We start from the raw sequence: 57,671 nt of genomic DNA, 5'->3' as shown, positions 1-57,671 counted from the left end.
AAGTTCGTCGAAAACAAAAGCCAGTTGATGGGCGCCTGTCGCGGCTATAAAGACATTAATATGCTCGCCATTCAGTTACTGAATCCGGGCGGCGTATTAATGACCTTCTCCTGCTCCGGTCTGATGGCCACCGATCTGTTCCAGAAGATCATCGCCGATGCCGCGCTGGATGCGGGCCGTGAAGTGCAGTTTATTGAGCAGTTCCGCCAGGCCGCAGATCATCCGGTGATCGCCAGCTATCCGGAAGGTCTCTACCTGAAAGGTTTCGCCTGCCGCGTCATGTGACTTGAAAAAACGGCTCCTGCCCCCATATTGGTAAGAGAGCTTTTTTTTCGGAGGTCACAATGATTGCCAGTAAATTTGGTATTGGTCAGCAGGTTCGTCATCGTTTGTCCGGCGTACTGGGCGTTATCGTCGATGTCGATCCTGAATACTCGTTAGATGAGCCTAAAATTGAAGATGTTGGCGCGGAAGAGAAAATGCGTACCGCGCCCTGGTATCATGTGGTGATGGAAGATGAGGAAGGCGATCAGGTACATACCTATGTTGCTGAGATTCAGCTTTCCGGCGAAACCAGCATTGAACACCCTGAGCAGCCTTCAATGGATGAGCTGGCAGCATCGGTACGTCAGCAATTACAGGCACCTCATCTGCGACATTAATCCGTGGCGGCACGCTCTGCCGCCACACTCATCATTTCTGACGCGTTATTCCCAGACGCGGAATTTCAATCTTCGGGCAGCGATCCATAATCACCGTCATGCCCGCATCCTGTGCCAGTACCGCCGCCTGCTCATTAATCACGCCCAGCTGCAGCCATAATGTTTTTGCCCCAACGGCAATAGCCTCCTGGGCCACGCCCCACGCGGCTTCAGAATTGCGAAAGACATCCACCATATCAATCTTGCCCGGTACATCCGCCAGGCTGGCATACCCCTGCTGCCCCAGCAGCGTTTTCCCTGCCAGTTTCGGGCTGACCGGGATCACCTCATATCCCTGGTCGAGCAGATATTTCATCACACCGTAACTGGGACGTTCGGGGCGATCGCTTGCTCCGACTAAGGCGATACGTTGGGTGCGCGTCAGCACCTCACGAATTGTCTGATCGTTCATGTTTATCTCCTTTCAGGCCAGTGTTGAGTGTAGATTGGCGTGCCCTTTAGCGGGTAAGTCCTCAGCAAAATTAATTGAACCCGCGCACGAATAAATATGTTTAAATGTAAATTAACTGCCATAATGTAAGAATTTGCTACACACCATCCTTTGTGTCTTCAGTTACCGGAGTTGAAATGAAGCTGTCGCTGGCTGTAACGGGGTTAATTACCCTCCTCGTTTCGGCGTCCTGTTCTGCCATCACATTAAAGCTCGATCCTCAGATCGATTTGCTGGTGCTGGATGGTCGAAAAATTTCAGGCTCCCTTCTCAAAGGTGCAGACAGCCTGGAGCTGGACCGCGGTCAGCATCAGTTTCTGTTTCGGGTAGAGCAGCAGCGCAAAGGTCAGAATGAGAACGTCATCGCTTATCAGTCGGTACCGATGATTGTCACGTTCACCGCGGTTGCCAAAACCATTACCATTCGGTTGCCTGCGCTGGAGACAAAACGCGAGCGTTATCATTTTGACCGCAGCCTGAACTTTCAGCTGGTGGATGAAAAAGGTACGGAGATTACCAGCGTGCGCGACCACCTGCCGGTCACCACATCCGCAGATATGGAAAAAGCGATGCTGAATTATAATCGCACCCGCCAGATTGCCTCTGTGCCGCGGTTTGCAAATACCCCTTCTGCAACGCCCTCTTCCGTCCGGCTTACCGCCGATCTGGACTGGACTACTCAGGCCGAACTGCCCTCGCTGCACCGCTGGTTTCACCGCTTCGATGAAGCCACGCGTCAGCAGCTTCTGACGCTGGTCAAAATGCTACGTACAAGTTGATAGAGTCGAAAGGCCAGAGGTACACTCATGCTCTCTCTTCTTGCGCATGAGCCTTACCAGGACGCCTTTATGGAACAGACTGTTCGTACCCTCGGCACCACAAAACATATCGCGCTGGTCGCCCACGACCACTGCAAAGCCGCCCTGCTTGACTGGGTGAAACAAAACCAGCCCGCGCTGGAATCGCACATCCTCTATGCCACCGGCACTACCGGGAATCTGATCAATCGCGATACGGGTCTGAATGTGACAGCCATGCTGAGCGGCCCGATGGGCGGCGATCAGCAGGTGGGTGCGCTGATTTCGGAAGGGAAGATCGATGCACTGATTTTTTTCTGGGATCCCCTCAACGCAGTGCCGCACGATCCGGATGTCAAAGCACTGCTGCGTCTGGCTACCGTATGGAATATCCCGGTAGCCACTAACCGTTCCACGGCTGACTTTATCATTCAGTCGCCACTGTTTGCGCAAAGTGTAGAGATTATGATCCCCGACTATCAGCGCTATCTGGCCGATCGTCTGAAGTAACTCAGGCTTTACGCAGCACCGGCACACCCAACTCGCGGAAGTGATCGACAAACGGTGACGGCGCTGCCTTATCGAACATCAGAAAAACCTGCTGACGCGCGCGCGTCAGTGCCACATAGGCCAGACGGCGCTCTTCTGCATCAGGGAACGCTTCTGGCTGCGGTAATAAGCCCTGTTCAATGATCGATTCGCGCGCCTCTGCCGGGAAGCCCTCTTTACCCTGCTGTAATCCCAGAAGAATAACGTAATCCGCCTGCTGACCTTTGCTGGCATGAATCGTCATAAATTCCAGATTGAGCTTTGGCCAGCGGGTTCTGGCTTTATCCAGTAAATCCGGTCGCAGATAGTGATAACGCGCCAGCAGCAGAATTCGCTCATCAGGCTTCGCGTAACCGCTGAGTTTGTTCAGCAAGGCTTCCAGCTGATCCTGCGCCAGCAGCGAAATCGACTTTTTATTGCCTTTGGTAATGCTGTTCAGCGGTTTTGCCAACTGCTGCGGATTCTGTTGTATAAACCGGTTGGCAATGTCGCCGATGCGATCGTTGAAACGGTAGGTTGTGTCCAGTAAGCAGCGGTCTCCCTCACCAAAATAGTGATGGAATGCCGTCGTCAGCGTCATCTCCGCCCCACTAAAGCGGTAGATAGCCTGCCAGTCATCACCAACAGCAAACAGTGCAGTACGCTTATTCTGCTGGCGTAATGCGCTCAGCAACGCGGCACGCTGAGGCGAGATATCCTGGAATTCATCCACCAGAATGTGTTTCCACGGACTGATAAACCGTCCTTTTTCCAGAATGGCAATCGCCTGGTGAATCAGGCCCGAAAAATCGACCGCGCCCTCCTCTTTTAATGCGCTCTTCCACGCTTTCAGCAACGGTGCCATCAGTTTGATGCGCTTACTGAAGAGATCGCGGATCTCTTCGGGCACGTCGGCGATCATCGCTGCCTGCGCACCGCCATGCATGCGCATCAGACCGAGCCAGCGCTCCAGCCGTGACGCCAGCCGGTTTGCCAGCCGGTCGTCCTCCCAGAATGGCCCCTCGGGTAACTCCCACTCCAGTTCATCACGCAGCCACTGACGCCAGCCGTTTGACTGCGCCTTCTTCTCATGGCACTGCTGCCGCCACTGCTGGATCAGCAGCGTGCGACGCGCATCGGCATCACTCTCAAGTTTGCTGATAACCGGCTGCTTATTACTGCCTTCACGAATAATATGCAGCGCCAGAGAATGGAAGGTCCGCGCCTGGATGTCAGCGGCGGAGAGCCGCGACTGGATACGTGCGTTCATCTCTTCAGCCGCCTGGCGGCCAAATGCCAGTAACAGGATTTGATCGGCGCTGGCCAGCTTGCGCTGCATTAACCAGCCTGCACGAGCCACCAGCACCGAGGTTTTACCGCTGCCCGCACCTGCCAGTACCAGCAGAGAATTCTCGCCATTAACCACCGCCTCACATTGCGACTGATTGAGTGGCGTGCTCTCGACGCTGGCAAAGAAATCCTGATAGCGGTTGAGCATGGCGGCCGTCCAGTCACGGTTTCGCTGCCGCAACGCCGTGTCGCCCTGCTCCAGCCAGCGCTGACAGAATTGCCAGTTATCCCGGCAGTCAGCAAAATCTTTTAAGCGGGAGAGCGGCATCGGCAATGCATCGAACTGTTTGAGGATGTTGGTTTTCAGCGCCTGCAACTCGTGGCGGTTCAGCCAGCGATCCTGCGCGCCAAACGCCTCGATTTCGTCGCGTAGCGTCTGCAGCACCTCGCGGCACACTGCGCTCATCTCCAGACTCCAGCTCTGCCAGGCCTGCAGCAGATAGTGGTGAAAGCGCTGCGTTTCCTGCCATTCCGTGCCATGCAGGCGGACCACTTTTTCATCGGCCAGCAAAAACTCCAGCTCGCCCCACACCAGCCCGCGCTTGCAGGCGATATCCAGTAACTGGTTAAAGGGGATCAGATACTCATGCTTATCGCCGCTGACTTCGACGCCTGCCGCCATCAAACGGACACGATTATAAGGATGCTGGGCAAGCCGTTTGCCCATCGAGGTTGCTTTCAGTTCCACGCCGACACCAACGTCAGAGAATAGGATTAGGGGGAGTTTACCTGTCAGACCCTTAGCGCTCCAGCCTTAAAACAGGCTAAACTTGGCGTCACATCTTGCGGAATGCAAAAGGAAAAGAAGATCATGCGCACCGTTTTAAATATTCTTAATTTTGTTCTGGGCGGTTTTTTCACCACCCTGAGCTGGCTGTTTGCCACGTTAATCAGCATCGTGCTGATTTTTACCCTGCCGCTGACCCGCTCCTGCTGGGAAATCACCAAACTCTCGTTGCTGCCATTTGGCAACGAGGCGGTGCATGTTGATGTGCTGCGTCCGGAAAGTAAGAGTCATATTCTGAATACCGGCGGCACCTTTCTGAATATCTTCTGGCTGATTTTCTTTGGCTGGTGGCTCTGCCTTTCGCACATCTCCGTGGGGATTGTGCAGTGCATCAGTATCATCGGTATTCCGGTAGGGATTGCGAACTTTAAGATCGCCGCTATCGCGCTCTGGCCGGTTGGCCGCAGGGTGGTATCAGTGGAAGAGGCGCGCGCCGCGCGCGAAGCCAATGCCCGCCGCTATTAATATGATGTCGGATGCCGTGCCAGGCTGGCGCAAATATCTGTTTAACAGTACGTGGCGCTATCTGCTGCGGATCCTGTTTGCACTGAGTGGCTGCGCCGCCATTCCCTGGTGGCTGCATCAGATTGAGTGGACGATCCCTCTGACGCTGGGAGTGGTCGCTGCTGCGCTGGCCGATCTCGATGATCGCCTGGCCGGTCGCCTGAAGAATCTGCTGATTACCCTGCTCTGCTTCTGCATCGCCTCGGTTTCAGTCGAGTTACTGTTTCCCTATCCATTCGCCTTTATTATCGGGCTGGCAATCTCGACTTGGGGCTTTATTCTGCTGGGCGCCCTTGGCCAGCGCTACGCGACTATCGCCTTTGGTGCTCTGCTGATTGCGGTCTATACCATGCTCGGCATCGGACTGTTCAGCCAGTGGTATATGCAGCCGATGCTGCTGCTGGTCGGAGCGCTGTGGTACAACCTGCTGACATTACTGGGCCATCTGATGTTTCCGGTCCGGCCGGTGCAGGAGCAACTGGCCGGGAGTTTTTCACAACTGGCGCGTTACCTTGATGCCAAAGCGAACCTTTTCGATCCCGACGCGGGCGATCAGGATGATGCCGCGTTTATCGATGCGGCGATGGTCAACAGCCAGTTAGTGGCGCAACTTAATCTGACCAAGACCACACTGCAGAGTCGTCTGCGCGGCGATCGCGGGTCGCGCGGCACCCGCCGTAGTCTGCACTACTACTTTGTGGCGCAGGATATCCATGAACGGGCCAGCTCTTCCCATCTGCAATATCATCTGCTGCGCGGCGACTGGCGCTACAACGAAATTCTGTTTCGCTTTCAGCGCCTGCTGAATATGCAGGCTCAGGCCTGTCGCCAGCTGGCACATTGCATTCTGATGCGTCAAAGGTGGGTGCATGACAGCCGTTTTGAGCGTGCATTTGAACGATTACAGAAAGCGATAGAACGTCTGGAGCAGCATGATCCCGACGCTACGCATACCCGTGCTCTTTTCTGGCTGCTGCGCAACCTGCGCGCCATCGATGCACAGCTTGCTTCGATCGAATCAGAACAGACGCTGGCCGGTGAAGATCCTCAGCACAGTGACAATCTGCTGTCACGCGAAGGATTGAGTGGCTGGAGTGATATCCGGCTGCGCTTCAGCCGCCACCTCTCTCCCGCATCGGCGCTGTTCCGGCATGCGGTTCGCATGTCTGTGGTGCTCTGTATTGGATATGGTTTTATTCAGGTAACCGGGCTGGAGCGGGGATACTGGATTTTGCTGACCAGCCTGTTTGTCTGCCAGCCCAACTACAATGCAACGCAGCGACGACTGGCCTTGCGCATCGGCGGAACGCTGGCGGGGATTGCGATTGGTCTGCCCGTTTTATGGCTGGTGCCCTCTATTGAAGGTCAGTTAATCCTGATAGTAATCACGGGCGTACTGTTCTTCGCTTTCAGGCAGGTGCAGTATGCACAGGCCACGCTGTTTATCACTCTGCTGGTGCTGCTCTGCTTTAACCTGCTGGGTGAAGGGTTTGAAGTTGCCCTGCCGCGGGTAGTGGATACCCTACTGGGCTGTGGACTGGCCTGGCTGGCTGTCGCGTTTATCTGGCCAGACTGGCGCTTTCGTCAGTTACCTGCCGTGGCAGAACGAACGCTGAAAGCGAATTGCCGCTATCTGGACGCGATCATGGAGCAATATCATCAGGGCAAAGATAACCGTCTCGCCTATCGCATTGCACGGCGAGATGCGCATAACGCGGATGCTGAACTGGCGTCGGTGGTCTCAAACATGAGCAGTGAAAGTCGCACCAGCCAGAAGCTGCGCGATTCGGCTTTTCAGCTGCTTTGCTCCAACCATTCGTTTCTGAGTTACATTTCTGCGCTGGGTGCTCACCGCGATAAAATTACCGCACCCGAACTGCTGACATTGCTGGATGATACGGTTTGCTATGTGGAGGATGTGCTGCAGACGGAAGTTGTCAGCGATGAGCACGTAGAAACGATGCGCCATCAACTGGCTCAGCGAATCAGCCAGCTGGCCGCAGATGCGGATACGCGTGCGCCGCTGGTGCTCCAGCAACTCGGTCTGCTGGTGGCATTAATGCCCGATGTGGCTCGCCTGCGCCGCACGCTAATCACTGATTAGCCTTCGCCGCTTCTGAGATTGGGGTTTGATAAAAGCGTGCGCTGGAACCACGCATTCAGCTCCGCCCGTGTCGCCTGCGGCAGCGCGGCGGCATGGTGGCCCGTGATGGCCCCCTGCAGCGCAAGTAACGTCTGGAACCCAACGTGCTGGTTGATCGCTTTAAGCTTCAGCCAGCACTGTTTAGCCCCCATCTGGTAGAGATGATTGACGCTCATGACGCCCGCCTCGTACAGCATCATCTCCATACGTACGCTGAGATTTGGCAGATCTTTTAACCGCGGTGAGGATTGTCGGTCCTGCAACTCCAGCTGCGCCGTTTCTAAAGAGGCAGCAGAGAGCGCCAGCAGATGGTCAGGGTCGCGCCACAACGCCTCATCGACCCGAAAGTAATTGAGACTCACCAGCTTGCCCCGCTTGCGAAAAATCAGGGGTTGCAGCGGACGATCTGTAAGGTATTCCCGCAAAGGTTCACTGGCACGCAGATAGAGTTCGTCTTTATTAATTAAGGCAAAAACCACACTTTCTACAGCCAGGGCATAGCCTCCGAACTGGGTGCGCGACTCTATTGTTCCTAATGGGGCCAGGCGCGCTCTGGAGCGCTCTACAACCGGATTCACCTTTTTCATTGCACCACCTCCATGTAAGAAATATATCGTAAATTACCTTGGGTATCAGGTAATTAGAAGATAAAAAAAAGCGTCAACGGGTTCAATGAATAAATAGCGTTTCAACTAATCTTGTCGCGATTTTGCGAGGCGTTTTCAGAAATTTGGGTTGATCTTTATCCAGGATGACAGTACTGTATATTCATACAGTCCACTGCTGGTGATTAACTTATGCGAACACAACATCCTAATAATTCACGCTATGCTCATCATTATGCGTCCTCTTCCGTTCCGGCCTCTCAGGGCGGTGGAATTACTGAGTTACGCTACAGCGAACAGCCCGGTATGATGCAGATGTTGCTGTTGCCTTTATTGCAGCAGCTGAGTCAGCAATCACGCTGGCAGTTGTGGTTAACACCGGCATATAAACTGAATCGCACCTGGCTGCAGGAATCAGGATTACCACTGGATAAAAGTATGCATATCGCCGATTCTGAACGTCTGAATGCGGTTGAAGCGATGGTTAAAGCATTGCGTACAGGAAATTACAGTGTCGTTCTGGCATGGATTCCTTACGATCTTGACGAAGATGAACGACGTCAACTTGAAAATGCGGCGGCAGAGGGTGAAGCGTTAGGATTGATTTTGCGTGCAAGCGGGACATCAGAAGCGCCTCTCAGACCGCAAACTGCGATAAAAATTCAGTCGGATTTGTTTCATTAAGTAAAAATCAGAAGTTTCCCAAGCTATTTTTCTTATCTGTCGCAGCTAAACCACTGATTCTGTTAGTTCGAGCGTTGACAATGGTTTAGCAAGTTTTTAGGGCTTTTTGCCGCGGCAATAAGACCAGCCTAATTGTTAGAAATTGTGTATAAATCGCTGTTTTTTTACATAAGCGCCTCACATCATACTTGTAAGTTTCCAATCTCGTTGTAGACTTTAGCTCGCCAGGGTGCTCAATAACCTCCGTTTTTTGCGGTAGAGTCATAAGCGAGCGTTTTGACCCGGCGAAGGATTTAAACCAAGAGCAACCTTTTTGCTCATTGCCTATTTGGATGATAACGAGGCGCAAAATGAAAAAGACAGCTATCGCAATTGCAGTGGCACTGGCTGGCTTCGCTACCGTAGCGCAGGCCGCTCCGAAAGATGACACCTGGTACACCGGTGCTAAACTGGGCTGGTCTCAGTATCACGACACTGGTTACTACGGTAACGGTTACGAAAACAATGACGGTCCAACTCATGAAAGCCAGCTGGGTGCAGGTGCATTCGTTGGTTACCAGGCAAATCCATACCTGGGCTTCGAGCTGGGCTATGACTGGCTGGGTCGCATGCCTAACAAAGGCAACGTGACTAACGGCGCATTCAAAGCACAGGGCGTTCAGCTGGCTGCTAAACTGAGCTACCCAATCTATGACGATCTGGACGTGTATACTCGTCTGGGCGGCATGGTATGGCGTGCAGACTCAACGCAGACTAACCCAACTACTGGCCGCATCAGCGACCACGACACCGGCGTATCTCCGCTGGCTGCTGTTGGTGTTGAATATGCGCTGACCAAAAACTGGGCTACCCGTCTGGATTACCAGTGGGTTAACAACATCGGTGATGCACAGACCGTTGGTACTCGTCCAGACAACGGCATGCTGAGCGTAGGCGTTTCATACCGCTTCGGTCAGGATGACGTCGCTGCTCCGGCGCCAGCTCCGGCTCCAGCACCAGCTCCAGTTGTTGAAACCAAGCGTTTCACTCTGAAGTCTGACGTTCTGTTCACCTTCAACAAATCTACCCTGAAGCCAGAAGGCCAGCAGGCTCTGGATCAGCTGTACAGCCAGCTGAGCTCAATGGATCCTAAAGATGGTTCCGTTGTCGTACTGGGCTTCACCGATCGCATCGGTTCAGAGCAGTACAACCAGAAACTGTCTGAGAAACGTGCTCAGTCAGTCGTAGATTACCTGGTATCTAAAGGTATTCCTTCTAACAAGATCTCTGCACGTGGCATGGGTGAATCTAACCCAGTTACCGGCAACACCTGTGACAGCGTGAAAGGCCGTAATGCCCTGATCGACTGCCTGGCGCCGGACCGTCGTGTAGAAATCGACGTTAAAGGTATCAAAGACGTTGTAACTCAGCCACAGGCTTAAGTTTATACGTAATAAAAAACCCCGCTAAGGCGGGGTTTTTTTATGCCGGTAATAAAACCGGACTGAGAGATGAAGGCTCTGATTGCCCTGCCCGTTTATTCGCTCTCTGAACCGGAGTTACCCAGAATCGCCTGCAAATCCTGCTTCAGGCTCGACATCTGAGTGGCATATTTCTCTTTACGTTCTGCATCTTCTATCAGCTGAACAATCGTTTCAGAGAGCGTGCAGCCGCGCCGCTGTGCCAGACCTGCCAGTCGCTGCCAGACCAGATACTCCAGGTCTATCGATTTTTTTCGCGTATGCTGATGTTCAGCGTTGAAATGGCGTTTCCGTCGGGCACGGATGGTTTGCTTCAGTCGGTTATCCAGATCAGCGTGAATATGTTCTGCGATCCATTCATTCACTGTAACCGGATTATTTTCCATTGCCAGCAGCTTATCCACTGCTGCCTGCGCCGCGCTTAATTCAAGGTGACGCGTGATCAGTTCACCTTCCCGATGTTTTTTCACCAGGTATTTCCACTTCCATCCACATTCAAGATTTTCGAGTTGCTGGTATTTCATCGGAATCTCATCGTGATCACGTAACGAACTAAGAATAACAGCTTTTTTCCCGGATGCAGCAACGAAAAACATGCTGTCACCATCACATCTTCAACAGGAAGTCTGCAGTGCTTAACAAGGGTGAATCCTGTATAATCTCGCTTTTCTTAAAACAGACAAATGCGATTATTTTGACCAGCACTCAACTTACGTGGCAGACTTTACAGCCAGATAGCGCGCAATACCAATCCGTTTTCTCCCGAATTGCTGATGAAGAAACTGATGCTCTGGCAACGGTACAGCCCCGGTTGCTGAATGCACTGGCGCACTTACACCATCAGACGCAGGGGTTCCCGTTACTGCTGGTTCGTAGCCAGGAGAATCGCGATTATCTGACATTCATTGCCCAGGCCGCAGAGCGGGTCATGGCCGACAGTACCACTCTATTCGGCGGTGATTACCATATCATGGCCGACAACGTCACGCTCCAGCCCCCCACCGATCCTCAACGCCCGTTCACCAGTCAGGGTGGTATTCACTTTGCTGAATGGATTGAGATGGAGCAGTTGTTTGGCTGCGTGCGCCAGTATAAAGATCGCATCCAGCTGGAACCGGGCCTGATCCATCGTGCTAATGGCGGCACGCTGCTGCTTTCCCTGCGTAGCCTGATGACGCAGCCGATTCTCTGGTTGCGCCTGAAAAAGTGTATTGAGCAGGGCTATGTTGAGTGGACATCTCAGGATGAACGCCGACCGCTGCCAGTCTCGATTCCTCCCTTGCCCCTCAATCTGAAACTGGTCCTGTGTGGCGATCGGGAAGCGCTGGCAGAATTTCAGGAGCTGGATCCCGAAGCTCACGAAATGGCCATCTATACTGAATTTGAAGAGAATATTCAGATTCTGGATGAAGATGACATGCTTGCCTGGTGTCGCTGGAACATCGAACTGGCGCAACAGGCGGGTCTGCCCCAGCCGGAAGCGGACTTCTGGCCAGAACTGATTAAAGAAGGCGTCCGCTACAGCGGCGATCAGGAAACGCTGCCACTCTGCCCCCGCTGGCTACAACGCCAGATGCGCGAATCGGCCCTGATGGGCGATGAACTGAACGCTGAAGCGCTGCGTGATGCGCTGGAAGCGCGTTTGTGGCGCGAGAATTATCTTAATGAGCGGATGCGTGACGAGATCCTGCTGCGACAGATTCTGATTGAAACCGAAGGCGAAGTGGTTGGTCAGATTAATGGCCTGTCGGTCGTTGAATATCCTGGCCATCCCCGTGCCTGGGGCGATCCATCGCGTATTACCTGCGTGGTACATCCCGGCGATGGCGAATTCATGGATATCGAGCGTAAAGCGGAGCTGGGCGGTAATATTCATGCCAAAGGCATGATGATTATGCAGGCTTACCTGATTGCCGAGCTGGAACTCGATCAGCAACTGCCCTTCTCGGCCTCAATGGTCTTTGAGCAATCTTACTCCGAGGTGGATGGTGATAGCGCTTCGCTGGCTGAACTCTGTGCCTTAATCAGCGCGCTGGCTAATCAGCCCATCAATCAGCAAATTGCGGTGACCGGCTCGGTTGATCAGTTCGGCAACGTACAACCGGTGGGCGGACTGAACGAGAAAATCGAAGGCTTCTTTGATATCTGCCATCAGCGAGAACTGACAGGTCAGCAGGGTGTGATTATTCCCGCCAGCAATGTCCGTCATCTCAGCCTCAGCCAGGCGGTTGTCAGTGCGGTTGAACAGGGTCATTTCCATATCTGGGCAATTGACCGTGCCGATGAAGCGCTACCGCTGCTGACCGGTAAAATCTGGAGTACCGAGGATGGCCTGGGCGATTGCCTGCTGAATACCATCCAGGAACGCATTAGCCTGTTCAACCAGCCGGACGGTCCGCAACGTCCCTGGGCGCTGCGCTGGCTTAACTGGTTCAACCACCGTTAATCCGATTTGCTCAGCGTACAACTGTTCGCTAATATTCGTGATTCACTAAAACAAGGCTTATTGAAAACATGGTAGATAAACGCGAATCCTATACCAAAGAAGATCTGATTCTGTCAGGTCGTGGTGAACTGTTTGGCGAAAATGGTCCGCCGCTTCCATCCGGCAACATGCTGATGATGGACCGCGTGGTCAAAATGACCGAAGACGGCGGCAAATATGACAAAGGCTTTGTTGAAGCGGAGCTGGATATCAATCCTGATCTCTGGTTCTTCGGCTGTCACTTTATTGGCGATCCGGTGATGCCGGGTTGTCTGGGCCTTGATGCCATGTGGCAGCTGGTTGGTTTCTATCTGGGCTGGCTGGGTGGCGAAGGTAAAGGTCGTGCGCTGGGCGTGGGTGAAGTGAAATTCACCGGTCAGGTCCTGCCAGATGCGAAGAAAGTGACTTACCGCATTCACTTCAAACGCGTTATTAACCGCAAACTGGTTATGGGCGTGGCAGATGGTGAAGTGCTGGTTGACGGTAATCTGATCTATACCGCCAGCGATCTTAAAGTCGGCCTGTTTAAAGATACCGCCGCTTTCTAAGCGTTTCCCCCCGAAACAAAAACCTCCGCGCATGGCGGAGGTTATATTCCCTTTTCAGTGACATCCGGTTATGCAGCTACCGACCTGTCCTCCATGGCTTGTCGCCAACCTCCCAACCAGTGAGACTTAGCGTCAATCAACTGATACGGACACATCTCTTTTGAGCGTCCAGTAATACCTGCCTGATAACCACGTGAATGGGCGCGTTCGAGGCGGTCTCGTTTCTGTCTCTTCATACTCCGTGTCCCTCATGTAAGGTCTGTGGAATCTGGTGGAAAGAAAAGTGGTGAATTAATGTTCAACCACCCTTATGTTCTACCTCCTGCGCACCCAAAGATCAATGCCCAATCTTCATGCCAGTGTCATAAATGTGACCTTAATCGGTAAAAATAATGACGTTCTGTGATGCATGCGACAACACTATCTTTCTGATTAAGCTAATAAAAAAGCCCCTCACCCATGTCGAAAAAGCACGACAATCGGTCAGGGGCTTAGCTTATTTATTCACATCAATCTTAATTTAACGCAACCACACTATTAGCAATCTTCTGTGCTGTCTGTTGCCAGCCCGCCGCCAGCGTTCTGACCATCGCATCGTAGCCATCTTCGGTCTGCGGCAGTACCAGGTTAAACGCCTGTTTGGTCAGCCGGCCCTGATGTTCCAGCGTCCATTCGCCACTGACGACTGCTTTGCCATCATAGCGTCCCTGAAAGCCTGTCACGGTCACATTCAGCGTATCGTGCTGCGCGCCTAAAGGTGAACCGGCTACCAGCCGGCCTGGCAGCGCCTTGCTCAGGTTAGTGATCAATGTCTGCTGCAACTGCTGATCGAGCGGGCTGGCCCAGAGATTATTCGCGGCGATAACGTATTTGACATCGCTGGTCTGATAAACCAGTCCGTTGCCTGCCAGATAGTCCGGCACCGTCACCTGCTGCACCCATAACATCGGTTGCGCTTCATTCAGCTGGCTGCTGCTGACCTGCATGGAAGCCGCCCCGGAGGGCAGCTGATACCAGGTATTGTCAACGCTGCTACTGCACGCACTCAACACCAGCGCGGCACAAAGTATCAATCCTTTATTCACTGTTTCGCCCTCTTCGGCTGGGGATCCTGTCCCGGTTTTGCCTCAAATACCAGCGCATTGCTCTTGGTGTTAAGCGTTCTTAACACCGGCTGGAGTTCACGCAGAACCTTATCCAGGCGCTGCATATCCCCCACCAGCTTGCTGTAGGCTGGTGAACCTGGCTGCAGGCCTTTCATGCTGCGGTTCAGCTCGCGCAATGTCTGCTGCAGGTCTTCCGGCAGGGTTTTCATAGCCGGACTGGCGGTGACTTTGTTGATGTTGTCGATGGTGCGCTGCAGATCACGCATCGTTTTCTGGCTCTCTTTCAGCGTGCCTGTCGCTTCATTGACCATACCGTTCAGTGGCAGACTGTTGATCTTATCCAGCGCCGCCATCAGCTTCTGCTGAATCTGACTCAGGCCACCGCTGACCGTTGGGATAACTTCATAGCCAGAGACTTTCTGCGGCCCTTTGTAAGGCGGTGCATTGTCATAGAAGTCGAGATCGACATAGAGCGCCCCCGACAACAGGCTACCGGTTTTCAGCGTCGCACGCAGGCCACGTTTTTTACCATCCTGCAGATGCTGTTGCAGATCGAAGTTCTCACCCAGTCGGCTGATAAAGCGATCCGGCTCAATGCGAATCAGCACCGGCACGCGGTAATCATTGTTCAGCGCCTGGTCCAGACCGGCTTTCATCAATGGCGCTTCTGAGACGGTACCCAGGCGAATGCCGCGGAACTCAACCGGCGCCCCCGCCTGCAGACCACGGATGGAGTCGGTGAAGAACATCAGGTAATCAATATGGTTGGTGTAGAGCGAGTCCTGAATGCTGCGCTGATCGTCAAACAGATGATAGTCAGACTTATTCTGCGCAGGCTGACCCAGCTCCCAGCCATCCGGCACGTCAAAACTGACGCCGCCGCTGAACAGCGTGGTCAGCGATCCCATTTCCACCCGCATTCCTGAAGCGGACATATCCACGGCGATGCCGCTGTCCTTCCAGAAGCGCACGTTGGTTGTAATCAGGCGATCGTAAGGCGCAGCGACGAACAGCTGATAGGTCATCATGCGTTTTTCGGTATCGAAAACACTGGTCTCGACCGTACCGACGCGATAGCCGCGGAACAGGACCGGATCCCCCGGATTGAGCTGACCCGCTTTCTTGCTGTCCAGCACGATGCGAATCCCTTTGGCATCCGGTGGCGCTAACGGCGGCGCATCCAGCAGCTTAAACTGCTCGGGTGCCTGGCTTTTAGTGCCCGGCTGTAATTCGATATAGGCACCGGATAACAGAGTGCCGAGACCGCTGATCCCTTCGCGACCCACCTGCGGTTTCACCACCCAGAAAACGCTGTCGCTGTGCAGCAGTTTTTCCATGCCTGAATTCAGGCGCGCTTTGATTTCCACATGGTGGAGATCGTCGCTTAACACCGCGCTTTCCACCACACCGACATCCACGCTACGGCTTTTAATCGTGGTTTTACCCGCAACAATGCCTTCGGCGTTTTCGGTGATGAGGGTGACTTCCGGCCCCTGATGGCTGAAGTGATAAAAGAGGATCCATCCGCCGATTAACAGCGTAACGATGGGGACAATCCAGACCGGCGACCAGCGCTTAATCTGTTCCACCTTTGCATGGCCGTGATTAGTTTCCGTCAAGGCGCGACTCCTTCATATTGTTTTCGCGTACACGATCCCAGGTTAATCGCGGGTCAAAGGTCATGGCAGCAATCATGGTGATAATCACCACCATTGCAAACAATACTGCCCCCCACGCGGGATAAACATTCATTAATTGCCCCATGCGCACCAGCGCAGAGAGCACGGCAATAACAAACACGTCAATCATTGACCAGCGGCCAACAAATTCGACCACTTCATAAATTTTGTGCATCCTGTGGCTGTCACGCTGTCCGCGTCCGCTGGCATCCCAGCAAAGCCAGCCAATCGCCAGCATTTTCAGCGTAGGCACCATGATACTGGCGATAAAGATCACCAGCGCCACCGGATAGGAGCCATCACCCCACAGCACAATCACCCCCGCCATGATATTGGAGGGATAGGCAGTGCCGAGGGTTTCCGTCACCATAATCGGCAACAGGTTGGCCGGGATATAAAGCAGTATTGAGGTGAACAACAGCGCCAGCGTCCACTGCAGGCTGTGCTTACGCCGTGCCTCAGCCGTGACGCCGCAGCGGGGACACTTATGCTCTGCTTCCGGCAGAATGGCCGTACAGCAGGGACAGGAGCGCAGACCCTGCTCTAAACCACTGATGCCCACTTCGGGCGGATGGGGCAGTGCAGGTCGGGGTGACAGACTGTCCCACAAGCCGCGTCGATCAACGCACTGAAAGGCCCGCAACTGCAGCAGACAGAACAGAACCCACGGCCAGAAGCTGGTCTCCAGGCCGATCTCGCCATAGGCCATCAGCTTGACGAAACTGACCAGCACGCCCGCCATAAAGATTTCTGCCATGCCCCAGTTACGCAGCTGAAACAGAATACGTGCCAGACCAGTTTTGAGTCCAGTCGGCAACGGGACCCGATTGACCAGAAGGATAATGGTGATCATGCAGAAGGCCGGAACCGCCTGCACAAAGAGAAGGAACAGCGTCGCCAGACTGCTGTAATCTTCCGTCACCATCACCTGAGGTATCTGCGCCAGCGTGATCTGGCTGGTCAGCCCTGCCACCTTCATTGAGACAAAAGGAAACAGATTCGCCAGCAGCAGCATAAACAGCGCTGCCAGCGCATAGCCCGTTGGCCGTTTACGCGGTTCGTGCCAGTTGGCCGTCAGGGAGGTGTGGCAGCGCGGGCATGACGCACGGCTGCCAACGGGAATGTCCGGCAGCTTAATCATTAAATCGCATTGTGGACAGAGCATCCACGCGTTACTTTTCACTGCTGAACACATCCGTTAGCCCTGCCCTACGCGCCGTTTTTCAGTGACTCTAGCTCTTCCCAGCGCGCAAAAGCGGTTTCCAGCTCCTGCTCAGTCTGAGCCAGATTATCCAGCACCGGTTGCGTCTGATCGTGTGCCTGACTGAAGAAGTCGGGATGACTCATCTTCGCCTGCAGTTCTCCGATACGCGCTTCCAGCTGCTCCAGTTTTTGCGGCAGCTGTTCCAGCTCACGCGCCAGATTGTAGCTGAGTTTATTCACGCTACGCTTCGCATCACCCTTCTCGGCTGCAGGCTTAGAGGCGTTGCCCGTCGCTTTCGCCGGTGCTGCCGCCTTGTGCTGCCGGTAGGCGGCGCGCTGTTGCTGAGCATCGTGATAACCGCCAACAAAGGTACCAATCTCACCGTTGCCTTCAAAAATCCAGCACTCGGTAACGGTATTATCGACGAACTGACGATCGTGGCTCACCAGTAACACGGTGCCCTGATAACCATCAATCAGCTCTTCCAGCAGTTCCAGCGTTTCGACATCGAGGTCGTTAGTCGGTTCATCCAGAATCATCAGGTTGCTGGGACGCAGGAACAGGCGTGCCAGCAGCAGACGGTTACGTTCACCGCCCGAAAGGGCGCGCACCGGCGTCATGGCACGTTTTGGATGGAACAGGAAGTCCTGCAGATAGCCCAGTACGTGGCGCGGTTTGCCGTTGACCAGTACTTCCTGCTTGCCTTCGGCCAGGTTGTCCATCACGGTGCGATCCGGATCCAGTTCAGCGCGATGCTGGTCAAAGTAGGCTACTTCCAGCTTGGTGCCGGAATGCACACGACCATGGTCAGCTTTCAGCTGCTGCAGCATCAGGCGTAGTAAGGTAGTTTTCCCGCAGCCATTTGGTCCGATCAGCGCAATTTTGTCGCCACGCTGAACCTGGGTTGAGAAGTCCTTCACCAGCACTTTGCCATCGACCGCGTAGTCGACATTTTCCAGCTCAAAGACAATCTTGCCGGAACGGGACGCTTCGCCCACCTGCATGTTGGCTTTGCCCATCACTTCGCGGCGTTCTGAATGTTCACGACGCAGCGCTTTCAGCGCACGCACACGGCCTTCGTTGCGGGTACGGCGAGCTTTGATGCCCTGACGGATCCACACCTCTTCCTGCGCCAGTTTGCGGTCGAATTCGGCGTTCTGCATCTCTTCAACGCGCAACGCTTCCTCTTTGCCTTCCAGATAGAGATCGTAGTTGCCTGGCCAGGAGACCAGCTTGCCACGGTCCAGATCGACAATGCGCGTCGCCATGTTGCGGATAAACGAACGGTCATGGGAAATAAAGATGATGCTGCCGGTGAAGTTCTTCAGGAACGTTTCCAGCCAGTCGATGGTTTCGATATCGAGGTGGTTGGTTGGCTCATCCAGCATCAGGACGCGCGGGTTACTCACCAGCGCACGGCCCAGCGCCGCTTTACGCAGCCAGCCGCCCGAGAGCGACGACAGCTCGGTATCGGGCTGCAGACCAATCTGCTCCAGCACGTCATGGATGCGGCTCTCCAGCTGCCACAGATTCTGGTGGTCGAGAATGCTCTGCAGACGCGCCATCTCATTGAGGTTTTTATCGCTGGGATCTTCCATCACCACATGGGAAATGGCGTGATAGGCTTTCAGATGCTCAGCCTGCTCTTCAACGCCCTCGGCCACGAAGTCATACACCGAACCGGTAATATTGCGCGGCGGATCCTGTTGCAGACGCGCCACGACCAGATCGGTTTCATAAATAATGCGGCCATCATCCAGTGGCTGTTCGCCATTGATGATTTTCATCAGCGTGGATTTACCCGCACCGTTACGGCCCACCAGACAGACGCGTTCGTTCTCTTCGATGTGCAGTTCGGTATTGTCTAACAGCGGCGCATCGCTGAAGGAGAGATAAGCGCCGTGGATACTGATTAATGACATGTAAGCTTATTCCTTACCGGCGTGAGTGATCAGCCAGCAGTTGTGAATTTGACGGTTACGCGCGAAGTCCTGCGACTGCGTTTTCTGGGTAATATCCTGCGCCTGCAGGCCCAGTGATTTCAGGCCATCCATGTCCATTTTGAAACCGCGTTTGTTATTGGAGAACATGATGGTGCCGCCGCGACGCAGCAGGCGCTTCAGGTTACGCATCAGCATCATATGATCGCGCTGAACGTCGAAGCTCTCTTCCATACGTTTTGAGTTGGAGAACGTTGGCGGATCGATAAAGATCAGGTCAAAGTTCTCGTCACTCTCATTCAGCCAGCTCAGACAGTCCGCCTGCATCAGACGGTGCTGACGCCCGGTCAGTCCGTTAAGACGCAGGTTGCGCTCCGCCCACTCCAGATAGGTACGCGACATATCTACCGTGGTGGTTGAACGCGCGCCACCCAGACCGGCATGCACACTGGCGGTACCGGTATAGGCAAACAGGTTCAGGAAATCTTTGCCCTGACTCATCTGGCCCAGCATTTTACGGGCAATGCGGTGATCGAGGAACAGGCCGGTATCGAGATAGTCGGTCAGATTCACCCAGAAACGCGCATTAAACTCTTTAACTTCGAAATAGTCGCCCTTCTCGCTGAGCTTCTGATACTGCGCTTTGCCTTTCTGGCGTTCACGCGTTTTCATAATCAGACGGTCGGCAGGCAGTTGCAGCACGCTCAGCGTTGCGCTGATGACATCGAACAGACGCTGACGCGCTTTATCAGGATCGATGGTTTTTGGTGGCGCGTACTCCTGGATAATCACCCAGTCGCCATAGCGATCGACAGCAACGTTATAGTCTGGCAGATCGGCGTCATAAATACGGTAGCATTCAATGCCTTCCTGACGCGCCCACTTCTCCAGTTTCTTCACGTTTTTACGCAGGCGGTTAGCGTAATCTTCCGCAATCTGTCCGGCGCTTTCATGACTGTTAACCGCCAGCTTATAGTTTTTCTGCACGCAATCCAGCGGACCGTTCTTCGCTTTAAACTGGCGATCGGCACGCAGCTGCAGGCAGCTCAGCAGTTCTGGCGAGGCGCTGAACAGCGACAGGTTCCAGCCGCCAAAATGCTGCTTCATCAGACGTCCGAGCTGGCTGTGCAGCGCAATCAGGGCTGGTTCGCTCTCCAGACGTTCACCGTAAGGAGGATTACTCAGCACCGTACCGTGAACCGCCGGATCGACCGGATTAGTCAGCTTCAGCAGATCCTGCTGGCCGAAGGTGAAAAGTTCAAAGACGCCAGCGCGGCGGGCATTCGCCTGCGACCACTCCAGCACCCGACCATTATTGTCGTAGCCAAAGAAGCGCGCCTGAGTGGCAGCCGTACCAGTGCGGGCACGGTTCTGCGCCTCAGTTTTAACCTCCTGCCACAACGCAGCGTTAAACTGGCTCCAGGCGGTGAAGCCCCAGTGCTTGCGCAGCAGGCCAGGCGCACGATCGCAGGCAATCAGTGCGGCTTCAATCAGCAGCGTACCGGAACCACACATCGGATCGATCAGCGGTGTCGTCGGCTCCCAGCCAGAACGCAGCACGATGGCCGCCGCCAGGGTCTCTTTTAACGGCGCCTGACCGGTCTGCTGGCGATAACCACGCTGATGCAGCGAGCTGCCGCTGAGATCCAGCGCAATGCTGGCGCGATCGTCATTCAGCCAGACGTTGACACGGATATCTGCCTGCTCACGATCGACGTTAGGTCGTTCGAGGTTCTGACGGGTAAAGCTGTCCACGATGGCATCTTTAACTTTCAGCGCACCAAACTGGCTGTTACGAATCGAATCGTTGGTGCCGCTGAAATGCACAACAAAGGTTTTGTCGCTGCCGAACATCGTCGGCCAGTCCACGCTCTGCACACCCAGATAGAGATCCAAATCGCTGTAGACGCCAAACTCTCCCAGCGGCAACAGGATGCGTGATGCTAAACGACTCCACATCAGGCTTTGGTACATGGTGCGATCGTCGGCTTCGTAGTGAACGCCTCCCTGCACTACTTGCAAATCCTGCGCGCCCAGCGCGTCCAGCTCACTTTTTAACAGCTCTTCGAGCCCACGCGCCGTGCTGGCAAACAGAGAATTCATATCGTCACTTTTTAACTCTTGAGAAAATTGTCGCGCATTATAGCGAATCGGAGACCTATGTCATAAAGTTAGCTTCTTTTGTGCTGCGCGTCGGGTTCAAGGAGAACACCATGATCACGCTTTCCCGCTTATTTATTCATCCTGTGAAGTCGATGCGGGGATTAGCGCTGTCACACGCGCTGGTCACTGACAGCGGACTGGCATTTGATCGTCTGTTTATGGTGACCGAACCTGATGGCACCTTTATTACCGCGCGTCAGCACCCGGAGATGGTGCGCTTCACGCCCGCGATTTTACCGGATGGCCTGCTGCTGACGGCCCCGGATGGCAGTCACTCCCTGATCCGCTTCAGCGATTTCGATGAGCAGGATCACCCCACCGAAGTCTGGGGAAATCATTTCACCGCGCGCATAGCGCCGCCTGCGATTAACCAATGGCTGAGCCAGTTCTTCCCGCGTGAGGTTCAGTTGCGCTGGGTCGGGCCGCAACCCAGCCGCCGGGTTAAAGCGTTTAATCATATTCCGCTGAGCTTTGCCGACGGCTTTCCGTTTTTGCTGATCAACAACGCGTCGCTGCATGATCTGCAACAGCGCTGCCCGGCCAGCGTCCGTGCCGAACAGTTTCGTCCGAATCTGGTCGTCAGCGGCGCTGCCGCATGGGATGAAGACAGCTGGGCGGAGATTCAGATTGGCGACGTGATATTCGAGGTGCCTAAGCCATGCAGTCGCTGCGTGCTCACCACTGTCAGCACCGAGACCGGCGTTAAGCATCCTGCCGGTCATCCACTGGCCACGCTGCAGACGTTCCGCACCGCCCTGGATGGCAGCGGGGATATTGATTTCGGTCTGAACTTAGTGGCGCGCAACAGTGGGGTGGTGCGCGCCGGTGATGAGATGATTGTTCTGAAACGTCATGCACCGCGCAGCTATGGTGCCGGTGAAGTGGTCGAAACACTGAAACCAAAGCAGCAGGCTCCTGATGCCGTGACTATCACGTTTCAGGGTCAGACGTTCACCGGGGATAATCAGCAGGTATTACTGGATCAGCTGGAGATGCAGGGCTTCCGGATCCCCTACTCCTGTCGGGCGGGACTGTGCGGCAGTTGCAAGCTGAGTCTGGTCGCGGGTGAGGTTAAGGCGCTGAAACAGAGCGCCCTGCGTCAGGACGGCACGCTGTTGAGCTGCAGCTGTATTCCGGCTGGCGATGTAGAACTAAGGTAGTCAGACTGCGCGGGCGTAGCGCGGCGCGACATCCTGATACAGGGGCTGCAGGCGATCGTTCATCACCTTGATGGCATCGCCGAGCACCATGTTTTTTCCGGCCAGCGTCAATCCCGGCTGCGCCAGCAGGCAGAGCGCCGCATTATCGCCACTCTCAACCACCAGCAGTCGTGCCTGCGTTCCCTCTTCTGCCAGCGTAACCTGTACCATTTCACCGGGACGGGGCTTCATTGCCGGAGCATAAGAGGCGAAATGCCAGCTTTTCGGCATCAGTGGCTTGAGGAAGCGTGCAGCGACCAGCGCATTTAACACCAGTTCGGCGCGATGGCTGCCACTGAGTTTGCACTGACGGCAGGTCTCTTCAAAGGTGTAATAAAGGGCGGCGTCATCGACACAAAAACCCGATTCAGTGAAGGCATCCGGCGTGAGCATCTTGCGGGAATAACGGGAACGGAAAAGCATACCGTCTGCCAGGTCGAGCATCATTCGGTCGTGGCTGTTGTCAAAATACCAACGCCAGTTATCATCGGGTTTAATTTTCATCGTGTGCCCTGTATTTACCGCTGCGCCAAAAATCACGCAGAATTCAGCGAAAAAAGAAACATAAGGAAAAGCTGAAAAAGCGTGCAACAGGACAAAATATAAACGAGCCGAGGGGATAAATAAACCCCCCGGCCAATGATTGTGAGAATTGTCTTAGAGATGGGTGACGATATCTTTAATTAAGCCTGGCCCCTGATAAATAAAGCCTGAATAAATCTGAACCAGTGTTGCCCCGGCGGCGATTTTTTCACGCGCTGCCGTCAGAGAATCGATCCCGCCTACGCCAATAATCGGCAACCGTCCCTGCAGTTCCTGAGAGAGGCGCTGTATCACCGCCGTGCTGCGCGACTGCACTGGCCGTCCACTTAACCCACCCGCTTCTTCAGCATGCTTAAGACCGCTCACCAGCGAACGATCGAGCGTGGTATTGCTGGCAATCACGCCATCAATCTGATGACGAATTAAACTGTCCGCGACCTGAATTAACTCTTCTTCAGAGAGATCGGGCGCAATTTTTACGGCCAGCGGAACATATTTCAGATGACGCTGTTCCAGCTCTTTTTGTTTCTGTTTGATGGAAGAAAGCAGATCATCCAGCGCCTCGCCATATTGCAGCGAACGTAAACCTGGGGTGTTAGGTGAGGAAATATTGATGGCGATATAACCGGCGTGGGCATAAACCTTTTCCATGCAGATCAGATAATCATCTTTGCCCTGCTCGACCGGCGTATCTTTATTTTTACCGATATTGATCCCCAGCACGCCGTTAAAGCGCGCTTTCTTCACGTTTTCAACCAGGTGATCAACACCCAGATTATTAAACCCCATCCGATTGATAATTCCGCCCGCTTCCACCAGACGAAACATGCGTGGCTTATCGTTCCCCACCTGGGCGCGCGGCGTGACGGTGCCGACTTCAACAAAGCCAAAGCCCATCGCCGCAAACGCATCGATGCACTCTGCGTTCTTATCCAGACCCGCCGCCAGGCCCAGGGCATTCTTAAAGGTCAGTCCCATACAGGTGACCGGACGCGACGGCAGATTCTGGCGATAAAACATCTCCAGTGGGGTGCCGTTCATAAAACGCAGTTGCTGAAAGGTGAGTTCGTGTGCGCGTTCGGGATCAAGTTTAAACAGCGCCGGTCGGACGATAGGATAAAACATGCACTCTCCTGAAGGACGGAAGCGATCGTGAAAGTCGGTGCACGGGAAATTGTGCGCCAGAATGGTAAAGTGCTCTGGCGCAAAAGTAAATCGAACAGCGGGGAAGCGTGAAGTTAACTGAAAATGCTTTGATCTTACGCGGCGGAATCGTTTACGGGTTGATTTTTCACCTCAGAGGGAAAGAGATATTCCCGCAGGATGCCGTGACGTTGCATGATGCCAAAAATACCGAGACAGACGAACGCTTCAGCCCCGACCATCGACCATGCGGCACCGATTGCGCCAAACTTCCACGCCAGGAAACAGCAGAGCGGCACGTTAACCACACCAGCGGCCATCATCACCCACATACGCTGGCGGGCCAGACCATGTGGGATCAGAATCTGTAATCCAGCCGGGTAGGCAATGTTGCCAAACAGGAAGCAGAGCACAAAGACGCGCAGCACATCCGCTGACTGGATAAAGTCTTTACCCAGCAATATTGAGACCACCAGGTCAGCAAAGAACCAGGTGAAGATTACAATCGACAGACTCAGGGAGAACGACAGCAGCAGGCTTTTGCGTGTCGCGGCAATCGCGGCCCGTTTATCCCGGCCGAACAGGTGGCTGACGCGCGGGAAGAAGGCGCTGCCGATCTGCTCCGGCACAGAGTTGGCCGCTTTACGCAGGCGATCGGCGCCGTTGTAGATCCCGACCATGTAAGTAGAAGCAAAGGTGGCGAGAATCACCACGTTGACGCTGTTGAAAAGGTTAGCGCCGGCAATGGCGATAAATACATCCATGCTGTCGGTGATGCGCTGTTTGATTTCGCGTGGTTCAAAGCGATAGCGGCCAATGACTTTCATCTCCAGCACAAACTTCAGCGTAATCGCCGCGCTGATAATGGAGACCGCGCCAGGGATCAGGGCAGCCAGCCAGGTATCCTGCGGAGATTTCACCAGCAAAAAGGTCAGCGGAATCGCACAGAAGTTACCGAAGGTGGCGATCATCGCCGTCTTACCCAACTTCTCAAAGCCCTGCATCAGCCAGCCGAATGAAAACAGCGAGCCGACTAGCGTGGTGCAGTTCGCCAGAATGATGAAGAACAGAGGATGCCAGGAGGGATTGAACCACGTCGCAGTCAGCAGCGTGCCGCTGGTGACCACCAGCAGCATCAGCTTGGCGTTAAACGTTGACCAGAAGAGCTGGCTAACGCGTTCTTTGTCATCACGATGGTGAGCAATATCTTTGGTGGTAAAGACATTGAATCCCCAGTCGGAGATGGTGCTGCAATAGAGGACGCAGGCGATCGCCAGCGCCAGCGTACCCATCTGCTCTACGCCCAGAACGCGGGCAAGATAGGGCAGCGTGGCCAGCGGAAACAGAAACGATGCGCCACGGTAAGCCAGCAGCGAGAAAATATTAATAACCAGACTTTTATCGAGTACTTTTGCCATGTCGCAACAACCTTATACACATTGCATGTCTCACCTTCTCATTTCGCTAAGGCATAAACAATATCGCTTCACATTTTTCAGAATCAGGCTGCGCGCTTGAGCTCTTTTTTAACCTTGTAATGCTGCAGCGCAATAAAGAGTTCCGGGCGATTAAACAACAACCACTCTTTAAGATTTTCTGATTTTACATTACGACCCATAAAGCGAATGGCATTACAGACATATTCCGGCACTGGCGTTTTATTATAGAGAGACAAATAGATCATCAGACGGAACGAGTGAAGTAAATAAGATTTTTCCAGCGAACTACGCCAGGCTGATTTAGGGAGCGAACTGGTTAACGTATTATAAGCATGCATAAAAGCGTCATAGCGCTGATAGAAAAACTCATTGCCTTTGGTACTGTTGGTCAGTGAACCACTGCGGATGCGCTGCTTATAATAGACCTGACGGCTGACCCATGCGTGCTGGCATTTCATAAACACGGAGAGCGTAAAGTTGTGGTCTTCATGAATCCGACGTACAAAGCGCAACTTATGCTGTTCAATGACGCTTTTTCTTAAGGCGTAATTCCAGACGGCAGAGGTATATCTGCCATTACGCAGCAGGCGCAGAAAGACCTCCTGTGGTTTCTGCTGGCCAAACTGGTCATGCTTCACTTTTGGCGAGGTGATATCAATGTGGCCATCTTCATAGACGCAGGAGTTAAAACAGAAAAGATCCGTTTCAGGATGCTTCTCCGCCACCATTGCCAGCTCAGTGACGAGGCCATCAACCACGACATCATCCGGGTCACAGAAAAAGAGAAACTGACCCTTTGCCAGTGCAATGCCGGTGTCCCGTGCATTGCCGAGGCCGCCATTTTCAATGGTGATCACTTTCACCTGAGAAAGGTGCGCATAATTCTGTTCAATTAAGGCTAATGTTCCATCAGTAGATCCATCATTCACAATGATTATTTCATTGGGCGCTTTAACCTGGCGTAATAACGAATCGACGCACTCTACAATATATTTCTCAACATTGTAGGTTGGAATAATAACGGATAACAGGATGTCAGACATATGCAATTCTCTGCTGTTAGAAAATGACAATACGATTCACCTGCCTGATGCAGGTTCTGACCAGAGGCGAAACGTCGAAAAGAGTAAGGCGCGATTATTATGATTGCTTTCATTGAGCCCGATTATCTTAAACCTGTAATGCGAAAAAAGACCAGCCGTAAAAATCATCTTAATGTTTCATGTGAGCATCACTCTTAACGAAAGTGCATCTATAGCCCGCAGTAATGTTAAAACCGTTGAGGATCGATTTAAATTAGCCCTGCAAAGCAGACGTAACCAGATTCAGAAATCTGTAAGCGAACATCTGAAACGATGAATAAGTTCAGCATTCCTTCATTATTATTACAGTTTGCTTTCTGCAATAAATCTTAATCTTTGGCAGAGGCTGCCGCAGATAAGCTGATTCTGTGCTGCTTCGTCGCGCTATTTTGTCAGCCGTTGTGCTTTATGGCCGCGCCACTCTCAGAAAAAATGATTAAGCAATCAGACGAAAGATATTTTTTCTGCTCAACCGACACATTTTGACGATCTCGTATCATGCCCCTTAATGAATTGTTCCGCTGCCAGCGCTTAATTTAAGAATTATCGGAAGCGGCGATGCTGACATCTGTCGCAACGCCTTCTATTTGCAGATTTCACCCTTACTTTGCCGGATAAATCATTTAAGCCCACTCCCCTGCTCTGACAGTATGAAGGCATAAGTTCTCAACATTTGATAATCAATAACTTTTAGTTATAAGGAGTGATGATGCGAGTTATTACGCTGGCAGGCAGCCCACGATTCCCCTCCCGCTCAACCTCACTGCTGACGCTGTGTCAGCACAAGCTGGAGGCGCGTGGTATTGAAGTCATTCCGTGGAATATTCACAACTTTCAGCCTGACGATTTAATCAATGCGCGTTTTGATGCACCTGCGCTTCTCGCCCTGCGTGACGATCTGGCTTCGGCTGATGGACTGATTATTGCGACACCTATCTATAAAGCGTCGTTTTCGGGTGCGCTGAAGACGCTGCTCGATCTGCTGCCTGAACGCGCACTGGAACACAAAGTCGTTTTACCGCTGGCCAGCGGCGGCAGTGCCGGTCATATGCTGGCGCTGGACTACGCCCTGAAGCCGGTGCTCAGCGCCTTAAAGGCGCAGGAGATCCTGCATGGTGTTTATGCCGAGGATCATCAGATCAGTCATTACGACCGTCAGCCCGAACTGCAGGATTCACTGTCACAGCGCCTGGATGAGGCCGTCTCCGCCTTCTGGCTGGCACTGACCCGTCACCACCACCCCGTTGCGCAAGCGGTATAAGGAAGCGATCGATGAAGCTGAGATTAGGAAAGTGGCTGGTGGCCGGACTTCTGCTGGCCGGCCTCCAGGTACAGGCCGCCGAATCCGATCCGTCTGAGATTCGCATCGGCTATCAGAAAGGTTCGGTCAGCATGGTGCTGGCGAAGTCACATCAGTTACTGGAGAAGCGTTTTCCCCATACCCGGATTAAGTGGATCGAGTTCCCTGCAGGTCCGCAAATGCTGGAAGCGCTGAATATCAACAGTATCGACCTGGGCAGTACCGGTGATCTTCCCCCGCTGTTTGCCCAGGCCGCGGGCGCGGATCTGCTTTATGTCGGCGCGGAGCCGCCAAAACCCAAAGCGGAAGTGATTCTGGTGCCAAAAAGCAGCCCGCTGAAACAGGTTGCGGATCTGAAAGGCAAGAAAGTGGCTTTCCAGAAAGGCTCCAGCTCTCACAACTTACTGCTGCGCGCCTTACAGCAGGCGGGTCTGACCTTTAAAGACATCACGCCGGTCTATCTCACCCCCGCCGATGCGCGCGCCGCCTTCCAGCAGGGTGACGTTGATGCCTGGGCAATCTGGGACCCCTACTATTCATCGGTGCTGCTGCAGGGGAATTCGCGCCTGCTGATTGATGGCAGCTCCCTTAACCTGACCGGCTCCTTTTATTTAGCGACCCGCAGCTACGCCGAAGCCCATGGCGCGTTTATTCAGCAGGTGCTCGACACCTTCAGTTCTGCTGACGCGCTGACAATCAGCCAGCGTCAGCAGAGCACCACGTTACTTGCGCAGGCGATGGGCTTGCCCGAACCGGTTATCGCCAGCTACCTCAGCCATCGGCCACCCACCCGCATTTCGCCGGTCAGTGCCGAAACTGCCGCAGCTCAGCAGCGCACCGCTGACCTGTTCTATGCCAATCATCTCTTGCCAGTAAAAGTGACGATCCAGGATCGCATCTGGCATCCGCATACCGTGACGCAATAAGGAGCAACAATGAGCGTATCCATTTTCTGGTTCCTGCCGACGCATGGCGACGGCCACTATCTTGGTACCGCCGAAGGGGCGCGACCGGTTGATCACGCCTATCTGCAACAGGTGGCGCAGGCCGCTGACCGCCTCGGTTTTGGTGGCGTACTGATCCCGACCGGCCGCTCCTGTGAAGATGCCTGGCTGGTTGCCGCCTCGCTGATTCCGGTGACGCAGCGCCTGCGATTCCTGGTGGCGTTGCGTCCTGGGGTGATTTCACCAACCCAGGCAGCGCGTCAGGCCGCTACGCTGGACCGTCTTTCTAACGGACGTGCGCTGTTTAATCTGGTGACCGGCGGCGATCCGGAAGAGCTGGCGGGCGACGGTGTGTTCCTGGATCACCGCGAGCGTTACGCGGAATCCGCCGAGTTTACCCGCGTCTGGCGTCGGGTGCTGGAAGGCGAAACCGTCGATTATGAAGGCAAGCACGTGAAGGTACGCGGTGCGCGTCTGATGTTTAAACCGGTGCAGCAGCCTCGTCCCCCGCTGTGGTTTGGTGGCTCTTCTGAACCCGCCCAGGAGCTGGCGGCCGAACAGGTCGATGTCTACCTCACCTGGGGCGAACCCCCTGCGCAGGTTAAAGAGAAGATTGATCAGGTGCGCGCGAAAGCGGCAGCCCAGGGACGCACCGTCCGGTTCGGCATCCGTCTGCATGTGATCGTGCGTGAAACCAATGAAGAGGCCTGGCAGGCCGCAGACAAACTGATTGCCAATGTGGATGACGCCACCATCGCGAAAGCGCAGGCGGCGTTCCAGCGGGCAGATTCTGTGGGGCAGCGCCGGATGGCCGCACTGCATGGCGGTCGCCGCGACAAGCTCGAAATCAGCCCTAACCTGTGGGCAGGCGTCGGCCTGGTGCGCAGCGGAGCCGGGACCGCGCTGGTCGGCGATGGCCCGACCGTGGCCGCACGCATCAAAGAGTATGAAGCGCTGGGCATTGAGACCTTCATCCTGTCGGGTTATCCGCACCTGGAAGAGGCTTATCGCGTCGGCGAACTGCTGTTCCCGCATCTTGACCTGCAGGTTCCACTGGTGCCCCAGCCGCGCGTGGTTCAGGCACACGGTGAAGCGGTAGCCAACGATTTTACCCCTGAGAAAAAAGTCGCCCGGGGCTGAGGAGAGCATGATGACCAGAACCCGAAAACGCCTTGCTGATACGCTGGTGCCCTGGCTGCTGCCGACGCTGCTGGTGGTGGTGTGGCAGATTGCCTCGCAAACCGGCTGGTTGTCGACCCGTATTCTGCCCGCACCGGAGAAAATTGTGACCACCTTCTGGCAGCTGACCGCCAGTGGTGAACTCTGGCAGCACCTGGCGATCAGTAGCTGGCGGGCGCTGATCGGCTTCAGTATCGGCGGCTCTATCGGCCTGCTGCTCGGGCTGATTACCGGCACCTCCAGAACCGGTGAACGACTGCTGGATACCTCGGTACAGATGCTGCGCAATGTGCCGCATCTGGCGCTGATCCCGCTGGTAATCCTCTGGTTCGGTATTGATGAGTCCGCCAAGATCTTTCTGGTGGCGCTGGGGACGCTGTTCCCGATCTACCTGAATACTTATCACGGCATCCGCAACATCGATCGCGGGCTGGTTGAAATGGCGCGCAGCTATGGCCTTTCCGGCTGGAGCCTGTTTATCCAGGTGATCCTGCCCGGCGCGCTGCCCAATATCATGGTCGGCGTGCGTTTCGCGCTGGGCCTGATGTGGCTGACGCTGATTGTCGCAGAGACCATCTCTGCCAACGCGGGTATCGGCTATCTGGCCATGAACGCGCGTGAATTCCTGCAGACCGATGTGGTGGTGGTCGCTATTATTCTTTACGCCCTGCTCGGCAAACTGGCGGATGTCGCTGCGTTGTTGCTTGAACGTGTCTGGCTGCGCTGGCATCCCGCTTATCAACTGAAGGAGGAGAACGCATGAGTCAGACTCTCTCACCGGCGCGCCTTAACACCGGCACCCCGGTTGGCGTTAACGGCGTCAGCAAACAGTATGGCAGCCGCACCATTCTGAATAAGATTGACCTGCATATTCCCTCAGGTCAGTTTGTGGCGGTGGTGGGTCGCAGCGGCTGTGGCAAAAGCACGCTGCTGCGCCTGCTGGCCGGTCTCGAACAGAGCTCCAGCGGTGAACTGCTGGCAGGCAATGCGCCGCTGCAGTCGGCACGTGAAGATACCCGCCTGATGTTTCAGGATGCGCGACTGCTGCCGTGGAAAAAAGTGATCGATAACGTCGGGCTGGGTCTGCGCGGACGCGAATGGCGCAGCGCGGCGCTGGATGCGCTGGCGGCGGTAGGCCTCGCCGATCGGGCTGATGAGTGGCCAGCCGCCCTCTCCGGCGGCCAGAAACAGCGCGTCGCACTGGCCAGAGCGCTGATCCACCGGCCCGGTTTACTGCTGCTGGATGAACCGCTGGGGGCGCTGGATGCCCTGACCCGCATTGAAATGCAGGGATTGATTGAGTCACTGTGGCAGCAGCATCACTTTACCGTACTGCTGGTCACGCATGATGTCAGTGAAGCGGTGGTGATGGCAGATCGCGTGCTGTTGATCGAAGAGGGTCAAATCGGGCTGGATCTGCTGGTGGATCTGCCCCGTCCCCGCCGCCGCGGATCGGCGCGGCTGGCCGAGCTGGAAGCAGAGGTACTGGATCGGGTCATGCAGCGTACGGAGCAACCGCAGCCGGTTCGTTTCGCGCAGCAGCGCTAAAAAAGGGGAGTGTCTCAGACACTCCCCTTTTTAATTATCAGGCGTTCAGTGCCCGGGTAATTTTCTCGTAGAGGTCGCCAGAGAGTTTATCCAGCTCCAGCAGTTGCTCCAGCGCCTGGCGCATCATCGCCTGACGGCCTTCGTCATAACGTTTCAGGCGAATCAGCGGCTCCACCATCCGCGCCGCAACCTGCGGATTGCGGGTGTTGAGGTCGGTAAGCATCTCCACCAGGAACTTATAACCGCTGCCATCTTTAGCATGGAAGGCGGCCGGGTTAGCCGAGGCAAAGGCACCCACCAGCGAGCGAACACGGTTCGGATTACTCATGGTGAAGGAGCGATGGTTCAGAAGCTGACGCACATTGCGCATCACGTTAGCGGCCGGACTGGTCGCCTGCAGCACAAACCATTTGTCCATCACCAGACCATCCTGATGCCAGCGCTCATCGTAAGCTGCCAGCAGCGCATCACGGCACGGTAACTGTGCCGCAACCGCAGCAGAAAGCGCCGCCAGCGCATCGGTCATGTTGGTCGCCTGGTGATACTGCGTCTGCACCAGTTTATCCGCCAGCTGCGCATCGCTGAAGGCGAGATAGGTCAGGCAGATATTTTTCAGGCTGCGCTGACCAATCGCGTCATGCTCGACGCGGTATTCAGGCTGCTGATTGGCGTTGTAGATCGCAAAAAACTCATCGGCCAGTTCGCGTGCCAGCGTGCGTTGCAGCGCGTCACGCACCAGCGCAATCGCCTGCGGATCGATAGTATCAAACAGCTCGGCAATCTCATTTTCCGACGGCAGCGTCAGAATCAGCGCGGTCAGTGCCGGGTCGCAGTCGGTATCCAGCAGCACCGCGCGGAAGGCATCGGCCACATGCAGCGGCAGTGACAGATGCTGGCCCTGCTGATAGCGGGCGACATTCAGACGGATATAGGTCGCCAGCAGGCTCTGAGCCGCATCCCAGCGGGATAAGTCGTTGCGTGCATGACGCATCAGGAAGGTGAGCTGAGCATCACTCCATTTGTAATCGAGCTTCACCGGGGCAGAGAATTCGCGCAGCAGCGACGGCACTGGCTGGAAGTAGACATTATCGAAAATAAAGGTCTGGAACTCCTCGGTCACATTCAGCACATGATGTACCGGATGACCATTATTCTGCAGCGGGATCACCTTGCCTTCGCCATCATAGAGTTCAATATCCAGCGGGATATGCAGCGGCAGCTTCTCTTTCTGATCGGCAGTCGCAGGCGTGTGCTGCGTGACGTGCAGCGTATACTGCTCCAGCTCCGGGTTGTAATCGTCGCGCACCGTCAGCACTGGCGTACCGGACTGGCTGTACCAGCGGCGGAACTGCGACAGGTCAACATTCGAGGCATCTTCCATCGCCTGAACAAAATCATCACAGGTGGCGGCGCTGCCGTCGTGGCGATCAAAATAGAGCTTCATGCCCTTCTGGAAATTCTCTTCACCCAGCAGGGTATGCATCATACGGATCACTTCTGACCCTTTTTCATACACCGTCAGGGTATAGAAGTTGTTCATCTCGATGACCTGATCCGGACGGATCGGGTGTGCCATCGGGCTGGCATCTTCGGCGAACTGCGCACCGCGTACGATACGCACGTTATCAATGCGGTTCACCGCACGTGAACCCAGATCAGAGCTGAACTCCTGATCGCGGAACACCGTCAGTCCCTCTTTCAGGCTGAGCTGGAACCAGTCGCGGCAGGTCACGCGGTTACCGGTCCAGTTATGGAAATATTCGTGACCGATAACCGCTTCAATGCCCAGGTAATCTTTGTCCGTCGCCGTTTCCGCTTTAGCCAGCACATATTTGGCGTTGAAGACGTTAAGGCCTTTGTTCTCCATGGCGCCCATGTTGAAGAAGTCCACCGCCACGATCATAAAGATGTCGAGGTCATACTCCAGACCGAAACGCTCTTCATCCCACTTCATGCTGTTTTTCAGCGAGGTCATCGCCCAGTCGGCACGGTCGAGGTTACCGCGATCGACGAAGATCTCCAGCGCCACATCACGTCCTGAACGGGTGGTGAAGCTGTCGCGCAGCACGTCGAAATCGCCCGCCACCAGCGCAAACAGGTAGCAGGGTTTCGGGAACGGATCCTGCCACTTCACCCAGCTGCGACCCTGCTCATCCCGGCCGCTGTCAATCCGGTTACCGTTGGAGAGCAGGAATGGATAGCGCTCACCGTCGGCATAAATGGTGGTGGTAAAGCGCGCCAGCACGTCGGGGCGATCGAGATACCAGGTAATATGACGGAAGCCTTCAGCCTCACATTGGGTGCAGAGCGCCTCGCCCGATTTATACAGCCCTTCCAGCGCGGTATTCTGATCCGGGTGAATATCGTTAATAATTTTCAGGGTGAAGCTTTCCGGCAGCTGGCTGATGACCAGTGCGCCCTCTTCTTCACGGAAGGCCGTCCAGGCTTGCCCGTCGACCTCCAGCGCAATCAGCGTTAACGCTTCGCCGTCCAGTCGCAGCTCAGCCTGGCTGTCGCCCAGTCGTTTAACCTGGCTGATGGCCGTTACACGAGTGGTGGACGCATCCAGTTCAAAAGTTAAATCGATATCGGTGATGGTGTACTCAGGCGCACGGTAGTCGTGGCGATACTTGATTTGGGGCTGTTGCGTCATATTGCGTCTCGCGTTGTTATAAGTTTACCGGCAAAGTCTAAGCTTGTTACTACAAGCTTGCCACGCACAATGCACCTAAAGGGTGAAATGGCTACACTTTGTTAACAATGGCACAGATTGGCCTCGACCCGCCCGTCTGAAATATGCTGTGATCGGCTTCAGATAGTGAATTATACTTTTGCGTCTTTATGACTGTGTACAACACCGGGCTCTGCGCCACCGAACAGGATGCTGAAACGCGCCATGACAGGACATGCTTCCCCGATACTGACCTCGCTGCTGGATACGGACGCCTATAAGCTCCATATGCAGCAGGCCGTTTTCCACCGCTATCATGACATAACGGTGGCGGCGGAGTTTCGCTGCCGCGGCGACGAACTGCTGGGTCTCTACGCTGACGAAATTCGTGACGCGATAACCGCAATGCAACACCTGGCGCTGACTGATGATGAAGCGACCTGGTTGTCTCACCTTCCCTTCTTCCAGCAGGATTACCTCAGCTGGTTACGCCAGTTCCGCTATAACCCGGATCAGGTTGAGGTGCGCAATCATCATGGCAAGCTGGAACTCCGTATTCAGGGGCCGTGGCGAGAAGTGATCATGTGGGAGGTGCCGCTGCTGGCGCTGATCAGTGAGATTGTGCATCGTCATCGCACGCCGCAGGTCACTACTCAGCAGGCACTTGACCACTTACATCAGAAACTCGGCGACTTTAAAGGCCAGGTGGCTGACCTTGATATGTCACGCTTCCGCCTGATGGATTTCGGCACCCGTCGTCGCTATTCGCAGGATGTGCAGCAGTCGATCGTCTCAACGCTGAAACAGGATTTCCCATGGCTGATTGGCACCAGTAATTATGATCTGGCGCGCCGTCTGTCACTGACGCCGGTGGGAACACAGGCGCACGAGTGGTTCCAGGCCTTCCAGCAGATCAGTCCGGTACTGGCCAACAGCCAGCGCGCGGCGCTGCAGGCGTGGCTGGATGAGTATGACGATAAGCTGGGCATCGCCCTCACCGATTGCATCGCCATGGACGCCTTTCTGCGCGATTTCGGCCCGGTGTTTGCCCGCCGCTACCAGGGACTGCGCCACGACTCCGGCGATCCGGTCGAATGGGGCGAGAAAGCACTCGCCCACTACCAGAAGCTGGGTATCGATCCGCAAAGCAAACACCTGGTCTTTTCTGACAACCTGAATCTCGACAAAGCGCTGGCGCTTTACCGCCACTTTGGCCAGCGGACTAACGTCGTGTTCGGCATCGGTACCCGCCTCACCTGCGATATTCCGGGCGTGACGCCACTTAACATCGTTATCAAACTGGTGCAGTGCAATGGCAAGCCGGTGGCGAAACTCTCAGACAGCCCGGGCAAAACTATCTGCCAGGATAAAGCCTTTGTCAGAGCCCTGCGTAAAGCTTTTGATCTGCCGCTGGTGAAAAAAGCGAGTTAATCCTCTTCTTATCGGGGCGTTGATACGCCCCGCCTCTGCTGTAATAAATCTGCTTTCCCCCTGAATTTTGCTTGTTTCCTGAAGACTCGCAAGTAACATAGCAAAACCCCGGATGGGGCAACTTTTTACTCACTTCTTCTATATAGAGAGATATTTATGAGCGTAGTGCCTGTAGCGGACGTACTGCACGGTCGCGTCGCGGTTGACAGTGAAGTCACCGTACGTGGTTGGGTGCGTACCCGAAGAGATTCCAAAGCCGGTCTTTCCTTCATCGCTGTCTATGACGGCTCCTGCTTTAATCCCGTTCAGGCTGTCGTCAATAATTCTCTGAATAATTATCAGGATGAAGTGCTGCGTCTGACCACGGGCTGTTCCGTTATCGTCACCGGTAAAGTGGTGGCCTCGCCGGGTCAGGGCCAGGCGTTTGAGATTCAGGCGACCAGCCTGGAAGTCGTGGGCTGGGTGGAAGATCCCGACAGCTACCCGATGGCGGCGAAACGCCACAGTATCGAGTATCTGCGCGAAGTAGCTCACCTGCGTCCGCGCACCAACCTGATTGGCGCGGTCGCCCGCGTTCGCCACACCCTGGCGCAGGCGCTGCATCGCTTCTTCCATGAAAATGGCTATTTCTGGGTCTCGACTCCGCTGATTACCGCCTCCGATACCGAAGGTGCCGGCGAAATGTTCCGAGTCTCTACGCTGGATATGGAAAATCTGCCGCGTAACGATCAGGGCAAAGTTGACTTCAGCGAAGATTTCTTTGGTAAAGAGGCGTTCCTGACCGTTTCAGGTCAGCTGAATGGCGAAACCTATGCCAGCGCCCTGTCGAAGATCTACACCTTCGGTCCGACGTTCCGCGCAGAGAACTCCAACACCAGCCGCCATCTGGCGGAATTCTGGATGCTGGAGCCGGAAATCGCTTTTGCCTCACTGGATGATGCCGCTGCACTGGCCGAATCAATGCTGAAGTATGTCTTCAACGCGGTGCTGGAAGAGCGTGCCGATGACATGGCCTTCTTTGCTGAGCGGGTAGATAAAGAGGCGGTTGAGCGTCTGCAGCGTTTCATCACCACCGATTTCGCGCAGGTGGATTATACCGATGCGGTTGAGATCCTGATGAACTGCGGTCAGACCTTCGAAAACCCGGTTTCCTGGGGTATTGACCTCTCCTCTGAGCATGAGCGTTACCTGGCCGAGAAACACTTTAAAGCGCCGGTGGTGGTGAAAAACTATCCGAAAGACATTAAAGCGTTCTATATGCGCCTGAATGACGATGGCAAAACCGTGGCGGCGATGGATGTTCTGGCGCCAGGCATTGGTGAGATCATTGGCGGTTCACAGCGTGAAGAACGTCTGGATGTCCTGGATGCGCGTCTGGAAGAGATGGGTCTGAATAAAGAAGATTACTGGTGGTATCGTGACCTGCGTCGCTACGGTACCGTGCCACATTCTGGCTTTGGATTAGGCTTTGAACGTTTAATCGCCTATGTCACCGGCGTACAAAATGTCAGGGACGTAATCCCCTTCCCGCGCACCCCACGCAACGCGAGTTTCTGATATTCGGCATTAAATATAAGAAATTCATATATATAACGAGGTCGGCACTGCCGGCCTTTTTTTATTTTTGTAAATTTTGAGTTCTCTCACAAAGTTCCGTGTTTTTTACATTTTGTAATACATATTTTCTTACTGAAACAAGATTACGAGTTTAGTAGCATTTAAGCGCTAGAATTACGGCGGGTGGGATGGAAAGATGCGTGCAGACACAGGAAGACACCAAACTTCGTTCAGGGTTCCCGTAAAGGTTTCTTGACGGCAGTGGCAGGTGTACAAATAACTCCAATGAGGGTAATGAATAATGATGAAGCGCAATATTCTTGCAGTGGTTATCCCTGCTCTGTTAGTAGCTGGCGCAGCAAACGCTGCAGAAATCTATAACAAAGACGGCAACAAACTGGACCTGTACGGTAAAGTGGATGCGCGTCACCAATTCTCTGATAGCGCTGGTGATGATGGCGATCAGACTTATGTGCGCTTCGGCTTCAAAGGCGAAACCCAGATTAATGACCAGCTGACCGGTTACGGCCAGTGGGAATACAACATTCAGGCGAACAAATCTGAAGGTGATGACGCACGGGACGGCACCAAAACCCGTCTGGGCTTCGCGGGTCTGAAATTCGGCGATGCCGGTTCAATCGACTACGGCCGTAACTACGGTCTGGTTTACGATGCAATCGGCTGGACCGATATGCTGCCAGTATTTGGTGGTGACTGGGGCGGCTCAGACAGCTTTATGAACGGTCGTAGCACCGGCCTGCTGACCTACCGCAACACCAACTTCTTCGGCCTGGTTGATGGCTGGGACTTTGCTGCTCAGTATCAGGGTAAAAACGAACGTACCGCAATCGATCGTGCTAACGGTGACGGCTATGCATTCTCAACTTCATATACCTTACCAATTGGTGTAGGCATTGTTGGTGCGTATAGCAGCAGCGACCGTACAAATTCGCAGGCAGCGGGTGTTGCTGTGAATGGTAACGTAGTTGGTCAGGGCAAACGTGCTGAGAACTGGGCAACCGCGCTGAAATATGATGCGAACAACGTTTACCTGGCAGCGCTGTACGGTGAGGGCCGTAACTCTTCCGTTATCGGCATCCCTGTAGCTAACACTACCGACTCAGTGACTGCATTTGCCAATAAGAGCCAGACTATTGAATTAGTTGCTCAATACCAGTTCGACTTCGGTCTGCGTCCATCCGTTGCATACGTGCAGCAGAAAGGCAAAGATATCGAAGGTATCGGCGATGCTGACCTGTACAAATACATCGACGTTGGCGCGACTTACTACTTCAACAAAAACATGTCTACCTATGTTGATTACAAAATCAACCAGCTGGATGACAACAACCCACTGAATCTGAACACAGACGACATTGTTGGTGTAGGCCTGGTTTACCAGTTCTAATTCCGCTTTAAACATGTTTAAAAACGGGGCTAAGTCCCCGTTTTTTTATGGCTGCTATTCCCAACAGGTGCGTTTTTCCCCGCGCCGTTACCCCGCTTTAATCACTGCATTTCCCCGTCGCGCAATCCGCCCTGCAAAATGTATGAATTTGTCTCGCAAACGGTTGGCATTTGTCTGGCCGGACGCTAACCTGAGAGCTCTTTTCGCTAAAGTTCACGCTAATGGACCTGACACATGTTTGAATCGATCTCTGCTGCACCCGCCGATCCTATTCTTGGGCTGGCCGATCTGTTTCGTGCTGACGACCGCCCGGAAAAAATCAATCTGGGCATTGGCGTCTATAAAGACGAAACCGGCAAGACCCCGGTGCTGACCAGTGTTAAAAAAGCTGAGCAATATCTGCTGGAAAATGAAACCACCAAAAACTATCTCAGTATTGATGGTCTGGCTGATTTTGCCCGTTGCACACAGGCCCTGCTGTTTGGCAACCAGAGCCCGCTAATCACCGCTGGCCGCGCTCGCACGGCTCAGACACCGGGTGGCACAGGCGCGCTACGCGTTGCAGCCGATTTCCTCGCCACGCAAACATCGGTGAAGCGGGTCTGGATCAGCAATCCAAGCTGGCCGAATCACAACAACGTGTTTAACGCTGCCGGTCTTGAGGTCTGTGAATACCACTATTACGACCCGGCAAACCATACACTCGATTTCGATGGTATGCTGGCGTCACTGCAGCAGGTTCAGCCAGGCGACGTGGTGCTGTTCCACGGCTGCTGCCATAACCCGACCGGTATCGACCCGACCGCTGAGCAGTGGCAACAGCTGGCGCAGCTGTCACAGGCCAACGGCTGGCTGCCGTTGTTCGACTTCGCTTACCAGGGTTTTGCCCGTGGTCTGGAGGAAGATGCTGAAGGCCTGCGTATTTTTGCCGCCTCGCATCAGGAACTGATCGTCGCCAGCTCTTACTCCAAGAATTTCGGCCTGTATAACGAGCGTGTCGGTGCCATCACGCTGGTTGCCGCCGATGCGAGCGTGGCTGATACCGCGTTCAGTCAGGTGAAGTACACCATTCGCGCCAACTACTCCAATCCGCCGGCACATGGCGCCGCCATCGTCGCCACCATTCTGGGCAACGATACCCTGCGTACCATCTGGGAGCAGGAGCTGTCGGACATGCGTCAGCGCATTCAGCGCATGCGCCAGCTCTTCGTAAACACGCTGGCGGAGAAAGGCGCACAGCGCGACTTCAGCTTTATTATTAAGCAGAACGGCATGTTCTCGTTCAGTGGCTTAACCAAAGAGCAGGTCATTCGCCTGCGTGAAGAGTTTGGCGTCTACGCGGTGAACTCAGGGCGGGTGAATGTGGCGGGCATGACGCCAGACAATATGTCGGCGCTGTGCGAAGCCATTGTCGCCGTGCTGTAAGCAGGATGACCGAATTGAAAAATGGGCCTGCTGGCCCATTTTTTATTGCAGGAAAGGATTGCTGATGCGTTCATGCCCCAGCGTAGAAATCGGGCCGTGACCGGGCAGAAAAGTGACATCATCGCCCAGCGGCAGCAGTTTCGTGCGGATAGCATCGATTAACTGCTGATGATCGCCCTGCGGGAAGTCTGTGCGTCCCACACCACCATTAAAAATCACGTCACCTGAAATCAGTAACCGTCCTGGCCAATCGAAGAACACCACGTGGCCAGGCGAATGGCCCGGACAGTGCAGGACTTCCAGCGTGGTCAGCCCTACCTGTACGCTCTCCCCCTCTTCCAGCCAGCGATCGGGGGTAAAAGGCGCGCATTCATCAAGTCCGAACATCCGGCTCTGGGTAGGCAGCGCTTCCAGCCAGAATGCATCACGCTTTTGCGGTCCGACAATCGGAATCTGCCAGAAGGCAGCCAGCTCGACGGCGGCCCCGACATGATCAAGGTGTCCATGAGTCAGCAGAATCTGGGAAGGTTTAAGCTGGCGTTGTTCCAGCGTCTCTTTGATCAGATCGGCATCGCCGCCTGGATCAACCAGCGCGGCTTCACGAGTGGACTCGCACCAGATAACTGAACAGTTCTGGGCAAAGGCGGTAACAGGAATAATGTGGTAATTCATAACGCTCCATGACCGGCTCACGCAGCGTTGCCGGTGTCATTACCAGTGCCTGATCGGCCCGGTATCAATATGTACAAAGTTACTGCGGGGATAATATCCTACACCACCCGCACGCAGAGATAACGCCGCTTTGCGTACATTGGCCAGAGAAACCCCTTCGATATGGAAATCCATTGCCTGGCCTTTGGTATGATAGCTGTGCTTTGCCACCCCAGGACCGCTCTCACGTAACATGTTGTTGGTTGCCAGTGAACGGTAGCCCGAAACCAGCTGTATCGGTTTACGCATTCCCAGCAGCGCCTGCAGGCGGAAGATTTGATCAAACAGGTGCGGATCGATGCTTTTCACTTTATTGGCGCGATAGTCACGGAAAAAGTGATTTAATCGTGACAACTCATCCTTGTCGTAACTCTTACCATTAAAAAACTCAGTTTTAAGGGTTTCACCGGTATGAAGATTATTAAGCATCAATACACGCGGGCGAGAGGTAGAAAGCGAGGCCCTTGCAGAAGCGGGTAATAATGCCAGACCGGCGGCGGCGCTACCGCACAGCAGTAGTTTGCGACGAAAAGAATCAATAGTAGACATGTAACGATTTACCTGAGAGTGAAGCCATAGAAATGTGCAAAAAGCGCACAGCCCGAACCATAACTTTCTCTCAGTAGAGCGTCAACCCATCTGCAACCTGTTTGCGTGGCGATACCTGCAGGAATCGCCATTTGATAACATTTTTCTGAATAACCGGCCCGCCGCTAACGATTTAAAATCAATCACTAGAGCAGCAATTGCTCAGCCCGACTCAAAGCCTGGCTGCCCGAACGCGCGGTGTCATCATAATTGTAAATATCTGTGCGGAACTGTGGTTTGCCATCATCAGCGACCCACGCCGTCAGATAATAGAGATTGACCGGAATACGATGCCGAATGGGCACGTAGCGTGTGTCACCCTCTTTTAACGTACTGGAGATGCGGGCATCGTTCCAGCCCGCGTCCTGCAGTAATAAACCTGCCAGTTCAGACGCTTTATTTACCCGGACGCAGCCTGAGCTGAGCGCGCGGATATCCCGCTGGAACAGGTTGTGGTTCGGCGTGTCGTGCAGATAGATCGCATCTGAGCTGGGCATATTAAATTTATAGCGGCCCAGCGCATTCGCCACACCCGGTGCCTGAATCAACCGATAGGGGAACGATGAAGCGGTGACCATGCGCCAGTCGATCATGCTGGGATCGATCACTTCAGCGTCAGCGCTCCAGCCCGACAGCAGGGTATAGCCATGCTTATAGAGATAGGTCGGATCCTGCTTCACTTTAGGAATGATATCTTTACGCACCAGCGTGGTCGGCACATTCCATGGCGGGTTCAGCACCACATTATTGAGCGCGCTGCGCATCAACGGCGTTTTGCGATCGGGACGCCCGACGATGACGCGTGATGAGAGGATCTTGTTGCCGTTGTTGTAATAAATCAGCGAGTAGTTGGCGATGTTCACCATAATGCCGTTGTGCATATCGTCCGGCAGCAGGCGCAGTCGCTGAATGTTCAGCGCCAGCAACGAAGCACGCATCTGCGGAGAGACGTTAAGCCACTGCCGCGTTCTGGCACCGATAGCACCGTCGCCATCCAGTCCCTGCCACTGCTGGAAACGCTTCACACCCGCCACCAGCGTCTCGTCATAGACATTGGCGGTGTTCCCTTCCAGCGTCTGACTCTGAACGTTACCCGGCGATTGCAGTGAAGGCGCGGACAGATCGGTGACTGGCGCGGCGGAAGGGCTGACCGCAACCGGCTGGTCGCTGTGGGTCACTGGTGAGGCGGCCACCGGCACCGCATCGTCATCCGGTGCAGGTGCATTAACCTGCGCCGTTAACATGCCGCTGCGCTGCAGGATTTCACGCAGCGCCGGCACATCGTCACTGACCTGTCCCGGGCGCAGCGTTTCACTGCTTTTCAGCTGCGGCCAGGGTTGTTTATCACCTAGCAGGGTTTTCAGCGCGGCGTGCATCGGCTGATACTGCGGGTGCTGCGGCTGCAGTGACGCAATAAACGTGTTGCCCGATCCTGCATTGACCGCATTCTGCCACTGATTCACGACCGCCACCGACGGCTGTGTCAGCTGGTAGGGAACATTGCTGTAAAGCCAGGTTTCACCCTGCGTCGGCACATTAGAAACAAATTGCAGATAGCCCAGCATCGCATCGGACAGCGCGACATCCCGGGCAAAGCCGGTGATCGCCGGGTTAGTCAGACGCTCAATCCAGCGCGTGAACTGTGGCTGAACGCCGGAAAGCGCCACTTCAGCCAGCTGCTGCTGAAATTTTTGTATCGCCTGAGGATCCTGCCAGAGCGGTTGCATATGGCGGGATGCATAGAGCGTCGCCAGCGGTGCCAGATAAAACGGCTGATCGGCGCTGGAAAACGCCTGCCGGATGCGTTGCTGACTTTCGGAAACGGAGATAGCCGCCTGCGTTGTCCCGGGCAAAGCGGCGATGACAGCGGCCTGCGGTAGCGTAAATGGAACAACGGTTAGCGCCAGCGCTAACAATGATAGAACGCGATGATGATTTAATTTTTTTACCAGCAACATCCCTGCCCCCTTGTTTTTCAACTTCGCAGTGTTCCCTGTATCCACTGCGACCGCGCCGTGACTCATCATGTGAGTATACAAACAAAAACGGCATTTGCCTCATGCGACAAATGCCGTAACCAGATTAACGAATGGTTCAGTTTTTGACTACGTTTCCGCCTGCGAATTTTCAGCGGTTAAATCGGGCAGCGCATCTGCGTCGCTTCCCGCCCGCACCGGCGAAGGATCGGCAGCAAAACCACGCAGACCGACCACATGCACATGCTCGGTGTTATTAAACACCTTACGCACCAGTTTGTAGGTCGTGCCTTTTTCCGGACTGATATTCTCCGGTGCTGCAATCACCAGCTGCATCTCCAGTCGCTCACAGAGTTCAAACAGCGTGGCGATGGAGCGGGCATCCAGACGGGCCGCTTCATCAAGGAACAGCAGTCGGCATGGCGAAATATCTTTGCCGCGCAGACGACGGGACTCTTCTTCCCAGCTCTGCACCACCATCACCAGAATGGACATACCGGTACCGATCGCTTCACCGGTTGAGAGCGCCCCGCTCTCTGCGCGCAGCCAGCCATCGGAACCACGGTTAACTTCCACTTCCATCTCCAGATAGTTGCGGTAGTCCAGCAGCTCCTCACCGATGGTCTGCGGCGTACGCTGCCCCATGTCGATATGCGGATTAAGACGCTGGTAGAGCTTCGCCAGCGCCTCCGAGAAGGTCAGGCGATTGCTGTTAAAGAGATCCTGATGCTGCTCGTGCTCTTCCGACAGCGTATCCAGCAGCATGGCGTGGGTTTCACGCACGTTCACGTTGAGCCGCACGCTGCGTACCTGACCAAAGCTGACGGTCTGCAGGCCCTGGTTGAGCTGGCGGATACGGTTCTGTTCACGCTGGATCGTTTTACGGATGATGTTGGCCGCACTGCGCGAACTGATTGCCAGCATCTGCTCACGCGCCGTCAGCTCTTCCGTCAGACGGTTCAGTTCGATTTCCATCTGCTCAATTGCTTCGACCGGATCGTCAGTACGAATAATATCCTGACGAATACGCTCGCGCAGATGCTGATAAACCGCAATAAAGAACTGAATTTTACGTTCCGGACGTTTTGGATCTTCCGAGAGTCGCAGCACGTCGCGCAGATGTTCGTTGTCCGCTACCGCCAGACGCAGCGCACCCAGCGCTTTATCCGACATAGAGCGCAGCTCATCGCCGCTCAGGTAGGCCAGTTCACGGCGATGCAGACGACGCTCAACGCCATTCTCTTTCACCAGACGCAGTACAGTACACCAGCCCGCTTTGGCGCTGACCACCTGTTCACGCACCTGATGATACTGACGCTCCAGCTGACGCAGTCGCTTCTGCAGGTTATCCATCTCCGCTTCGCAGAAGGTGAGCTGTTTCTCCAGCTGATTGCGGCGGGCGCGGTTATGACTCAGTGCCGTGTAGAGTTCGTCACGGCGAACGCGCGCGCGTTCTTCCGCGCTGCTGTCAGCCTGGACGCCAATGTCCTGCATCTCCTGCTGCAGCTCTTTCAACATGTCGCGCTTGGCATCATAGGCGCTTTTCAGCGAGGCCAGCACCTGGGAGTATTGCGTCAGCTGCGCCTGATGTTCACGCAGGCGATCACGACTGCGGCTGCGTTCGCCCTCAGCCTGCTCCAGACGCTGACGCAGCTTATCGCTGAGGTCGTTGTTGCCGTTGAGCATGCTGGCCGAGTCGTCGTAGCTGAAGTGGGCGCGACGCTGCACCACTTCTGTCAGGGCAAAGGCCTGCTGACGGGCGTTGCGCTGCTGCTGCTGCGCCTGCTGATAATCCGCCTGTAACTGCTCATGCTGTTCCGGATCGCTCTGCAGCACGGCGATGATCGGTTCCAGTTTCGCCAGCTTAGCACCATGCTGATGCAGGAAGCGCGCCGCTTCCTGTGCGGCATCGACCTGCTCGCGGATCTCTTCGCAGCGATCGCCCAGCGTCTCATCCAGCAGCAGATTGACGCGTGGCAGCAGCCGGTTTAACTGTGATACGCCCTCTTTGGCCAGCTCATACTGCTGACGCTGCTGCTGATTGTTGCTCTCATGCTGATTCAGCGCGCGCTCCAGCTCACCCCGGCGTGCGCCGAGCTGACGGATCTGCGCTTCCGGATCGGCGTCAAAGGCGACGGCCAGATGACTGCCGATAAAGCGGCTGAATGACTGATGCAGACGCTGCGTTTTCTGCACGTCGAACGACAGCGTGGCGTAGCGTTCGGCCAGCTTATCGCGCTCAAGATGCAGCAGCTCCAGCTGATTCTCACGCGCCGCGCGGCCAAACAGCGGTATTTTCGGGAAGCGGGAGTAGCGCCACTGACGCTCTGCCACCTTCACCACTACCGCATTCTGCAGTTCATCGACGCTGAAGACGCTGTCATCGAACGACTGCGGATCACCCTCGATCAGGTAGAGATCTTCCGGACACTCTTCCAGACCATCCAGCAACTCACGAACGCGGGAGAGATCCGGCACCACAATCGCATGACGCGACGGACCGTAGAGCGCCGAGAAGTAAGGCGCATCATCCAGCGTTACATCATCGTAAATCTCTGACAGCAACACGCCGCCAAACCGTTCGGCAAGCTGGGTCAGGCGCGCATCTTCCGCACCGCCTGGCTGGCTAAGACGTTCAATCTGCCGCTCGATATCACGTTTTTGAGCGGCCACTTCGTCGCGCTCGACGGTGGTTTCACGCTCACGCTCCAGCAGCTGCTGCATATATTCGGTGACGTCCTGGCTGCTGTTCAGCGCCTGGCCGGTCTGTTCGCTAAGCTGGGTCAGGATCTCCTGCGCCGCCAGCCAGTGTGGCGCACGGGCGGTCAGGCTGGTGATGCGTTCGCGCAGCTGCTCCAGCTCCTGGCGCATCATCATGCGCTGCTCACCGGCGTCGGAGACGCTGCTATTCAGCTGTTCAATCTGTGCTTCAAGCTCCTGCTGCAGGCCTGCCAGCGCATCCGCTTCATAATGCTGCCCCTGACGCTTGCAGAATTCCGCCAGCAGGCGCTCCGCCTCATGCTGTTCGCGCAGACGCTGTTCCAGCTCATTGAGACGCAGACGCAGCGAAGAGAGCTGTTCGGCGTGATGACGCTGGTTGCTGGCATCACGCAGCAGTTCGCGGCCGGTTTGCCAGGCGTCCTGACGGGTCACGTCACCGGCAATGCTGGTCACCAGCGCCAGCGCCTGTTCAAACTGACTGTGCGCCGCTTCCGCTACGCTCAGCTTCTGCTCCAGGCGCAGCAACCGTTCTGTCGCCTCTTCCTCTTTGGCCTGGAAGCTTTCCTGCCATTCAGCCGCATTTTCAATGCTCAGATCGGGTAACTGGCAGAGCGTGCGGGCGCGTTCCAGCGCCTGCAATGCCTGCTGATACTGGATAGCGCGGGTTTGCTGCACGTCGAGCGCCTGCTGGAAATCGGCCAGCTGGCTTTTCAGCTCATCCACTTCCAGCTCAGCCGCTTCGGCCCGCGCTTCATTCTCTTCCTGAATTTCACGCGCTTCGGCGACCACTTCGGTCTGCTCTTCCAGCCGCAGCGTCAGATCTTCGATATCCGCATCGTAGCGCTCAATCTTCTCCTGCTGACGCATCGCCGTCTGTACCAGGTTCAGGTGATCGCTGGCAGCCTGATAATCGACTTCAAGATCGTTTTCTGCACCACTGTGCTCAGCCAGTTCGCGCGCCATCTCAACATGACGATACTGCTCGGTGGCGAGCTGCTTACGGCTGCTGAACAGCTCGCTGCGCAGCTGTAACGCGCTGTCGAGGTGTCCCCGACGCTCGTTGGCGTGGCGCATATAGTCAGCCGAAACGTAGCTGGTCGCCTCGGAGATCAGATGCTTGAAGAGATCGCGGTCAGACTGGGTAACGCGGATCGCCTCCAGCGTCATGCGGTTCTCGCGCAGCGCGGCTTCCATATCCTGGAACGCTTTGCGCACGCCACTGTTTTCAGGCAGCAGGTAATCACGCAGCGATCGGGTGATGGCGCTGGAGATACCGCCATACAGCGAGGCTTCAATCAGACGATAAAACTTGCTGCGATCGCTGGCAGAGCGCAGACGACGCGGCACCACACCAAGATCAAACAGCATGGCGTGATAATCGGTGACTGAGTTATAGGCGCGGAACTGTACCCCTTCCTGCGCCTCAACCCGCTCTTTGACTTCGTTCAGCGGTAATACGCGTGCCTGACGGCTGTTAAGCACTTCCGTCAGCATATCGGTTGGGTTGGTGTCGGTGGGCAGGCCATGAATACTGAATGGCTTGATATCGACCTTTTTATCGCGTCCGGCGACCTGTTGCAGACGGACACCGACCACGACACGCTGATGGCGTGAGTTCACCACATCCAGCATGGAGTAGCAGACCCCAGCCCGCAGTTTACCATGCAGCCCCTTGTCACGGGATCCTGATGTCGCGCCCGCTTCGGTGGTATTACGGAAGTGCAGCAGCGTTAAATCGGGGATCAGCGCGGTGACAAATGCCGCCATCGTGGTGGACTTACCCGCACCGTTACCGCCTGACAGCGTGGTCACTAATTCATCGAGATCAAAGGTACGGGCAAAAAAGCCGTTCCAGTTGATCAGCGTAAGCGAACGAAACTTTCCGCGCTCAATCATGCCTGTTCTTCCTCTGCGTTCTCACTCGCGTCACCTTCCTGCCCTTCACCGTCATCGGTGTCGACCGGTGCTGTCGCGTTTTCCAGTAGCATGGCCTCGCCATCACGAATCAGACGAAGCTGCGCTTCACGGGCATCATCACCGCCGCGCACGTCGGCACCAAAGCGGAACACCGATTCCGTGATGCGGAACTTGCTGCTGTCGTTGCCGAAAAACCACACCATGCCAAGGCGACGCAGGCGGCTCAGAGAGGCGCGCACTTTCTCCTGCAGTTTGGTGCGATCCAGATCCGAACCGGTTGAACGCTGGTTGACCAGCTTCAGCAGGCGGTTCTCATCGGCCAGAGAGAGCAGTTCGTCGTACAGCTCCTGCTGGGTGAAGATACCTTCATTGGCCAGTCGTTCCGGGCTGAGATAGAGATAGCAGAGAATCTTCCCGACCATCATGTCCAGCTCAGAGAGCACGGAACGTGGAATCAGCGTGGTTGAACGCGGACGCAGATAGAAGAAGCCTTCCGGCGCACGGATTAACTCAACGTTATAGCGGCTGTAAAACTCTTCGAGAAACGACTGGTAGTCCATCAGAAAAGCGTGATTATCCAGCTCTTCGATACCGATATGGCGTCCGGCGCGTAACTGGCTGTCCAGCGCGGGAAAAATCGGGTTGGCCAGTGCCTGTGCCAGCTTAACCGGCATCACTTGTTCAATATTTGTCGATGACATGTGCCTGCACCTTGGCTCCGTAATCATTGATGGCTTGCCATTCCACAGGCAAACCGGCTAAATCAGCTTCCGCTACGCCAAGGCGCACCGCCTGATCCACCACAATACGCGCCAGATCGAAATGGCGGGCTCGGGGATACTGGGCCAGGTAGTCGCGCATCACTGACGCGAGGTTGAGCGGTTTTTGTTGCGATTTGTAGACCTGCAGCGCTTCTTCAATCATCGCTGCCAGCTGTTCGCGGATTTCGTTGATCTCTTCGTACTCCATCTCCGGCGGCAGTTCGCCCATCACTTCGTCGTTACGCAGCGTCAGCGCCTCATCACGCATGTCATACAGGCGGTCGGCGTTGGCATAGGTCAGCGCCCAGGGCGCGTCGAAGTAATTCTGCACCGATACCCGCAGGCGCTGCGCAAAGACGCGGTTTTTATCCATGTCGATGGCGGTACGAATAAATTTATGGACGTGGCGGTCATAGCCGATCCAGAGGTCAATCGCCTGCTGGCCCCAGCTGGTAATACGGTCGAGTTTGCTTTGCAGATCAAACACCAGCTTATCGACAAAGCCCAGATCGGGACTGTCCAGCGTGGCATCCTGAATGCGCAGCAGATTTTCCTGAAGTTTGTCGCCCGCGGCTTCCAGCGTATCCTGCAGTTCACGCAGCGTTCCTGAGGTTTCAGAAAGCAGCATTTCACAGCTGGAGATGGCCGCGCGCCAGTCTTTGTTCAGCAGTTCGGCGATATCATTTTTAACCGCCTGCTGCTGTTCATCCATCAGACGCTGGGTCATATCGATGCTGTCGAAGATCTCCGCCACGGAATATTTCAGCGGCGCGAAAACATTGCGGTGCCAGTGAAACTCATCACCGTTTTCCTGCGCAGCATCGGCTGCCCGCTTAAGCTCATTGGCCACAATCGACAGCTGCATCGACAGGCGCAGAGTCGAGAACTCACGCTGGCGGATGTAATAGTCGGTGATGCCGATCGCCAGCGGCGTCAGGCGATAGATGGCATTGCCTTCCGTGATTTCGCTGGTAAAACGGTTGAGCAGGCGCTGTCGCACCATGTCGTTGATGGCGTTGTTGGCACGAACCAACACGGTTTCATGGGTTTGTTCGAAAGCTTTACTGACGTGACGGAAAGCATCAATCAGATCGCCTTCGCTCATTTCGCCATCCATCCGCTCACCGTTGAGGGTGGCGATAGCCAGCAAAAAGGCCAGACGTTCCACTGGCAGCGCAAGGGAAAAGTCATTTTTGCGCGCCCAGGAGACCAGTTCAGGTACCGTCTGGGAAAATTCACTCATAATTCGTCCTTCTGCCCGGGTTTACGCGCGGTCACGTGGATGTAGCGCCCTAAGCTCAAAAAGGGTTCCTGACGGCAGTAACGCCGCTCCATCTCAATAATTTCGTCGTCGCTTTTTGGCTCGCCCTTCGGCGGCTTCATGTAGTCACTGAACACCCGGATCCCGGCACGCTGCTCAATCACAAAGCCACACGCCTCCAGCCAGCGATAGACCTGCTCGGGGTCGCGCGGATAGTCAGGCGACAGCGTTCGCTTTTTGCGTTTAGTCAGATTGGTGCGCAGATAGCCGAAGTTACCCAGCGTTAAGGTGCGCAATGTCAGGCCGTGCAGATTGTAAAACATCAGCGACATGACGCCCCCCGGACGCAGCAGATCAAACAGCGCTTTCAGCACCTTCTCCGGTTCAGCGACCCACTCAAGCACAGCGTGGAACAATACCAGATCCACCGGCTTATCCAAATGTTCACCCACCTGCTGAGCGCTAATTTGTCTGAATTGCATGTTGTGGCTCACACCCTGCGCCGCCGCATTTTCCCCGGCCCGGCGCAGCATCTCGCTGGAAAGGTCGCACAGCAGAACCTGATGGCCCTGCGCAGCAAGCCCGCTGGAGACCTGGCCGACACCGCCGCCAGCATCCAGCACCGACAGCGGGTGCGGTGACAGACCGGGCACTATCTTCTCCAGCTCATCCCAGAGGATGGCCTGGCGTATCTTCCCTTTAGTGGTGCCGTAAATATTTTGCGAAAATTTATCCGCGAGATCGTCAAAGTTACGATCCTGCATGGCATGCGCTCCGGTATGCTGCGGTGAGACTTGTGCTATTTTGTCACAGGCACCAGAAGAATGAACCTTTCATCCCCATCTTCCCTTCCGGGTGCTCTATTTTCGGACAACAGGACTCTTTTTTGATGTTATTTACCCTTAAAAAAGTTATCGGTGGACTGCTTTTACCCCTGCCGTTTCTGCTTTTGCTGATGGCGCTTGGCATTTTACTGCTTTGGTTTACTGGCTGGCAGAAAAGCGGCAAAACCGTGATCTCCGTCAGTTGGCTGTTACTGCTGCTGCTGAGCCTGCAACCGCTGGCCGATCGTCTGCTTTTGCCGCTGGATAGCCGCTATCCAACCTGGAACGGATCAGAGAAGGTGGACTACATTGTGGTGCTGGGCGGAGGCTATACCTTTAACCCAGCGTGGGCGCCCAGCTCAAACCTGCTGAATAACAGTCTGCCGCGCGTGGCAGAAGGCGTTCGTCAGTGGCAGCGGAATCCGCAGTCGACGCTGATTTTTACCGGCGCAGCGGGCGGCACCAATCCAAAGAGTAGCGCCTGGGTAGCGTCACAGGTGGCGGAAAGTCTGGGCGTTCCCCGCGAACATGTTCAGATTCTCGACCAGCCCCGCGACACCGCGGATGAAGCGCAGGCGGTCAAAACCGTGGTGGGCGATCGCTCGTTTCTGCTGGTCACATCCGCGAATCATATGCCGCGGGCAATACGCTTTTTCCACGCGATCGGGTTGAAGCCAATGGCCGCTCCCGCTAATCAGCTGGCGATTACGTCACCGCTGAATGGATGGGAACGGGCGATACCCTCATCGATCTGGCTGAGTCACAGTGAACGTGCGGTCTACGAAACGCTTGGCACTCTGTTGCAACAGCTAAAAGGCGAGGAATCGGACTCAGCCGAGCCAGGGAAGTAATTGCGCGCGTGCATGGTCAAAACGCGGACGATTAAACGTGCCGGTCTGAACCAGATGCTCAATGCAGTCCCACAGTTGATAAACCCACCGACGCCAGACAAAACCCTCTGAAACCGGCGCCCGTTGCAGGTAGCAATGCAGCAGCGCCGTTTCGGCAGGCGAGGTATCCAGATGGATAAGATCGTATTCACGGGGTGCCCAGAGGATGGTGCCCGGCTGTGTCATCGCGATTAACTGGTCACTGCGGCTATCTTTCAGCATGCTCTGCAGCTGAACGTTGCCGTGAACCATCACACAGGGATCGTCGAAGCCGCGAAACAGATGCGTCAGTCGCGCCCGGCAGCGAAACAGAATCTGGCGATCATCCAGCGTAAAGGCTGGCGGACGCAGATAGCTCAGGGTCGCCCATAGCACCTCAACCCGTTGTGCATACCAGGCGGGCCAGCTGTTCTGCTGCGTGCTGTCCACCGTACCGACCAGGCCATGGCTGTCGAGCCGGTGCCAGGCCAGCACTCCCTCGACCACCTGTTCGCAAAACTGTTGCCAGCGCTGAGCATCCCGCGCAGGTACCTCCGCCGTCACGCCATTCAGTCGCGCCAGCAGGAGCATTTCATGCACCGGCGGCTGCTGGCTCATCACCAGACCATAGACCGCTGGCACGGCGATCAGTCCGGCCTGGCCTAGCAGCGCCAGCTTTCTGGCTTCCATCGCCGCCCGGCCCTGATGACGAAAATATTTCGCCACCACCGGCATGGGGCGCCCATCCCGATCGTATAACGCATAAAGCCGGGTGGGTGGATGTTCACTGATCATTTCGAGGCGGCTGATGGTTTCACCCAGCGCCAGCGTGAGTTCCGATTTAAGCTGTTCCATGCGGCATCCTCCTCAGATGAATATCACAATATCCTGAAGGAAGTGTTGGAGATAAGTTTAGCGGCGGATCAAGAACGTTGCGCTGAAACGGGGAGACAGGCTCCCCATTTGTCAGGCCTGCATGGCATCACGAACGCGTTGCAAATCGTCTGGCGTATCCACACCCACACTGGGAATGGTTTTCGCGACGGCGACATGAATTTTTTCGCCGTACCATAAAACACGCAGTTGCTCGAGCAGCTCAATCTGTTCCAAAGGGCAAGGCGCCCAGGCGACATAGCGGCGAATAAAACCAGCACGGTAGGCGTAGATGCCAATGTGGCGCAGCAGCGTATCACCGATCTGCTCGCGCGATGCGGCGTACCGTTCACGATCCCAGGGGATGGTCGCCCGTGAAAAATAGAGCGCGTAGCCATTCACATCCATGACGACTTTCACCGCATTCGGATTAAAGGCTTCTTCCACATCGGTGATCGGCACCGCCAGCGTCGCCATCCCGGCCGCCGACCCCGCCAGATTGGTCGCCACCTGACGCACAATCTCGGCCGGAATCATCGGCTCATCGCCCTGCACGTTTACGATGATTTCATCATCGGCAAACTGATATTTTTCGATCACTTCCGCCAGTCGCTCAGTGCCAGACTGGTGATCGGCGCGCGTCATGCAGACTTCGCCGCCTGCCGCTTCCACTGCCTGCGCCACGTCGGGATGATCGGTGGCAACAATGACCCGGCTGGCACCCGATTCACGGGCCCGCTCCATTACATGCACGACCATCGGTTTACCGTGGATATCGAGCAGCGGCTTGCCGGGTAAGCGGGTTGACGCATAACGCGCAGGAATGATAGCGGTGAAACTCATGGATGAATCTCTTCAACTGACAGCGTGCGGGCTTCTGTTTCCAGCAGCACCGGAATGCCGTCCCGGACCGGGAAGGCCAGGCCATCAGGTTTGCAGATCAGCTCCTGTTGAGCATTGTTGAAGTAGAGTTTGCCATTGCAAACCGGGCAGGCAACGATTTCGAGTAAACGATGATCCATATGTCCTCCATCAGGGACCGAATGCTTAAGGATTCAAGCATACCATAGCGCGGCGCGTGCGGGATGGGGTAAAACGCCATCCCGCAGTGGCTGCCGCAAAATTGATTAATCCAGCGTCCACAGGGCTGGCCACTGATCGTTAAGCGCGTCGGGTGCCTGCAGGATAGCGACGCTTTCAGCCCCCTGCCACTTCGCGAAGCGTTCGATAGCACGCCGGATATCAACCAAAAATCGCGCCGTAACGCGGGTCTTCTCCTCCAGCCAGATGTTTTTAATCTCCAGCTGTTTTGCCTGACGCAGCATGCGGGCATCCAGCCGCCCTTTTATCTGGCCGCGATGGAGGATGGGCAAAACAAAATAGCCAAATTTGCGTTTTTCCTCCGGGGTATAGCACTCAATACGGTAGTCAAAATTGAACAGCTCACTCGCACGCTTGCGATCCCAGACCACCGGATCAAACGGCGACAGCAGCGCGCTGTGCGTCGCCTGCAGCGGCTTATCCAGCAACGGCACGTAGTCACGATGCAGCCACATCTCACCCAGCCCCTCTGTATTGACGGCGACCAGATCGCCCGCAGCCTGGGCGTCAGCGATAAAATCGTTCAAGAGTGCCCGCTTCAGGCGATAGTAATCCGCCAGCCAGGCCGCGCGGAAAATCCCTAAGCTGCGGGCGCTGTTCATCAGCATCTGACGGGTCGCCTCCGCTTCACTGATGCCATGTATCGCATCCTGCCAGTCGGGCATCACGCGGCTGCGCAGATCGTAGACGCGCTGAAAATTACGGCGTTCGGTGACCATCAGCTCACCGGCGCTGAAGAGATTCTCCAGATGACGTTTGTGCGGTTTCCATGCCCACCAGCCTGACTTCGGGTTGTCGGCATGGGTAAAATCGGCGGCGCGTACCGGGCCATTGTCTCTGATCTGCTGCAGTAATTCGGCAATAGCCTGCTGGTGCTCAGCGACCCATTGCGCATTGTATTTCCAGCCCAGACGTTCCGGCGACAGCATGCGATGACGAAGAAGTCTGTAATCGGCACGGGGAATAAAGCAGGCTTCGTGCGCCCAGTACTCAAAGAGTTCGCCCTGTGCCAGAGCCTGTTCCAGCCATGCCTGAGGATATTTCCCCAGGCGACTGAACAGCACCAGATACGGACTACGGACCACCACATGAATGGTATCGATTTGCAGCAGCGACATGCGGGAAATGCAGTCAATCAGATCCTGATAAACAGCACGTTTTGCCGGAGTTCGCAGCAGGCCCTGCGCGGCGAGATGAAGGTGGCGTGCTTGCTGTAACGAAAGTGAATGCGTACTGTTCATCCTCTTCCTTATCAGGCTTCACCTGAACGGGGGCGGGTATCAGGAAATATGGCGGCAGAGTTGTTCAATGTCATCCAGTAACGGCGTCACGGCATTACCAGTTAAATGGGCATCGACCGGCAAATACCACCAGTCAGGCTGGGCAAAGTGACGGCATTTCACCGCGTCTTTTTCGGTCATCAGCAGTTGCTGACCCGCCTGGAGTAATCGGGTCAGTTCATCTTTGCTGTAGGCATGATGATCGGCAAAGGCGATCTCTGCGACCGGCGTTATACCCTGCTGTTTCAGCGTGGTGAAAAAACGCGGGGGATGACCAATACCGGCCATGGCGACTACCGCACCCAGTTGCTCCGGCGGGCAGGTTTCACCGGTCAGCAGATTGGTGGCCAGCCCGGGCTGAAGTTGCATGGCAATCTCGTCGGGCTGTGCTTCGCCGCCGTTAATGATCACGGCATCGACCTGCTGCAGACGATCGGCACGTTCACGCATCGGACCGGCAGGCAACCACCAGCCATTACCAAAGCGACGGACCCCATCAACCACCACGATTTCGCGATCGCGCTGCAGGGCGTAATGTTGCAGGCCATCATCCGTGATGATCACATCCAGCGAACCCTGTTTCAGTAACGCCTCAATCGCCCGTCGCCGTTGAGGGGCGACCGCGACCGGCGCCCCGGTGCGCTGGGCGATCAATACCGGCTCATCCCCGGCCTGTTCGGTGGGGGTCTGCGCCGTGACCAGCAAGGGATAGTGGTCCGCCTTGCCGCCATATCCTCGGGAGACCACGCCAGCGCGCAGGCCGCGCTGCTGTAACGCCTCGACCAGCCAGATGACCACCGGCGTCTTTCCATTCCCGCCAGCAGTCAGGTTACCTACCACCACGACCGGCAGAGGCGCACGCCAGCTTTTACGCCAGCCGCGCCTGTAACTGAAGCGTATCAGGGCCGTGATCGCACCATACAGCAGGCTGAATGGCCATAGCAGCAGCCATAGCGGTGAGCGACCACTCCAGATACGTTCAATCATTGGCCGAATTGCATCTTGTGCAGCTGTGCATAGGCACCGCGTTCTGCTAACAGCACCTGATGCGTACCGCGTTCAACAATCTGGCCATCTTCAATTACCACGATTTCATCCGCTTTCTCGATGGTAGAGAGTCGGTGTGCAATCACCAGCGAGGTACGGTTCTTCTGCAACTCATCCAGTGCAGACTGAATCGCGCGTTCAGACTCGGTATCCAGCGCCGAGGTGGCTTCATCGAGGATCAGGATCGGGCAATCACGTAACAACGCACGGGCAATGGCAATACGCTGACGCTGACCGCCAGATAACAGCACGCCATTCTCGCCAATCATCGTATCCAGGCCCTTATCCATTTTATTGATAAAGTCCATGGCATGCGCCATGGTGGCCGCCTGCTCGATCTCTTCACGACTGTATTGCTCACTGCGGGCATACGCGATGTTATTGGCAATCGTGTCGTTGAAGAGGTGCACATTCTGTGACACCAGCGCCACCTGATTACGCAATGAGCGCAGGCTGTACTCACGCAGATCATGACCGTCCAGCAGGATTTCGCCCTGCTGGATATCATAAAAGCGGGTCAGCAGGCTCGCCATCGTAGACTTACCGGAACCGGAACGGCCCACCAGCGCCACCGTTTTTCCTGCTGGCAGCGACAGATTGATATTACGCAGTGCCGGAATTTCACGGCCTGGGTAGGTAAAGGTGACATCACGGAATTCAATATCCCCTTTAGCACGGGTGATTTCGCGCGTACCGTTATCCACTTCCTGCTCACTATCCAGAATAGAGAACAGTGTCTGACAGGCCGCCATCCCACGCTGGAACTGGGCGTTGACGTTGGTCAGAGACTTAAGCGGGCGCATCAGGGCAATCATCGAGGAGAAGACCACGGTGATGGTACCGGCTGTCAGGGTATCCATGACGCTGGGGAAGCTGGCGGCATAGAGCACAAAAGCCAGTGCCAGCGACGCGATCAGCTGAATAATCGGATCGGAAATGGAGGAGGCTGAAACGAGTTTCATTCCCTGCTGACGCATCCGGTTACTGACGCGGGAAAAGCGCTCCGATTCAATGTCCTGTCCGCCAAAAATCAGCACTTCTTTGTGCCCTTTCAGCATCTGCTCGGCGCTGGTTGTCACCTGACCCATAGTATTCTGCATACTTTTGCTGATGGTGCGGAAGCGCTTAGAGACGGTGCGGATAGCAAAGGAGACGATAGGTGCCAGTACAATCAGGATCAGCGACAGCTGCCAGCTGTAGTAGAACATCATGATAAACAGGCCAATAATGGAAGCCCCTTCGCGCACTACGGTGACCAGCGCGCCCGAAGAAGAGGAGGCGACCTGCTCAGAATCGTAAGTAATGCGTGACAACAGGGTGCCGGTTGACTGCTGGTCGAAAAACGAAACCGGCATGCCCATCATATGGCTGAACAGACGACGACGGATGTTCATCACGACGTTGCCAGAGACCCAGGAGATGCAGTAGCTGGAGATATAACTGGTGACTCCGCGGACCAGCATCAGGCCAATAACCACTAACGGCAGCCATAGCATCACCGATCTGTCAGCTTTACCAAAACCATCATCCAGTAACGGTTTCAACAGTGAGAGCATTAAGGCGTCGCCCGCAGCATTAATAATCAGGGCGACTGAGGCCGCAATTAATCCCGCTTTATTAGGCGCGATCATCGGCCAGAGTCGGCGAAACGTCTGCCACGTAGAGAGATCTTTATCTTGATGCATTATTTATTCACGCTGTTGGAAATAGCCGGCCATTCTACCTGGATTCGCGTTTG

General features: G+C 55.1%; 50 protein-coding genes (2 of these 50 cut by a window edge). 21 read left to right on the top strand and 29 right to left on the bottom strand.

The window, feature by feature from the left end; translation table 11 throughout:
* Positions 1 to 285, top strand: partial view of a 23S rRNA (cytosine(1962)-C(5))-methyltransferase RlmI gene (rlmI, locus tag PAG01S_RS00490; RefSeq protein WP_022625919.1) — the end only. It extends 906 nt beyond the left edge of the window; the window shows 285 of its 1,191 coding nt (coding positions 907–1,191); the start codon falls outside the window, past its left edge; it ends in the stop codon at positions 283 to 285.
* A gap of 59 nt (positions 286 to 344) precedes the next feature.
* The gene (hspQ, locus tag PAG01S_RS00485; protein ID WP_010246651.1) at positions 345 to 662 is read left to right on the top strand and encodes a heat shock protein HspQ; all 318 of its coding nucleotides are present in this window, start codon (positions 345 to 347) and stop codon (positions 660 to 662) included.
* 31 nt (positions 663 to 693) lie between these two features.
* Here hspQ and PAG01S_RS00480 read toward each other — a convergent pair whose 3' ends face one another.
* On the bottom strand, positions 694 to 1,113 hold the full coding sequence (locus PAG01S_RS00480) for a CoA-binding protein (protein WP_010669789.1): 420 nt from the start codon (positions 1,111 to 1,113) through the stop codon (positions 694 to 696).
* A gap of 176 nt (positions 1,114 to 1,289) precedes the next feature.
* On the opposite strand from PAG01S_RS00480, the gene PAG01S_RS00475 reads away from it, so the two are divergent.
* Positions 1,290 to 1,931, top strand: coding sequence for a YccT family protein (locus PAG01S_RS00475; protein WP_010669788.1), 642 nt, complete (start codon positions 1,290 to 1,292; stop codon positions 1,929 to 1,931).
* Between the two features lie 69 nt (positions 1,932 to 2,000).
* Positions 2,001 to 2,459 carry a methylglyoxal synthase gene (gene mgsA / locus PAG01S_RS00470; protein ID WP_010246657.1) on the top strand — a complete coding sequence of 153 codons (459 nt, stop codon included), beginning with the start codon at positions 2,001 to 2,003 and terminating at the stop codon, positions 2,457 to 2,459.
* Position 2,460: 1 nt separating this feature from the next.
* Here the strand turns inward: mgsA and helD are convergent, their stop codons facing one another.
* Positions 2,461 to 4,515, bottom strand: coding sequence for a DNA helicase IV (gene helD / locus PAG01S_RS00465; protein WP_062757348.1), 2,055 nt, complete (start codon positions 4,513 to 4,515; stop codon positions 2,461 to 2,463).
* Positions 4,516 to 4,638: 123 nt separating this feature from the next.
* Between helD and PAG01S_RS00460 the strand changes: the two genes are divergently transcribed.
* Together PAG01S_RS00460 and yccS are read left to right on the top strand one after the other, a co-directional pair.
* The gene (locus tag PAG01S_RS00460) at positions 4,639 to 5,079 is read left to right on the top strand and encodes a YccF domain-containing protein (protein ID WP_010669786.1); all 441 of its coding nucleotides are present in this window, start codon (positions 4,639 to 4,641) and stop codon (positions 5,077 to 5,079) included.
* A complete protein-coding gene (yccS, locus tag PAG01S_RS00455; RefSeq protein WP_031592830.1) occupies positions 5,063 to 7,222 on the top strand; it encodes a YccS family putative transporter in 2,160 nt (719 codons plus the stop codon). The genes PAG01S_RS00460 and yccS overlap by 17 nt, the downstream gene beginning before the upstream one ends.
* Here the strand turns inward: yccS and PAG01S_RS00450 are convergent.
* Positions 7,219 to 7,848, bottom strand: a complete 630-nt coding sequence (locus PAG01S_RS00450) for a TfoX/Sxy family DNA transformation protein (RefSeq protein ID WP_022625925.1) — start codon at positions 7,846 to 7,848, stop codon at positions 7,219 to 7,221. The genes yccS and PAG01S_RS00450 overlap by 4 nt on opposite strands.
* Before the next feature lie 210 nt (positions 7,849 to 8,058).
* Between PAG01S_RS00450 and sulA the strand changes: the two genes are divergently transcribed.
* Both sulA and ompA read left to right on the top strand, forming a co-directional pair.
* The gene (sulA, locus tag PAG01S_RS00445; RefSeq protein ID WP_010255031.1) at positions 8,059 to 8,550 is read left to right on the top strand and encodes an SOS-induced cell division inhibitor SulA; all 492 of its coding nucleotides are present in this window, start codon (positions 8,059 to 8,061) and stop codon (positions 8,548 to 8,550) included.
* A 350-nt stretch (positions 8,551 to 8,900) separates the two neighbouring features.
* On the top strand, positions 8,901 to 9,971 hold the full coding sequence (gene ompA, locus PAG01S_RS00440; protein WP_010255028.1) for a porin OmpA: 1,071 nt from the start codon (positions 8,901 to 8,903) through the stop codon (positions 9,969 to 9,971).
* Between the two features lie 95 nt (positions 9,972 to 10,066).
* On the opposite strand, the gene matP is transcribed toward ompA, so the two are convergent.
* Positions 10,067 to 10,534: a macrodomain Ter protein MatP gene (gene matP, locus PAG01S_RS00435; protein WP_138919647.1), complete on the bottom strand. Its 468-nt coding sequence runs from the start codon at positions 10,532 to 10,534 to the stop codon at positions 10,067 to 10,069.
* A gap of 53 nt (positions 10,535 to 10,587) precedes the next feature.
* Here matP and PAG01S_RS00430 point away from each other — a divergent pair, with 53 nt between their 5' ends.
* Together PAG01S_RS00430 and fabA are read left to right on the top strand one after the other, a co-directional pair.
* Positions 10,588 to 12,456, top strand: a complete 1,869-nt coding sequence (locus PAG01S_RS00430; protein WP_062757346.1) for an AAA family ATPase — start codon at positions 10,588 to 10,590, stop codon at positions 12,454 to 12,456.
* Positions 12,457 to 12,524: 68 nt separating this feature from the next.
* Positions 12,525 to 13,043 carry a bifunctional 3-hydroxydecanoyl-ACP dehydratase/trans-2-decenoyl-ACP isomerase gene (fabA, locus tag PAG01S_RS00425; protein ID WP_009091047.1) on the top strand — a complete coding sequence of 173 codons (519 nt, stop codon included), beginning with the start codon at positions 12,525 to 12,527 and terminating at the stop codon, positions 13,041 to 13,043.
* Positions 13,044 to 13,111: 68 nt separating this feature from the next.
* Here fabA and rmf read toward each other — a convergent pair whose 3' ends face one another.
* From rmf to rlmKL, 6 genes are all read right to left on the bottom strand, one after another.
* Positions 13,112 to 13,279 (bottom strand): ribosome modulation factor, encoded by a 168-nt coding sequence (gene rmf, locus PAG01S_RS21425; RefSeq protein WP_008925875.1) that lies wholly within the window; start codon positions 13,277 to 13,279, stop codon positions 13,112 to 13,114.
* A 279-nt stretch (positions 13,280 to 13,558) separates the two neighbouring features.
* Positions 13,559 to 14,128, bottom strand: coding sequence for a membrane integrity-associated transporter subunit PqiC (gene pqiC / locus PAG01S_RS00420; RefSeq protein WP_022625928.1), 570 nt, complete (start codon positions 14,126 to 14,128; stop codon positions 13,559 to 13,561).
* Positions 14,125 to 15,768, bottom strand: coding sequence for an intermembrane transport protein PqiB (gene pqiB, locus PAG01S_RS00415; protein WP_061704146.1), 1,644 nt, complete (start codon positions 15,766 to 15,768; stop codon positions 14,125 to 14,127). The genes pqiC and pqiB overlap by 4 nt, the downstream gene beginning before the upstream one ends.
* Positions 15,755 to 17,023 (bottom strand): membrane integrity-associated transporter subunit PqiA, encoded by a 1,269-nt coding sequence (pqiA, locus tag PAG01S_RS00410; RefSeq protein WP_010669781.1) that lies wholly within the window; start codon positions 17,021 to 17,023, stop codon positions 15,755 to 15,757. Before pqiA ends, pqiB begins: the two co-directional genes overlap by 14 nt.
* A 14-nt stretch (positions 17,024 to 17,037) precedes the next feature.
* Positions 17,038 to 18,954, bottom strand: a complete 1,917-nt coding sequence (locus PAG01S_RS00405) for an ABC transporter ATP-binding protein (RefSeq protein WP_031592840.1) — start codon at positions 18,952 to 18,954, stop codon at positions 17,038 to 17,040.
* Between the two features lie 6 nt (positions 18,955 to 18,960).
* Complete coding sequence (gene rlmKL / locus PAG01S_RS00400; protein ID WP_062757344.1) at positions 18,961 to 21,075, bottom strand: bifunctional 23S rRNA (guanine(2069)-N(7))-methyltransferase RlmK/23S rRNA (guanine(2445)-N(2))-methyltransferase RlmL; 2,115 nt, start codon at positions 21,073 to 21,075, stop codon at positions 18,961 to 18,963.
* 110 nt (positions 21,076 to 21,185) lie between these two features.
* Between rlmKL and PAG01S_RS00395 the strand changes: the two genes are divergently transcribed.
* Entirely contained in the window at positions 21,186 to 22,295 is a 1,110-nt protein-coding gene (locus tag PAG01S_RS00395; RefSeq protein WP_062757342.1) for a YcbX family protein, read from the top strand.
* Here PAG01S_RS00395 and PAG01S_RS00390 read toward each other — a convergent pair whose 3' ends face one another.
* From PAG01S_RS00390 to PAG01S_RS00375, 4 genes are all read right to left on the bottom strand, one after another.
* Entirely contained in the window at positions 22,296 to 22,838 is a 543-nt protein-coding gene (locus PAG01S_RS00390) for a cell division protein ZapC (protein WP_062757341.1), read from the bottom strand. It abuts the gene before it with no gap.
* Between the two features lie 153 nt (positions 22,839 to 22,991).
* A complete protein-coding gene (pyrD, locus tag PAG01S_RS00385; RefSeq protein WP_062757339.1) occupies positions 22,992 to 24,002 on the bottom strand; it encodes a quinone-dependent dihydroorotate dehydrogenase in 1,011 nt (336 codons plus the stop codon).
* 134 nt (positions 24,003 to 24,136) lie between these two features.
* Positions 24,137 to 25,438 (bottom strand): flippase, encoded by a 1,302-nt coding sequence (locus PAG01S_RS00380; protein ID WP_010254996.1) that lies wholly within the window; start codon positions 25,436 to 25,438, stop codon positions 24,137 to 24,139.
* 83 nt (positions 25,439 to 25,521) lie between these two features.
* Positions 25,522 to 26,502 carry a glycosyltransferase family 2 protein gene (locus PAG01S_RS00375; RefSeq protein ID WP_062757337.1) on the bottom strand — a complete coding sequence of 327 codons (981 nt, stop codon included), beginning with the start codon at positions 26,500 to 26,502 and terminating at the stop codon, positions 25,522 to 25,524.
* 748 nt (positions 26,503 to 27,250) lie between these two features.
* On the opposite strand from PAG01S_RS00375, the gene ssuE reads away from it, so the two are divergent.
* From ssuE to ssuB, 5 genes are read left to right on the top strand one after another with little or no spacing between them, the layout of a single operon-like run.
* Positions 27,251 to 27,802: an NADPH-dependent FMN reductase gene (gene ssuE, locus PAG01S_RS00370; RefSeq protein ID WP_045140577.1), complete on the top strand. Its 552-nt coding sequence runs from the start codon at positions 27,251 to 27,253 to the stop codon at positions 27,800 to 27,802.
* Positions 27,803 to 27,813: 11 nt separating this feature from the next.
* A complete protein-coding gene (locus PAG01S_RS00365; protein ID WP_010254990.1) occupies positions 27,814 to 28,767 on the top strand; it encodes a sulfonate ABC transporter substrate-binding protein in 954 nt (317 codons plus the stop codon).
* Positions 28,768 to 28,776: 9 nt separating this feature from the next.
* A complete protein-coding gene (ssuD, locus tag PAG01S_RS00360) occupies positions 28,777 to 29,925 on the top strand; it encodes an FMNH2-dependent alkanesulfonate monooxygenase (protein WP_022625932.1) in 1,149 nt (382 codons plus the stop codon).
* 10 nt (positions 29,926 to 29,935) lie between these two features.
* The gene (ssuC, locus tag PAG01S_RS00355; RefSeq protein ID WP_010254987.1) at positions 29,936 to 30,727 is read left to right on the top strand and encodes an aliphatic sulfonate ABC transporter permease SsuC; all 792 of its coding nucleotides are present in this window, start codon (positions 29,936 to 29,938) and stop codon (positions 30,725 to 30,727) included.
* Entirely contained in the window at positions 30,724 to 31,512 is a 789-nt protein-coding gene (ssuB, locus tag PAG01S_RS00350) for an aliphatic sulfonates ABC transporter ATP-binding protein (RefSeq protein WP_033757170.1), read from the top strand. Before ssuC ends, ssuB begins: the two co-directional genes overlap by 4 nt.
* A 37-nt stretch (positions 31,513 to 31,549) precedes the next feature.
* Here the strand turns inward: ssuB and pepN are convergent, their stop codons facing one another.
* Complete coding sequence (gene pepN / locus PAG01S_RS00345; RefSeq protein WP_062757336.1) at positions 31,550 to 34,165, bottom strand: aminopeptidase N; 2,616 nt, start codon at positions 34,163 to 34,165, stop codon at positions 31,550 to 31,552.
* A 243-nt stretch (positions 34,166 to 34,408) separates the two neighbouring features.
* Here pepN and pncB point away from each other — a divergent pair, with 243 nt between their 5' ends.
* The 4 genes from pncB to PAG01S_RS00325 all read left to right on the top strand — a co-directional run bounded on the left by pncB (position 34,409) and on the right by PAG01S_RS00325 (position 40,004).
* Positions 34,409 to 35,614 carry a nicotinate phosphoribosyltransferase gene (gene pncB, locus PAG01S_RS00340; RefSeq protein WP_061901609.1) on the top strand — a complete coding sequence of 402 codons (1,206 nt, stop codon included), beginning with the start codon at positions 34,409 to 34,411 and terminating at the stop codon, positions 35,612 to 35,614.
* A 156-nt stretch (positions 35,615 to 35,770) separates the two neighbouring features.
* On the top strand, positions 35,771 to 37,171 hold the full coding sequence (gene asnS / locus PAG01S_RS00335) for an asparagine--tRNA ligase (RefSeq protein WP_010254981.1): 1,401 nt from the start codon (positions 35,771 to 35,773) through the stop codon (positions 37,169 to 37,171).
* A gap of 301 nt (positions 37,172 to 37,472) precedes the next feature.
* Positions 37,473 to 38,579, top strand: coding sequence for a porin OmpC (gene ompC, locus PAG01S_RS00330; RefSeq protein ID WP_061901610.1), 1,107 nt, complete (start codon positions 37,473 to 37,475; stop codon positions 38,577 to 38,579).
* Between the two features lie 234 nt (positions 38,580 to 38,813).
* Positions 38,814 to 40,004 (top strand): amino acid aminotransferase, encoded by a 1,191-nt coding sequence (locus PAG01S_RS00325; RefSeq protein WP_062757334.1) that lies wholly within the window; start codon positions 38,814 to 38,816, stop codon positions 40,002 to 40,004.
* Between the two features lie 42 nt (positions 40,005 to 40,046).
* Here PAG01S_RS00325 and PAG01S_RS00320 read toward each other — a convergent pair whose 3' ends face one another.
* From PAG01S_RS00320 to cmoM, 7 genes are all read right to left on the bottom strand, one after another.
* Positions 40,047 to 40,676, bottom strand: a complete 630-nt coding sequence (locus tag PAG01S_RS00320) for an MBL fold metallo-hydrolase (protein ID WP_062757333.1) — start codon at positions 40,674 to 40,676, stop codon at positions 40,047 to 40,049.
* A gap of 39 nt (positions 40,677 to 40,715) precedes the next feature.
* On the bottom strand, positions 40,716 to 41,264 hold the full coding sequence (gene mepK / locus PAG01S_RS00315; protein WP_010254972.1) for a peptidoglycan L,D-endopeptidase MepK: 549 nt from the start codon (positions 41,262 to 41,264) through the stop codon (positions 40,716 to 40,718).
* Positions 41,265 to 41,449: 185 nt separating this feature from the next.
* Complete coding sequence (gene ldtD, locus PAG01S_RS00310) at positions 41,450 to 43,261, bottom strand: L,D-transpeptidase (protein ID WP_062757331.1); 1,812 nt, start codon at positions 43,259 to 43,261, stop codon at positions 41,450 to 41,452.
* Between the two features lie 147 nt (positions 43,262 to 43,408).
* The gene (mukB, locus tag PAG01S_RS00305) at positions 43,409 to 47,896 is read right to left on the bottom strand and encodes a chromosome partition protein MukB (RefSeq protein WP_062757330.1); all 4,488 of its coding nucleotides are present in this window, start codon (positions 47,894 to 47,896) and stop codon (positions 43,409 to 43,411) included.
* Positions 47,893 to 48,618, bottom strand: a complete 726-nt coding sequence (mukE, locus tag PAG01S_RS00300; RefSeq protein WP_010669765.1) for a chromosome partition protein MukE — start codon at positions 48,616 to 48,618, stop codon at positions 47,893 to 47,895. Before mukE ends, mukB begins: the two co-directional genes overlap by 4 nt.
* Entirely contained in the window at positions 48,599 to 49,921 is a 1,323-nt protein-coding gene (mukF, locus tag PAG01S_RS00295) for a chromosome partition protein MukF (RefSeq protein ID WP_010254963.1), read from the bottom strand. The genes mukE and mukF overlap by 20 nt, the downstream gene beginning before the upstream one ends.
* Complete coding sequence (cmoM, locus tag PAG01S_RS00290; RefSeq protein ID WP_062757328.1) at positions 49,918 to 50,703, bottom strand: tRNA uridine 5-oxyacetic acid(34) methyltransferase CmoM; 786 nt, start codon at positions 50,701 to 50,703, stop codon at positions 49,918 to 49,920. The genes mukF and cmoM overlap by 4 nt, the downstream gene beginning before the upstream one ends.
* Positions 50,704 to 50,828: 125 nt before the next feature.
* On the opposite strand from cmoM, the gene elyC reads away from it, so the two are divergent.
* A complete protein-coding gene (elyC, locus tag PAG01S_RS00285; RefSeq protein WP_062757326.1) occupies positions 50,829 to 51,614 on the top strand; it encodes an envelope biogenesis factor ElyC in 786 nt (261 codons plus the stop codon).
* Here elyC and PAG01S_RS00280 read toward each other — a convergent pair.
* The 7 genes from PAG01S_RS00280 to PAG01S_RS00250 all read right to left on the bottom strand — a co-directional run.
* Positions 51,594 to 52,487: a fructosamine kinase family protein gene (locus PAG01S_RS00280; protein WP_062757324.1), complete on the bottom strand. Its 894-nt coding sequence runs from the start codon at positions 52,485 to 52,487 to the stop codon at positions 51,594 to 51,596. The genes elyC and PAG01S_RS00280 overlap by 21 nt on opposite strands.
* Before the next feature lie 111 nt (positions 52,488 to 52,598).
* Complete coding sequence (kdsB, locus tag PAG01S_RS00275; RefSeq protein ID WP_010254955.1) at positions 52,599 to 53,348, bottom strand: 3-deoxy-manno-octulosonate cytidylyltransferase; 750 nt, start codon at positions 53,346 to 53,348, stop codon at positions 52,599 to 52,601.
* Entirely contained in the window at positions 53,345 to 53,527 is a 183-nt protein-coding gene (locus PAG01S_RS00270; protein ID WP_003849374.1) for a Trm112 family protein, read from the bottom strand. Before PAG01S_RS00270 ends, kdsB begins: the two co-directional genes overlap by 4 nt.
* Positions 53,528 to 53,632: 105 nt before the next feature.
* The gene (locus PAG01S_RS00265; protein ID WP_062757322.1) at positions 53,633 to 54,847 is read right to left on the bottom strand and encodes a winged helix-turn-helix domain-containing protein; all 1,215 of its coding nucleotides are present in this window, start codon (positions 54,845 to 54,847) and stop codon (positions 53,633 to 53,635) included.
* Between the two features lie 39 nt (positions 54,848 to 54,886).
* The gene (lpxK, locus tag PAG01S_RS00260) at positions 54,887 to 55,873 is read right to left on the bottom strand and encodes a tetraacyldisaccharide 4'-kinase (RefSeq protein ID WP_010254951.1); all 987 of its coding nucleotides are present in this window, start codon (positions 55,871 to 55,873) and stop codon (positions 54,887 to 54,889) included.
* Complete coding sequence (gene msbA / locus PAG01S_RS00255) at positions 55,870 to 57,618, bottom strand: lipid A ABC transporter ATP-binding protein/permease MsbA (RefSeq protein ID WP_010669759.1); 1,749 nt, start codon at positions 57,616 to 57,618, stop codon at positions 55,870 to 55,872. Before msbA ends, lpxK begins: the two co-directional genes overlap by 4 nt.
* Before the next feature lie 34 nt (positions 57,619 to 57,652).
* Positions 57,653 to 57,671, bottom strand: the 3' end of a protein-coding gene (locus PAG01S_RS00250) for a DNA internalization-related competence protein ComEC/Rec2 (RefSeq protein ID WP_062757320.1). Its footprint extends 2,237 nt past the window's final position; the window shows 19 of its 2,256 coding nt (coding positions 2,238–2,256); its start codon lies off the right edge, out of view — the gene reads right to left on this strand; its stop codon occupies positions 57,653 to 57,655.

It is taken from the genome of Pantoea agglomerans NBRC 102470 (genome assembly GCF_001598475.1).
GTDB lineage: Bacteria > Pseudomonadota > Gammaproteobacteria > Enterobacterales > Enterobacteriaceae > Pantoea > Pantoea agglomerans.
This window is presented reverse-complemented; position numbering and strand designations above follow the sequence as displayed.

Bases quoted from the DNA above. Each gene is read 5' to 3' on its own strand.
- hspQ (WP_010246651.1), top strand. From the start codon at position 345: ATGATTGCCAGTAAATTTGGTATTGGTCAGCAGGTTCGTCATCGTTTG.
- PAG01S_RS00480 (WP_010669789.1), bottom strand. From the start codon at position 1,113: ATGAACGATCAGACAATTCGTGAGGTGCTGACGCGCACCCAACGTATC.
- PAG01S_RS00475 (WP_010669788.1), top strand. From the start codon at position 1,290: ATGAAGCTGTCGCTGGCTGTAACGGGGTTAATTACCCTCCTCGTTTCG.
- mgsA (WP_010246657.1), top strand. From the start codon at position 2,001: ATGGAACAGACTGTTCGTACCCTCGGCACCACAAAACATATCGCGCTG.
- PAG01S_RS00460 (WP_010669786.1), top strand. From the start codon at position 4,639: ATGCGCACCGTTTTAAATATTCTTAATTTTGTTCTGGGCGGTTTTTTC.
- yccS (WP_031592830.1), top strand. From the start codon at position 5,063: ATGCCCGCCGCTATTAATATGATGTCGGATGCCGTGCCAGGCTGGCGC.
- PAG01S_RS00450 (WP_022625925.1), bottom strand. From the start codon at position 7,848: ATGAAAAAGGTGAATCCGGTTGTAGAGCGCTCCAGAGCGCGCCTGGCC.
- sulA (WP_010255031.1), top strand. From the start codon at position 8,059: ATGCGAACACAACATCCTAATAATTCACGCTATGCTCATCATTATGCG.
- ompA (WP_010255028.1), top strand. From the start codon at position 8,901: ATGAAAAAGACAGCTATCGCAATTGCAGTGGCACTGGCTGGCTTCGCT.
- matP (WP_138919647.1), bottom strand. From the start codon at position 10,534: ATGAAATACCAGCAACTCGAAAATCTTGAATGTGGATGGAAGTGGAAA.
- PAG01S_RS00430 (WP_062757346.1), top strand. From the start codon at position 10,588: ATGCAGCAACGAAAAACATGCTGTCACCATCACATCTTCAACAGGAAG.
- fabA (WP_009091047.1), top strand. From the start codon at position 12,525: ATGGTAGATAAACGCGAATCCTATACCAAAGAAGATCTGATTCTGTCA.
- rmf (WP_008925875.1), bottom strand. From the start codon at position 13,279: ATGAAGAGACAGAAACGAGACCGCCTCGAACGCGCCCATTCACGTGGT.
- pqiA (WP_010669781.1), bottom strand. From the start codon at position 17,023: ATGTGTTCAGCAGTGAAAAGTAACGCGTGGATGCTCTGTCCACAATGC.
- PAG01S_RS00405 (WP_031592840.1), bottom strand. From the start codon at position 18,954: ATGTCATTAATCAGTATCCACGGCGCTTATCTCTCCTTCAGCGATGCG.
- rlmKL (WP_062757344.1), bottom strand. From the start codon at position 21,075: ATGAATTCTCTGTTTGCCAGCACGGCGCGTGGGCTCGAAGAGCTGTTA.
- PAG01S_RS00395 (WP_062757342.1), top strand. From the start codon at position 21,186: ATGATCACGCTTTCCCGCTTATTTATTCATCCTGTGAAGTCGATGCGG.
- PAG01S_RS00390 (WP_062757341.1), bottom strand. From the start codon at position 22,838: ATGAAAATTAAACCCGATGATAACTGGCGTTGGTATTTTGACAACAGC.
- pyrD (WP_062757339.1), bottom strand. From the start codon at position 24,002: ATGTTTTATCCTATCGTCCGACCGGCGCTGTTTAAACTTGATCCCGAA.
- PAG01S_RS00380 (WP_010254996.1), bottom strand. From the start codon at position 25,438: ATGGCAAAAGTACTCGATAAAAGTCTGGTTATTAATATTTTCTCGCTG.
- PAG01S_RS00375 (WP_062757337.1), bottom strand. From the start codon at position 26,502: ATGTCTGACATCCTGTTATCCGTTATTATTCCAACCTACAATGTTGAG.
- ssuE (WP_045140577.1), top strand. From the start codon at position 27,251: ATGCGAGTTATTACGCTGGCAGGCAGCCCACGATTCCCCTCCCGCTCA.
- PAG01S_RS00365 (WP_010254990.1), top strand. From the start codon at position 27,814: ATGAAGCTGAGATTAGGAAAGTGGCTGGTGGCCGGACTTCTGCTGGCC.
- ssuD (WP_022625932.1), top strand. From the start codon at position 28,777: ATGAGCGTATCCATTTTCTGGTTCCTGCCGACGCATGGCGACGGCCAC.
- ssuC (WP_010254987.1), top strand. From the start codon at position 29,936: ATGACCAGAACCCGAAAACGCCTTGCTGATACGCTGGTGCCCTGGCTG.
- ssuB (WP_033757170.1), top strand. From the start codon at position 30,724: ATGAGTCAGACTCTCTCACCGGCGCGCCTTAACACCGGCACCCCGGTT.
- pepN (WP_062757336.1), bottom strand. From the start codon at position 34,165: ATGACGCAACAGCCCCAAATCAAGTATCGCCACGACTACCGTGCGCCT.
- pncB (WP_061901609.1), top strand. From the start codon at position 34,409: ATGACAGGACATGCTTCCCCGATACTGACCTCGCTGCTGGATACGGAC.
- asnS (WP_010254981.1), top strand. From the start codon at position 35,771: ATGAGCGTAGTGCCTGTAGCGGACGTACTGCACGGTCGCGTCGCGGTT.
- ompC (WP_061901610.1), top strand. From the start codon at position 37,473: ATGATGAAGCGCAATATTCTTGCAGTGGTTATCCCTGCTCTGTTAGTA.
- PAG01S_RS00325 (WP_062757334.1), top strand. From the start codon at position 38,814: ATGTTTGAATCGATCTCTGCTGCACCCGCCGATCCTATTCTTGGGCTG.
- PAG01S_RS00320 (WP_062757333.1), bottom strand. From the start codon at position 40,676: ATGAATTACCACATTATTCCTGTTACCGCCTTTGCCCAGAACTGTTCA.
- mepK (WP_010254972.1), bottom strand. From the start codon at position 41,264: ATGTCTACTATTGATTCTTTTCGTCGCAAACTACTGCTGTGCGGTAGC.
- ldtD (WP_062757331.1), bottom strand. From the start codon at position 43,261: ATGTTGCTGGTAAAAAAATTAAATCATCATCGCGTTCTATCATTGTTA.
- mukB (WP_062757330.1), bottom strand. From the start codon at position 47,896: ATGATTGAGCGCGGAAAGTTTCGTTCGCTTACGCTGATCAACTGGAAC.
- mukE (WP_010669765.1), bottom strand. From the start codon at position 48,618: ATGTCATCGACAAATATTGAACAAGTGATGCCGGTTAAGCTGGCACAG.
- mukF (WP_010254963.1), bottom strand. From the start codon at position 49,921: ATGAGTGAATTTTCCCAGACGGTACCTGAACTGGTCTCCTGGGCGCGC.
- cmoM (WP_062757328.1), bottom strand. From the start codon at position 50,703: ATGCAGGATCGTAACTTTGACGATCTCGCGGATAAATTTTCGCAAAAT.
- elyC (WP_062757326.1), top strand. From the start codon at position 50,829: ATGTTATTTACCCTTAAAAAAGTTATCGGTGGACTGCTTTTACCCCTG.
- PAG01S_RS00280 (WP_062757324.1), bottom strand. From the start codon at position 52,487: ATGGAACAGCTTAAATCGGAACTCACGCTGGCGCTGGGTGAAACCATC.
- kdsB (WP_010254955.1), bottom strand. From the start codon at position 53,348: ATGAGTTTCACCGCTATCATTCCTGCGCGTTATGCGTCAACCCGCTTA.
- PAG01S_RS00270 (WP_003849374.1), bottom strand. From the start codon at position 53,527: ATGGATCATCGTTTACTCGAAATCGTTGCCTGCCCGGTTTGCAATGGC.
- PAG01S_RS00265 (WP_062757322.1), bottom strand. From the start codon at position 54,847: ATGAACAGTACGCATTCACTTTCGTTACAGCAAGCACGCCACCTTCAT.
- lpxK (WP_010254951.1), bottom strand. From the start codon at position 55,873: ATGATTGAACGTATCTGGAGTGGTCGCTCACCGCTATGGCTGCTGCTA.
- msbA (WP_010669759.1), bottom strand. From the start codon at position 57,618: ATGCATCAAGATAAAGATCTCTCTACGTGGCAGACGTTTCGCCGACTC.